Origin of the sequence: Flagellimonas profundi (assembly GCF_017313275.1) — a bacterium.
In the GTDB taxonomy this organism is placed as follows: Bacteria; Bacteroidota; Bacteroidia; order Flavobacteriales; family Flavobacteriaceae; genus Flagellimonas; species Flagellimonas profundi.
The window spans coordinates 1-57,671 of the sequence record NZ_JAFLNM010000006.1; the positions used below are offsets into that span (position 1 = coordinate 1).

The window sequence follows — 57,671 nt, forward strand, 5'->3', positions numbered from 1 at the left end:
ACGACGATGCCTATTACAAAACCGCCTTTAAGCTTACCAATGCTTTCAGGGAAAATTTTAAAAAGTTTGAGTCGTACGCCAGCGAGGAGATCCGAAGGGGCGGACCACAACGGTATGCTTTTTAAAACCTTCTATCTACAAAACGTACGGATATACTGATCGGTAAAAATGTAGGATTTATTGTAGTCTACCAAGAACCTACCTGTACTGAATTGACAATTGAAGCTGAGTATATCTCCTTCCTTGATCTGATTAAAGTCCTTGTTAGGGGCCAAGGTAGGGTTACAGGTAATGGGTTTGGAGAAGTCTTCCAGTAAGTTTTTAGCTATGGAATTTGTTTCGCTCTTTAATTCGCTGAGCAGTTCTGTGGATAAGGCCTCCTTTTCCAAAACTTCTTGGGGAACAAATTCAATATCGCGTCCTATTGCCTTTCCAGAACGTTGGATCTGTTCTCCATCTATGTTGAATTCCGTTTTGAAAAATGTGTGTACATAAGCGATTTTGACATAGTTAGGGTCGTTCTCAAAATTTGAGTTCATATAGGAAACGCTCAATTTTGGATTTTCATCCTTTGTCAAAAACGAATCTATGGGAACTTCCCTTTTATCGTACCAAATTTCATGTTTTTGGTACTCGTAACCTTCAAAGGATTCCCCCTGGTCATCCCGTTCATCCATACACCTAGCATACATGACCACTTCCTTGGCAACGTAGTGGAATCCGTTACGTTCTCTAAAAAAAGGAATTTTATATTCGTTCCGGAGCCGCCATTTACCTTGATATTTATAACAGGGATAGTAACAGTCTCGGGGTAGTTCCCTCAGCCGGACGTAAGGTTTTACGTAGTTGTTCTCAAATCCCCATCGTAACATTTCATAACGGGTCTGTTCGGATGTTTGATTCCCATTGTTTTCCAGGGGTTCCGTTTTGGAGAGGAAGTATGTGGTGGATACTATCAGTCCCAAAAAAAGGGCTCCAATAACAAAAAGATATTTTTTATTTCCTTGGGACGGGTGCTTTGATCCATCATCCAACTTGTTCACTTTGCCACGAAGCTCGTTTACATCCAATAGGCGCTGCACATTTCGTAAGGCCCTGGTCAGTTCTCCCGCAGATGCGGTATTATTTATCAATCTGGAAAATTGTGAATCACTATAGAATAAGTCCCGTGCAATTTTTGAATTGCTGGTGGACTCGAATTTATTTGAACTCGGGTCGTATTTGCCGTAATGACGTTCAAGTTTTGAGATAAATTCCTCATGAATTTTATTTATCTCTTCTTCTTTATGCATGCATATAGGTTAAAAATCGATAAAAATCGATAAAAATTATTAAAGTGACAATTTAAACTATGAATATTTATATAATTGTCAATCACATGAGCACAATAATATCAAAACAACAACTTTTGTCTTTTTGGTAGTTTTTACTCTAAACTAATCAAACTTAAAACATTTAAAATGAAATTCAGACTAAAGCATGCATTTTTGCTACTTGCGGTCCTTTCCTTTCAAATCGTAGTTTCCCAAAAAAATATCACTGGAACCATAACGGATGAGAATGGTCGACCCCTTGTCGGTGTATCCATTATTGAAAAGGAAACCACAAACGGAACCACGTCGGATTTTGACGGAAATTATTCCATTACAGTAAGGGATGAAACTTCGCAACTATTGTTCAGCTATATTGGTTTTACCCAGGTAACAAGAACGGTTGAAAATAATACGACCTTTAATATAACCATGGAGGAAAGTGCGGAAGCATTGGATGAGGTCGTTGTCACTTCCCTAGGTTTCAAAGAACAGAAGGATGATTTGGGATATGCCAGTTCAACGGTATCCGGCGACAAAGTGGCCGAGTCCGGTGAGACCAGTGTGCTCAATAGTTTATCGGGTAAATCATCAGGAGTGAGAATATCCAGGAACTCAAGTGATCCCGGAGCGGGCTCGTATATACAGATTCGAGGGGTTTCCTCGATAACCCGGAATAGTCAACCTCTTATTATCGTGGATGGTGTGCCCATCAGTAACGATGTAAGGGGAAACAGCGATAGTGGGGGTGTAAACCAACAATCCAGATTAAACGATATCAACCCGAACGATATCGAGAGCATTACGGTTCTCAAGGGTGCATCTGCGGCGGCACTGTGGGGCACACAGGCCCTTGGTGGTGTTATCAATATCACTACAAAGAGCGGTAAATTCAATAGTAGATTATCCGTGAGTTTAAAGAGTACCTACTCGTACGACGAAATCAATAGACGATACCCACTGCAACGGAAATTTGGACAAGGCGACAATGGTGTCTACAATCAAAGGGCCAGGGATTCTTGGGGTGATAAGTTGTCCGAGAGATCGGGGGGATTGGATGAACTGGATACCTCTGGAGAATTTTTTATAGACCAAAATGGCAATGTATATTATCCCATATTGACAAAGAACTCCAGAGAAACTTTTCACGATTCAAATTTTGATAAGATTTTTAACAATGGACATTTCTTGGAAAACAATCTAAGCGTTAGTGGGGGTAATGAGAAGAGTTCGATGTTCTTTAGCCTCGGTAACTTGGATCAACAGGGCATTATTCGCAATAATTCCGATTATCGAAGAACTACCTTACGCTTCAATGCGCGCCAAAATTTCACGGACGCAATCAGTCTAAGAATAAGTTCCTCATACTCCAGAACTAAATCCAATAGGATTGAAAAGGGAGCGAACAGTTCAGGGCTTTATCTGGGTCTATTACGAAATCCAGTGGGCTTTGATATCTCGGGATATCGGGGCGATTATTATGCGAACAGCGATGCTACCCCTGTATCCAACAGACACCGATCTTATCGGGAACCTTTAGGGGCAGATGGTACACCGACCTATAACAATCCACTCTGGACGATCAATGAACAGGAGAACTTGGCCAAGGTGGACCGTTTTATTACAAACGTAGAACTTACGGCCACTCCAAGCACTTGGCTTACATTGATTGCAAGAGTAGGGCTCGATCACTATAGTGAAAAACGAAACGAGTTCTTTACACCTGGTTCGGCCTCGGGTGCTTTCCGTTCAGGTTATATTAGTCAGGAACTGGCCACCAATACCATCTTCAATATGGACTATATAGCCAAGACCAACTTTGACCTCACGGACAATGTAAGTGGCGATTTTTTGTTGGGTTTCAACTATAATGATAAATCCAGGGCTGTAAACGGTTATGTAGGTACAAATTTTGTCCAGTTCTTGGATGTGGACAGTGGTATTCGCGATGTGGACAATATTTTACCCGAAAACATAGTGACCACTAGTTCCCAAGGGCAAGAGCGAACGGCGGGAGTATATTCCTCCGCCTCATTTGAAATAGATGAAATGTTATTTATTAATGCTACAGTCAGAGCTGAATCCGCATCCACATTTGGAGATCAGGACAACAAAGCCTTTGTATTTCCGTCAACTTCGGTAGCCTGGCAGTTTTCCGAATTGGACCTTTTTGGGGAAAACGATTTCTTCTCTTTCGGTAAGCTAAGGGCTTCATATGGGGAAGTCGGTGTACAGCCAGCAAGATTCAATACTTCCAATGTTTATGTGTCTCCGACTTTTGGAGATTCCTACGGAGGCGGACTTAATCTAGGATTGTTTGGCAACGGAGCGTTTGTACCCAGTTCCAGCAGGGGGAACAACAACTTAAAACCTGAACGAAAAAAAGAGATAGAATTGGGTACCGACCTTCGGTTTTTCAGCGACAGACTATCACTGAGCGGCACATATTTTTCTAATGTCACGGAGGATGTCCTTTTGGAATTTCCCCAGGCCAATTCAACGGGATATACCTCTGTATACACCAATGGAGCAGAAATTGAGAATAAGGGATATGAATTAGATCTAGGATACCGTATCATCGATTCGAATAACTTTTCCTGGTCTATTGACGCGACCTTTACCCAGGTTCGCAACAAGGTCACCGACCTCGCTGGCATCGAATCCTTAAACCTGGGAGGACTTTCGGCAGTAAGTTCAAGGGCTGTGGAAGGTGAACCTTTGGGTGTCCTATGGGGGTCTAGAACACTGCGCAATGAAGATGGCTCCATTGTTTATGACGAATATGGTTTTCCCGAACAAGATCAGGTCGAAGGTGTGATAGGTGATCCTAATCCGGATTGGCAGGGATCTTTGGCAACCACAATTTCGTACAAAAATTTTAGATTGACCGCGCTCTTGGAAACATACCAGGGAGCTGATATTTTTGCCGGTACAAAATCTGTAATGCGGGATTTGGGGACATGGTACGATACCGCCAACGAAGTGACCGCTTCAAGAAATTATTTTACCGCAGACGGAAATATCATCAATATCGGGGATACATTCAGGGGAAATGTCCAGGATTTTGGGGCCGGTCCAGTGGCGCTTACCGAAGCATGGTACAATGGAGATGGGGGATTTTTCAGTAACGGTAACGATGAACTCTATATTGAGGATGGTTCATGGACACGGCTGAGGGAGTTGAGCCTATCCTACAGATTGAACAATGATTGGATGAATGATTCCATTGGTATCCGGTCCGCTGAATTCTCTGTAACGGGAAGAAACCTTTTTCTATGGGCACCTTTCGAAGGTAACGATCCGGATACTAATCTTTCTGGGGTAAGTGCTGCTAGGGGAATTGATTATTTCAATAATCCAAGTACAAAATCCTATTTGTTCAGCCTAACCCTTAACTTCTAAACAAAAAAACTGTAAAAATGAAACGCTATATATCAATCGTAATAATTTGTATGCTGCTGTTTTCCTGCAGTAATTTGGTCGATGACCTTAACAATGACCCGAACAATCTTACCAAGAGTGGGTATGGTACTGTTTTAACCGGGGCCGAAGTAGGGAATTTATTATTTCAAAGTGGTGAATCTGCCCGAAGAGCTGCTATTTTTGCCGGACAGTATAAAGGTATTGATAGGCAGCATGAAGGATTTTATCAATATTCGGTGACCACAAGTGATTTTGATGCACTTTGGAACGATGCCTTTGTAAATGCCTTCCGAAATGCACTTATTGCGGAAGAAACAGCCCTGAACGATGAAATTGGCCCTATAGCCCAAGGTATTGCCTTGGTACTTCAAGCCCATTCCATGGGCTCCATAACAGCCTTGTATGGAGATATACCATTTGATGAAGCTGGCAATGTGGCGATTGCCGATCCCGCTTTTGAGGGCCAGCTGTCCGTATATGGTAAAATTCAGAATACGCTGGATACGGCCATTTCTTTATTGAACCAGGGCACGGGAAGGCCCAGTGCGGGTTCCGATATTTATTTTGACGGTGATGCCAATGCATGGGTAGAGACCGCCTATACATTGAAAGCACGATTTTACATGCACACCAAAAATTACCAAGACGCCTGGAACGCTGCTTTAAATGGCATAAGTTCCTTGGAGAACAGTATGTACGGCCCACATGGAACTGCCATGGAAAACTCCAACCTGAATTATCAGTTTTTTGCCGTGGAGGTCCGTCAAGCCGATGTGGTGGTCTCTGATTTTATGGCGAGCCTGGTAAATCCGGAGACGTCGAACCCTATCCCTTCAAACTATAGGGGAAACGCAAAGACTGATGAAACCGGTAGGTACAATTTCCTTTTTACAACAAACAGTACTGGGATTCAGCCCAATACCACAACTGGATTTGCCGCTCAAGATGCACCGGCGCCTCTGGTGACATATGAGGAAAACCTGCTCATCTTGGCTGAGGCCGGACTTCGTAGCAATGGATTTGACGAAGGACTGTCCAGATTGAACGATTATAGATCTTTCATGGACAATGGTGGGTACCTTAGAAATGTCGACCCGTCACAAGTAACCTATGAACCCTATGTTGCCGCAGATTTTGAGAGTGGTGGAATGGAAAACACCAATGGAATCAGTACTGAAAATGCTTTGTTGCGAGAGATTTTGGAAGAACGTTATGTGACCTTTTTCGGTCTGTTGGAGTCCTTTAACGATACTAGAAGAACGGAAAGGGAAACGACGGTGCGCGTGCCCATTGTTCCGAATGCGGGCAATGATCTGCCACAGCGGTTTTTGTATCCGCAGTCAGAAATAGACAGGAATTCCAATGTACCTAGTCCCATCCCCAATTTTTTTGAAGAAACACCAGTAAACCAATAAGAATTCCATTTCCTATGTTAAATAAACAATATATCCGGTCTATCGGTATTTGGGTAGTTGCCATTGTTTTGTGCCTACCAATATCGTTGAATGCACAAAAAAATGAAGACCCTGTCAAGATATTATTTGTTGGAAATAGCTTTACCTATTTTTGGAACATGCCCCAATTGGTGGAAGCCATGTCCGAAACCCAGGGCGTAACCATTGACGCTAGACAATCTACCGTAGGTGGCAGTAACCTGGAACAGCATTGGAAAAGTGAAAAGGGTACGATTACCAGGAAACTTTTGGAGGATAACCAATGGGACTATGTGGTTTTTGGAGATCATAGCCTAAGTACCATAGAGGCACCGGAACGTTTTATGGAATACGGCACCAAATTTGCCGATTTTGTACGTTCCAAGGGAGCTGAACCCATTTTTTACATGACGTGGGCCTACCACTCCAATCCACTCATGCAGGAAACCATTACCAAAGGTTATATGGACCTTGCCACTAAGTTAAATGCAAAGGTCCTTCCTGTAGGTCCAGTGTATATGAAAGCGAGGACATTGAGACCCGATCTTGATCTTTATTTTGATGATAAACATCCTTCGTCCGACGGAACCTATTTGATAGCCTTGACCATCACTAAATTACTTTCGGGTAAATCCATTATGGATGTACCCGATCGTTTAATTACGGAAGATAGAAAAGGTGAAAAACTATATCTGTCCTTTGTATTGCCCACCACGGGAAAATTTTTGAGGCAACTGGTCGACGAAATGAATTTTGAACCCTACAAGACCCAAAAATGGAAATAATCAAGAGAAATGTCTTTTTGGTGTTGGGTCCTTTGGTTTTTCTGACCTTACAGGCTTTTGATCCGCCGGCCGACATGCCGGATGGTGCCTTCGATATGTTGGGCATAACATTATGGATGGCCATTTGGTGGGTTACCGAGGCCATTCCTATTGGCGTAACGGCTTTGCTGCCCATTGTTTTGTTCCCGCTCACTGGCGCGGTAGATCTGTCGAGTACTACGGCATCTTATGGGCATCGGTATATTTTCCTTTACATGGGGGGATTTATGTTGGCCATAGCTATCGAAAAATGGAACCTTCACAAGCGTATAGCATTACATGTCATTCGGATGATAGGCGCCAACGTATCCAAAATCATATTGGGCTTTATGGTGGCAACTGCCTTTCTGTCCATGTGGATATCCAATACTGCAACCTCTGTTATGATGTTGCCCATCGCCATGTCCATAGTGGCCCAATTAAAGGACAATCCAGCAACCCGAGAAGATGAAAATTTAATATTTGGTAAAGCCTTGATGCTCGGCATAGCCTACAGTGCATCTATCGGGGGTGTGGCCACATTGATAGGGACCCCGCCCAACTTGGTTTTCGCAGGATACGTGGAAGAGGTATATGGGATTGAAATCACCTTTTGGCAATGGGCCAAGTGGGGACTGCCCATCGCCGTTCCACTTTTGATCATCGCTTGGATATACCTTACAAAATTTGCTTTCACCTTTAAACAAAAAGAGTTTCCGGGAGGAAGACAGGAAATCAATCAGTTGATCCAAAAATTGGGACCGATAAAGCGAGAGGAGAAAATAATCCTAGGGATTTTTGTGTTAACAGCCTTTGCTTGGATTACCCGTTCATTCCTTCTACAACCCATAATGCCCGCCATTGATGATACCATCATAGCAATGTGTGCCGGTATTTTATTGTTTGCGATCAAAAGTGATGACAAAAAAGGACCATTGATCCATTGGGAGGATGCAGTCAAATTGCCATGGGGGATCATATTGCTTTTTGGAGGGGGTATGGCCTTGGCTTCAGGTTTTGAAACTACAGGTCTGGCCGAATGGTTGGGCAGCCAGATGAACCTTTTACAAGGATTGGCCTTGATTGCATTGATTTTCGTAATCGTCGCCTCGGTAAACTTTATAACCGAAGTGACCTCGAATCTGGCCACAACGGCTATGTTGCTCCCAATTTTGGCACCTATCGCAGTGGGATTGGAGATAAACCCCTACATACTTATGGTGGCTACGACGGTGGCTGCTTCCTGTGCCTTTATGCTTCCCGTTGCGACACCTCCAAACGCGGTAGTTTTTGGGTCGGGCTATTTGAAAATATCCGATATGGCCAAGAGTGGCATATGGATGAATATTGTATCCATTGTTTTTCTATCGCTCATGGTCTATTACTTGCTGCCCCTGGTATGGGATTTCCATCCAAGGGAGTTCAGCTCTTTTATTACAGATAAGATTAGCAAATGACAAACTAAAAATTACTAAACATGAAAACGTATAAAAACCCCATATTGCAAATCGGCTTTATTCTGGTGCTTTTGTTCATTGGTTGCAACGATGATGACGAAGGTGTTATTTTGGATGACACTATCTTGCGTGTGCTCACTACCAATATCACCGAAACCGATTTTGATACTCCAGTGGAGGGTGTTCCTGTGAACACTTCCGTAGAGATAATATTTTCACACAGTCTGGATATGGATGCCGTGTCTTCGGCCCTTGATCTTTCCTCTGGATCAGGAAGTGTGAATTATGAAATTGAATTTTCAAATACCAATTCCACGGTAAGCCTAATGCCTGTTGCATTGGACTATGAAACAAATTATACATTGACCCTGCCCGCAGGAACTTATGGGACTAAAGGGGAAGAACTGGACAACCCCTTGTCCATTAATTTTACTACCGCAGCTTTCGTGCCTCCAACTCTGACGCTTGCCAGTAATGTTTCCGAATTGGACGAAAATGGACAAGCCGCAACGGTTACGGCTTCACTGAACAAAGTGGCCAATAGTGATGTAACCGCTACACTGATTTTCGGTGGATCGGCAACCAAAGATTCGGATTATAGCATTTCAACTGTGGAAAATATTGTTATTCCCCAAGGTGAATTGTCTGTATCATTTGATATAACCACCAACTTGGACGGGGAAAATGAAGGAAATGAAATTATTGAAATCTCCCTGGATGAAGTTACGAATGCCACAAATGGTTCCGAAAGTATTGAAATTGCCATTTTGGAACAATTACCAGCGTTATCCCTAAAAGGTGTTATGGCACTTACCTGGGACGGTTCTGGAACAAATGATGGTAAGGCCGTTCATCTTGTCGCCAACCAGGACATAGCGGATTTGAGCCTGTATGGGCTTGGAACGGCAAATAATGGGGGAGGAACCGATGGTAAGGAGTTTACATTACCAGCAATTTCCGTTTCCGCCGGAGACGATATCCTAGTAGCTAGGGAAACAGCATTGCTTACAACCTACTTCGGTGGATGCACCACTGAATTCGAACACGTATTGGATGCGGATTCCGCCATCAATCAAAATGGGGACGATGCCATTGAACTGTATCAAGGTGATGTGGTTATCGAAACGTATGGAGACGTAAATGTTGATGGTACCGGTGAACCTTGGGAATATTCAGGTTCTTGGGCCTATAAGTTTGATGGTTTTTGGACCACTGGTGGCGTTGACTGTTCTATAGGTTCCGCAACGGTCGCAGATTCAAGCTGTCCCTATCCTATATGCTCCGAAGCATTGGCCCTCAAGGGCGTGTTGGCCCTATTATGGGAAGGTAGTGGGACCAATGGAGGAAAGGCCGTACACTTAAAAGCCAACAAGGATATTCCAGATCTCAGCATTTATAGTGTTGGTGTGGCAAACAATGGTGGAGGTACCGATGGAATCGAATTCACCCTACCGGCGATTGCAGTAGAGGAAGGTGACGATATCTTACTTGCCCGAGAACAAGCGACCATTGCCACATATTTTGGTAGTTGTACCGATTCGTTTGAGTTTATTATAGAGACCGGGTCTATGAACCAGAACGGGGATGACGCCATTGAACTGTACAATGGGGATGTTGTTGTGGAGACTTATGGGGATGTCGATGTGGATGGAACTGGTGCTCCATGGGAATACTCCGGTTCTTGGGCCTATAAAGTAGGTGGTACATGGACCGTGGGCGGCGTGGATTGTGCCGCTGGTTCCACAACCACTCAGGAATCTTCCTGTACTTATCCTGCCTGTAATTAAGAAAAGATTGTGATCAACATTAAAGACATTGAGATGAAAATAAAATTCAAAATAAAAAATAAGCGGACCTTGCTTTTAGGGCTAATGATCCTGACCTTAATGGGCTGTAGCGAAGACGATGGAGTATCCATGGATACATTACGCGTAATTTCGGTCAAATTGAACGATTCCCCTTTAATGGAAAATCAACAAGATGTTGCATTGGAAAGTTCATTTGAAATAGTCTTTTCCGCTGCAGTGGCACCCAATGCACTTGAGAAGTCGATGCATGTCATCGCAGGTACCGAGGATGTTCCGTTTACGCTGCAATACCTGAACCAGTCCACTAAAATTATCGCCACCTTTGATGGGCTATCCGAAAATACGATGTACACGGTTAATGTGGATAGTGGAAAAATTGGATCGGAAGGAAAAATGCTCGCTGAGACTGTGTCCTATACATTTACTACTGTTGCTAACGACTTGAATGCTAAGTCCCCATGTTCATCGGCAACTGCGGATTGTATGCAACAACTGGATTTAAAGGACAACACCGATGCGACCCTTACTTTTGATATGTATTCCAATTATGATTTTATTGATGATTCCGATTTTGTTTGGGACTTTATCGATAAAGTGGTGGTAGTGGTGCATGGGGCCAATAGGGATGCGGACAATTATTTTGAATATATGACCAGCTCGTTGCAGAGTATGGATTTAGAAGAGACAACATTGGTCATCGCACCTTACTTTCAAGATAATAGTTCTGCGCCAGCCAACGGTTTGGTATGGAACGATTCCAGATGGCGGGAAGGTACCAATGCGGATAACAATAATATCGAGCTTAGTTCCTTTGCCGTTTTGGACAGCCTAGTGAACCGCTTTACCGATCAGCAAAGATTCCCCAACCTTAAAAACGTTTTTATCGCAGGGCATTCTTCGGGTGCGGCATTTACCCAGCATTACGCATTGGCCAATAAGGTCCAAGAATCTGCAGCAGGTGTTGATTTCCAATATATCGTGGCTAACAACCAATATTTTTATTACCCCGATGGCCAACGTTATAACGAGGAAACCGGAACCTTTTATGAACCAATGGACTGCGAAGGATATGACTACTGGCCCTATGGTTATGAATTTGCGCCCCCCTATCTTGATGGTATAGATGCAGCAACTTTGACACAGCAACAAGTAGCTAGGAACACGATCTACCTTTTGGGAGGTAACGATACGCTGACCACGGGAACACTGAACACGAGTGATTGTCAGGCCACACTTATAGGTTCCAACCGCTTAAAAAGAGGGAAGAATATGTACCTCTATATGGAAACATTTTACCCTACTGAAAATAATCATAGGGAGATTATAGTTCCAAATGTGGGCCATGATGGCAATGGAATGTTCAACTCTTCGGAATTCAAACAATTTATCCTAGAGTTTGAATAGGTTATCGACAAGAAAACCATTTTTAGTTAATTTTAGATTTTTTTGTTAAAAGGTGGTCCCCTGAGGGGCCACCTTTTTTTTAAAACTCATTGGATGGGAACATTATAAGAGCGGAAAATTTGTATCGTTTTTTGAATTTTTATTTTTCCAGTACTTGCTTCCACATTTTTGATTCGGCAAACTCCTTTATAGTTTGATTGCGTTTTTCAAGCAATGTCTTCATGTATTTTTTTAAAAACAAACTATCAGCAAGATTTCCTAAAATGCCAAGAGGAGATTTATATTCAAAATAGTCAATCATCAATGTACCGTATTCAAGGTCTTTAAAGTCATACTGGTGCCTAAAGCTTTTAAATGCTCCTTTCACCATTTCATCTACAAAGTAATCTGGTCTTTCAAATTCAATGATTTTAGATGTTAGTGTTTGGTAAATTCCAAAATGTTGGGCTCTCCAAGTCACCCTTTCGCCATCACCAATAAGTCCAGAAACTTTCCCTGCAATTGCCTTTTCCTTAGTATGTTCGGTTGATATTTTATGCAAATCGATACTTCTTGATAAATCAAAAACTATTTCCTTATCAGCTTTAATTGCAGTTTTCAATTTAATCTTCCGCATCATTTATTTGAACTTTAGTTTTTTCTAACTCCAATGATTTCGGCCATAACAGTACCACCATCAACTTTTGACCTACTTGTTTAAAACAATTCAATTTACCGCCCACAAAGGTTTCATACTCAAATCTTTTTCTCTTGTTTTCTAATGCAACAACAGCATCACCTGGTTTAACAACCTGCCCTTTCTCGAACAACCATTCCACAATTCTCCATTCTCCATCTTCTATTAGCTCATGAGGAAAGACTATATTTTCTGATTCCACATATTCTGGAAATCTTCCATTTATTTCAGCATTAGATTTTAGGGGAGTACTTTCAAGCCCCAATTTTTCAATTTGTTCTAGAAACCACTTCCTCATCGTTTTACGAGACTAACAGATTATTATTTTACAATTTTATTGATTAATAAATTCTATTGCTTTTTCAAGAATCTCATCTTTTATTTATTATTCCTTGAAGCGTAGGAGTTACATTAATGTCAATTTTAACACCTTTTCTTTGGGTTTCGGTACCATCTGGATAGAATATTCCTACTCCTGATATTTGTGTTTCATAGCCTCCAACTATATTGAATCTAACAACATTTCCATCTGCTCCTGAAGTCTGAGAACCGATGGTAGTAGAATTGTTGCCTGACTGTAGGCACATTCGTATACACTAGAACCTATATTTGGAAACCCTTGTAAACAAAGGGTTTTAGCTTTTCAAAATTTTATGCTCACCGAATAGGTCACTTTTCATTAAAATGGTTTTAATAAACTAAAAAAAGTTATTCAAGATTTATGTTGATTTATTACATCATGTTAAGTTTAGTTGTTGCTAAGATCAGCATAGTTTGAATCGTTCAAATAATCAGTTCAATAAGGAAAAAAATAAAGAGGTTAGTCGAGATTATCTTAAAGGCCCAAGCATTCGAATTGTCCATTAAGATTCGATGTTGATTGTTCAGGTACTTTTTTAACAATTGAAAATAAGGTTATATCGGTATTCGATATCCTTAATTTCACTTTCATTGAGTTGGACAAATTCTTTGTTTTTGGCTCTTTTGGAAAAGGAGCCATCGTTTTGTTCCAAAAAACGGACCAATAATGATACCATATCATCCGGCATTTCGTAGGTATTGTCAATGTAATATTTGAACTCTTCATATTTGCCTATATAGTTAATTTTATTGGGAATGGTGTTCTCCATTTGGATATACCTAATGTAAAGGCTATCTTCCTCACTGATGGACGCTGACAAAACCAAAAAACGAAGTGTTTAATGAAAACAGAATATCTACATAGCGTCAAAAAGCAATTTGAATACTACAAATCTGTTGGAGAAAAAACATTTAGCCAATTAAATGAAGATGATCTTTTTTGGAGAGTTAATGAAGAATCCAACTCAATAGCAATAATTGTGAATCATCTATGGGGAAATATGAAATCGCGTTGGACCGATTTTATGACTTCCGATGGTGAAAAGGTTTGGCGGAAAAGAGATAAGGAGTTTGAGTCGATTATAACAACTAAAATCGAGTTGTTGGAAAAATGGAATGATGGATGGAAATGCCTTTTTAATGCGTTGGATGCACTAAGTGTGGATGACTTGGAAACAAAAATTTATATCAGAAACCAAGAACATTCCGTTGTAGAAGCCATTAACCGGCAATTGGCCCACTATCCCTATCATATTGGACAAATCGTTTGCTTAGGTAAGATGAGAAAAGGTGCCGAATGGAGAAGTTTGACTATTTCGAAGGGGAATTCAACTGAATTTAACGAGCTTAAATTCTCGAAAGGAAAGCACAAGGGACATTTTTCCGATGATTTGAAATGATACACGTAATGGTTTCTAATTGGATATTTGATTTTTGGCGACTGGATTGACCTTCTAGATGTATTGGTTTACCTTTGGTTTTCCCATTTAGATACTACCATACAAATGCAACATAATTATTATGCCAAAACACAAAAACAACAACAGCAAATACAAATTTTTATTGGTGCTGCTGCTTTTTTGGTAGTTCTGATTTTTTCGTTGATTGCCTGGGCGACTAAATTCTATCTTCTTGTAATTGTGGTAATTCCCATAGTGTTATCCATCATCGCTCCATTTTTTGATGTGCCTGCGCTAAAGAAAAGTGGAAAGCTCAAGTACCATTCCTTACTCTTCATTTCTGAAGCCCCCCGAAATGGCTTGCTAAAAGTACATGGAGGAACACTATTGGACTATGTCTTTGTTATCGATGGCCAAAAAAATAACAAACAACGCACACGTTTTATCCTACGGCAGTATGTACAAGGACTTTTAGATTTGATAATATCTTATGAAACTAACAACACTGAACCGCTGGTGGTCCGTGGCACCAGTTATATTATCAACGAAAGGACGGCAAAGCGGATTGGCTTTAGGAAAGTCAAGGGCGATGGTATCCAACGATTGATCTTGATTCTTAATTATTTCAATGTCATGATTCAGTACTCCATTGCGAAGGGAAAACTGTCCTTTCCCAGGTTGACCGATACGAACACTTTCGAAGCAACCCTGAACGAATTAATTGCAAAAAAAGGAGAAATCGAACGTTTGAACGGAATGTTGAAGAAATCTATCACAAGCGAAAAAAATACCATATAAAACCCAATTAAACATATATTGCTACCTGTACTAAAGTCTCCCCCCCCCCTCCCTTTATATTAGAAGGGGTCTGCAGGAACTTTTCACCGCATAACACCTGCGGAATAGGCACTGTAGTCTTGGAAGCACGATTTATATATGCTCCATTTAATTGATAGCCTTAAAATTAAAGAATTATGGGATTGGAACAATAATGAAAGCTCCATTTCATGCCTACAAAAGTTGATTCTTGAGTGTATATCAATGCGCTTGCCCCTTTCTGAAGTCCAGCTATGCCTTTACTCCCTAAAGTTTTAGGCTTCAGTTCAAATTTGATGTATTGCCAAATTCATCCAAAGCGGAAAGGACGGGGCCCAAAGCCTTCCCTTTTCTTGAAAGTGCGTATCGCACCTCCGATGGGAAACCATTCACTTCACGCCTGATGACGAGGTCATTGCCCACCATTTCCTGTAGGTGCTCCATAAGAACTTTCTTGGATATCCTCGGTATGGATCGCCAAAGATCGTTGAACCTGAATTCACCCTGATAAAATAAAAAGTACAGAATCATTGGTTTCCATTTTCCGGATAGCATATCCAATGCTTTTTTCAATCCACAGTTTTCAAAATCCTTATAGTCCATCATCTATTTTTTAAAAACCAAGTTACTCAAAAGTAACTTGCTTGGCCGCAATCATTCAAGGTGTTAAGTTTACTGTCCATTAGCGGAGCGTTACCAAACATATTGCCGAAACTTTTGGGTTATGGCACCTTTTAACAGTAAGGTACAAATCTTAACAAAGACCCCAAGACATACAGAATTGGATACATAAGTTTCATAGGCAATTGGACAACAAGAGTGCTGGTGCCGAACAGGGATATGACTTGCTGGTTTTTGCCCATGTTCAGGTATATACTTGCCATTCCAAATGTGGGCAATGTTATTGGGTTAGCATTTACATTAGAGAATGATGAATCACTTCAAATACTAAATATCCATTATGATTAGAATGCAACTATGGCGGAATGCCACATTACAACTTAGGTTAGGAAAAACGAAGTTTCTCATTGATCCAATGTTGGGCGAAAAATCCTCCATTGGCCCTTTTCCCTATACCGAGGATAAGCGTCAAAACCCTCTGGTACCACTGCCTTTTAGCGAGACCTTATTGCAGCGTAAACTCGATGACATCGATGCCGTTTTTGTTTCCCACCTACATCCAGATCATTGGGATGAAGCTGCCGTACAACGAATCAGCAAAGCAACTACCATCATCTGTCCATCAACTCTTGTGGACACCATTGAAGCCTATGGATTTCAAGATGTTCATGGACTTCAACAACCCATGACGTTTAACTCGATTGAGATGTATTTAACAGATGGTCAGCATGGCACTGGAGCCATAGAGGAAAAAATGGGCGCTGTCAATGGTATTGTTTTCCGACATCAAAATCAACGTATCTATATCGCAGGGGATACAATATGGTGTCCAGCAGTAGAAGAAGCGCTCGATAGACATCAGCCACAGCACGTCATTGTTGCTGGTGGCGCGGCCACTTTTTCCATTGGAGAACCCGTAACGATGACAGGAGAGCATATCAAAGCTTTGGCCGCACACGCCCCAAATACGAAAATATGGATAACCCATATGGAAGCAGTCAGTCCCTGCAAAGAGGGCAGGGCTACACTCAGTCAATTTCTCAAATTAGAATCTCTGCTGCACCAATGCCATATTTTAGGTGATGGTGAGGAGGTACATCTTCAATGACATCTATATTTTCTCACGATAATAATGGACTCCTTTATAATCATTGTTTTTCTGGGATTGCTAGGTCAGCTACTTTAACGTATTTCTCCAGTGAGCCAAATGGTCAACTCGCTTTGAATTTTGATTTTATGTATTCGATTCGTCAAATCTATCCCCATGGGAAGGAGGTACTGAAATCACGATAAATTCCAAGTTTTCAGTTTGGTCATTCCTTATTCGGTGTGGTACTTTTGGTTGGATGTGAATTCCGTTCCCGCTTTCTACAGTTATAATTTCGTTTCCAATTTCAAAAGTTGCCTTTCCCTTTAAAATCCTAAAAAACTGTTGGGCATTGTTGTGCCAATGTTGTTTTTCTTGTGTATTTGGCGGCATTAATTCTTCAATTACACTCAAACTTGCTGATTTGACCAAATGCCATCCAGTGCAATTGTTCCCCCAGATATAGTGTTCACTGTTTTCTTTAGATTTTTTCATTTGGATTGGTTTTTCAGATCACTCAAACCTTTTGTAAAGCAATAGTGCCAAATTCATTCACTTGCTCCTCGATTGTAACCCCGTTGGCTATTAGCTGACTTTAAGAGGGTTTTTGAAACCACTATTATTTGAACAAAACGGTATGCCCGTTTACATTTTTAAGTCAATGGTACCTTCCAAATATTTAACTGCCTTTCCCTGAATGGTAACATTGTTCTTATTCAACTAACATAGTAATTTCCCTCCACGTGCGGAAATTTGTAAAGCTCTTAGGTTTGTTTTGTTCAATCTCTCAGACCAAAAAGGGATTAAGATACAATTATCAGGACAGTCAACACTATTTCAAACTCGTTTCTTGTGGTTTTATGGATTGGAGACAAAAATTATGGTTACCACTCAATAGTTATCAAACCCTACTATAGAATTGTGTAATGATAATCGTTGTTAAGGACTTGACATACCAAAAGGAGCAAAAACTAATTTGTCACTAATGCATTTGTTTTAGCCCCAATCGATAGCAAAAGAGCTAATCTGGATTTTAATTTAAATCAAGGATGGGATATAAAATGGATATTATGTTTTCAGGGGTCATGTATCAATAAGGCAAGGAATGTAATGAATTTGAATTTCAGATAGTATGGGCTTGTCGGGAAGCAATAACGGTTCAAGCTTTTAGCTGAACCGTTATCCTATGTGTCCCATGGTAGTTTCGAATACTGGAATTCAAATCTATTTTGAGAAAATTTAGTCCATCACGCTTTCCAGATGCCAAATTTTTGAAACGATTTGCCAACCATGCTCTCCATTAACAAAGGCTAAGTGGTCCACAAATATATTTTTGTGTGCCCTGATTCGTATTTTTACAGTAGCACAATGAGCTGATAACCAGTCAATCATTAGAATTTCTGCCTCGGGCTCTTGTTTAACACTTGCCGGAGATACCCTTCCTCCAACATCTCTGCTAAAACTATCAATGGGTTCAACAAAAACCTTTCCTTGGTCAACGTCAAATAGGCTAGAGTCTTTGTGAAACACTTTGTTGAGTAGCTCAGTGTTGCAATAATAAAGAGCATCAAAATAGGTTTCCACTGCTTTAATTAAATCGGTAGGGGTATGCTGCTTTTCCATTATTTCTAAATTTTAAATTCGCTGTAAAATTATTTAGCCCATTAGAAAGCTAGAAATCCTAACGATGAATGATTCAAAACTATAACTGAAATATTTTCAGATTATATGGTAGTGATATTTAGTAACTTTGAGGTCTGTGGAAATCAAATATTTTAGACTTATAAAAACAATAGAGGAGGAGGGCAGTATTGCCAATTCTGCTGAAAAATTGTTTTTGACACAATCGGCATTAAGTCACCAATTGAGGGATTTGGAAGAGCGTTTGGGTTTTAAGGTTTTCCATAGAAAACGCAACAAATGGCATTTGACCGAGGAAGGTACAGAACTGTATAAACTAGGGAATTCCATACTTAATAGTATTGAAAGGGGATTCCGGAATATTGAACAGTTGCGAACAAATTCTGTTGGTAAGGTTAAGTTCAGTACAGAGTGTTATAGTTTTTATCGAGGCCTATCATCATTTATCCAAAAAATGGGTCTTTTGTATCCAGAAATAGATGTGGAATTGGTTCTTGACGCGACACACCAACCTATTCCAAAAATTTTAACGAATGAAATCGATATTGCCATAGTTACCCAGAAGCCCATACAGGGCAGCCTGTCAAATTTAGAAGTGTACGAAGACGAAATCGTTGGTGTTATGCATAAAGAAAATCCATTGAGTCAGGGTGCATTTTTAGAGGCAACCGATTTTTTGGAAAGCCATTTAATAATTCACTCCTTTCCTTTGGAGACTGTGGCAGTATACAACCATTTTTTAAAACCAAATAAAATTGTTCCATTGCATATTTCTGCGATTCCATTGACCGAGGTCGCTTTAGAAATGATAGCTGCGAATATGGGAATTATGTGTATGCCAAAATGGGCTTTGAAACCTTTTAAGTTGCCAGAAGAGCTTACATTTAAGCGAATAGGTAAGAATGGTTTAAAAAGAACACACTATCTGGTCTTTCGGACTTTGGATAAGGACAAAAAATACATGAATGATTTTATCATAAATTTCCAGGAGACTTTTTCAAAATAACATTTGATAAAAACCGAAACTAAAGCATAAGATATGATTCGAAGCCTTTTTAGACTAAAGAGGTTTTTTTAAATATTTAATAATAGGAGCTTTCTATTGAGTGTTTTGCGCCCTATTGTTGAAACTACCGGTTAACTGTGGTTTTTAATTTCGTGCTTCGTTGTTCAACGGTCAAATCCGTTTGGACAGGTCCTTTACCATGGTAATGGCTGATTCTGGACATATATCCTTGAATTCTGCCGTATTCTTTATGGAGTCTGGACAATCTGTTCTTTGGACCAACTTAAAACCTAACTTTTTAAATAATTGCTCAGCGGTTGTGGTCAGAAGGTACAACGTTTGAATTTTTTGTTTGGAAGAGTGTTTTATGACATGTTCAATCAGTTTTGAGCCAAACCCTTGGTTTTTAAAATCCTTCTTTACAGCTAATGACCTTAATAGTCCAAATTTGTTAAATGTTTCCAATCCAATTACTCCAACCAGTTCCTGTTGATTTTTTAAAACCCAAAAGGTTATTGTTCCGTATCGGATATCTTTCACCGGGAGATTTTCTGAGATTAAAAGATTTCGTATTTCCCTTGTATCTTTCTCTGTACTTTCAGTAATAATCATTTTAAAGAAGTTTTATATGATATGCTTTACTCTAAGTTTAGAGTGTTTCAAAATAGTTATGGTATACTATCCCTATATTCCGTGGGGCTCATATTTTTCACGACCTTAAAAGACCTGTTAAAATTTGAGAAATTGTTAAATCCACATTGCAGATATATCTGTGATATGGTCAAGCTTCTATCATGTAGCAATTTGCAGGCATGGCCTATACGAAATTCATTGAGAAATGTGGTAAAGGTCTTATGGGAGTAGGACTTGAAATACTTACAAAATGCCGTTGGAGTCATATGGGCCACATTGGCGACTTCATCCAATTTAATCGGACGCGTAAAATTGTTCATGACATACTGATAGATTTTTTCAATCCGTTCCACTTTTTTATGATCATATGACGTCCTGAAGTTGACACTGGCCAAACAATCATAACTTTTGACATCCTTCAGTTCATCCAATATTTTGAGTAAGTAGATCAATCGTTGGAGATAGTTGCCCTTGGCCAACTTTTTCACATATATGGCGATGCGCTGTTTTGGTTTTCCGTTAATCGAGACTCCTCTTTGAACCTGAGCCAAAATTTTACGTAGGTCGTAGGATTCGGGAGTGGCCAATGATTTTCCTTCCAACCATTCGATATCGAAATGAACGATGATAGCCTTGAATCCCTCCGGTTCGTTGCGGTCCATACATTCTTTGTCTGAACACCAAAAATGTGGAAGTCTAGGACCCATAAATACCAAGTCCCCATTGGTGAATCGGTCTACATGATCGCCCACCACTCGTTTACCCTCTCCTTTTTCAATCAAAACGATTTCATAAACATTATGAAAATGTAAAGGTGAATTAAGATAGGGAAGGTATAATTTCTTCGCGGTGACAGGCCCTTGAAAAATACTGTTCGAGTCAATTAATATAGGCTTCATATAAGGATGAAAATATAGAATTTTATCCAAAAAAAAGGTTTTAAGAGATGTTTAGGGCAAAATATGTGCACTATTGGATAAATATTATCAATTCAGGAATACATTGAGTAGGTAATTTTGGTCTGTTGTTTTTTCCCGGATATAAACGTTTTTATATGTAATGACCAATGACCTGATTTCCATATATCAGGTTTTAAAGTGGTACCTGGCATTGGTAAACGGGGAAGGATAAAAACGATTGGTAAAATGTGAAGAATAAAAAAAGAATATCTATGAAAATTTTACAAAGACCTTTAATTATACTGATTTTGATAATGTCTATAGCTGCATGTAAGAAAAGCAAGGAAGGGGTTAAGGAGGAAAGTGTAGAAAACACTGTTATCATCGAAAAAGAAAAGCAGGCAATTTTGGAGAGCCTCAGAACCGAAACGGAGGATGCGTTCAATAGGGACTACCAAGCGTGGAGGACAAATTGGGTCCATCAACCATCTGTGGTCAAGACATATATGAACTTTGCAGATAGTTCATTTTCTGAGATGCTTGGTTGGAGAGAAGTGGATGATTTTGTGAAGACTTATATTAAAGAACACCCTGAGCCTGTGCCAACTCCGGTACAACCTGACAATGTAACCATACAAGTGTTCGGAACGGGTGCATGGGTGAGCTATCGGACGTTTGATGAGACCTTTGGGAACAAAAGGGAAACCCGTCTCATGGTAAAGGAAGCCGGGCAATGGAAAATAGCGGGGATGCATACAACCATATATGGATTTGAACCAGTAAGATGATAATATACCGTAAACCTGTGTCATACATAGCCCTGTCCATAAAGGATTAGGACTTTCCAGAAAATATGACCACGCTTTAGTCTTGGGATAAAGAGTTAAGGCCAGAACAAGGGAAGGGACAAAAAATGAAATCACCCTTTTGGGCGGTTAGGAACTTTATTATATGCTACGGGACAAATTTCTTAGAATTATATCCATGGTGTCGCAATACGATGTGGTATCCTATCTCGGTATTTCACTTACCCCATTGGGCCTAATCCGTGCGAAAATTAGAAAAGCATGCTATTTTTTACATGTGCAATACTACTTGGAAGGACTGCTTTGCTTTGTGGGACAACTGCCATTAAGGGTAGTAAACCAAATACATACCAATGAACCGAACACTAAAGTACTTTTCCATGGTGACCGTATCCGTTTTTTTAGGTGGTCAGATTACCGAAGGATTATTCCTTGTGCCGCATTGGAAAGGATTGGCCCCGGAACAATTTTATCTGTATTACGCCAAATTTGGGCCATCTATTGGATATTTTTATACGGGTCTTACCCTAGCGGCCACCCTAGTGCCATTGTTGTATAGTGTTAAAGCCTTTTATCACAAAGATCTGCATTTGCCCTATTTCGTTCTTTCCACCTTTTTCATGCTTACGGTAATTGTGTTGTTCTTTATATTTTTCAAGAGTACCAACCAGCACTTTTATGCTGCAGACCTTAACGCCGCGACCTTAAAATTAACATTGGAAACCTGGGAAATTTGGCATTGGATACGAATACTCCTTGAAATGATTTCATTGATTTTATTGCTATATGGTTTGAATACCTTTGAACCCTGCGGTTTAAAATCAAACCTTATTTCTAAAGAAAGCCAAAAGGAATAGTATGAAACGATTCCGTATAGTTATCTTCATCCTTTGTTATGCAATTGCCCATGGTCAAAGTAGTATTGTAGAATAGGAAACGTATGATGATAAGACCAAGGAAAAAAAAGGCAATTATTGAAGTCTATAAGATTAGGGACCAATATTTCGTAAAAAATGTGAAAAATTATGGTGGTGCAGAGAATGGGCTATGTAGTTCATGCCAAGGAGACAAAAGGAGCAAACCCATCATTGGTATGGGTAAAATTGAAAATATTAAAAAGGTGGGCGATGTCTTTCAGAACGGTACCATTATGGACTCTAAAAATGGTAAAACCTATAATTGTTACATCAAGCTGCTCGACAAAAATAAGTTAAAGGTAAGAGGCTATTTGGGCATCGCTCTTTTGGGCGGGACCCAATATTGGATGACAAGAAAATGACCCCTTTTTAATTATTGATTAACCAGTACACCGAACAAAGATTTAAAATAACAAATACATGCGTCAATATTATTGTACCTTTTTTATGCTACTTTTTGCATCTTTCCTGAGTGGTCAACAAGCAAAAACATATATCAAAGCTGGACTTTTTTATGACAGCGAGCAAAATGAATTTCTTGAAAACAAGTTGATTGTTGTGGAGAATGGTCTAATCGTTGAGGTCTCCGATGCAAACAAGGCCAATACAGATGGCCATCGATGGATAGACCTTTCTGCTTACGTCGTTTTACCGGGATTGATAGATGCGCATACCCATGTGCTTTTCTCCCAATCTCCGAAAGATGATTTTGCGGAACATTCGGTAATCACCCTTACTATGGAAAGTGAGGCCTTACGGGTGCTTAGAGGTTCCAAAAGGGCAAGGTCCTATCTTGACGTGGGTATAACAAGTATTAAGGATTTGGGAAATTCGGGGCTCTATTTGGACGTGGCTCTTAGGGATGCCATTGAGGAAGGTACGGTTATCGGGCCACGAATCTTTGCTTCTGGGCCCATACTGTCCGCCCCTGGGGGACAAATTTACGGTGTCGAACCAAAACATCAAGATTTGATTTCGGGAGAGTATCGAATCATCCGAGGTGTGGAAGATGCAAAAATTGCCGTTCAGGAACATGTAAATCAAGGCGTTGACCTTATCAAGATTTGTGCTGACAACTTACCGAACGAAACCGTACTTTCTTTGGAGGAGATGCAGGCCATTGTACGGACCGCACATGGGTATGGTCTCAAAGTAACTGCCCACGCGGTAACGGACGAATCTGCTCAGAAAGCAATTGAAGCTGGTGTTGATGGGATTGAACATGGTTTCAATATTTCCGATTCCACATTGAACATGATGGCAAAGAAGGATGTGTATCTGGTTCCTACAGAAAACAGTAGGGAGTACATGGAGTTGTTCAGTGAGTTAGCCGGATATGATTTTGGGAGTGACCAATGGATTGACAGGTATAGAGAAGCAATGACGGAACGATTACAAAAAGCAATTAAAATTGGAGTAACTATTGTGGCGGGTTCGGACAATTATAATGAATTGAATGTATCTAGGGGCAGTTCATCGATCGATATGTTCAAGGCTTATTTTGACTCTGGCATGACCCCACTGGACATACTGCAATCGGCCACAATCCTTTCAGCCACGCACCTTGGAAAACAAAACGAAATAGGTGTGCTTAAAAAAGGTGCAAAGGCGGATATAATTGCCTTAAAAGGAAACGTTTTGACTGAATTTTATCCTACCATCAAAAGAGTGGTTTTTGTAATGAAAGATGGTAAAATAGTTAAATCAGCGGATTAAAAAGAGTTTGCTAAAGGCACTGACTTGACCTTGACAGTAGAATCAAAACTAGGTAATGCAAAATAGGCGGTCCAAAGAATTAGCCAACAAATACAGGGAAGATTATTTTAGGGTACTTGCTGGTGAAATTTTTGTTCGTGGTCCAAAAGCCATTTTTTTCTTTGGACTCCACCACCATAGCCCACTAGATTTCCATTTTTACCTAGGACTCTATGGCATGGAACTATAATGGATACACGATTATGTCCATTGGCTGATGCCAGGGCTCTTACTGCATTGTGACTGTTTAGTATTTGAGCTTGTTCAGTGTAGGTTGATGTGGTTCCAAATGGAATTTTTTGAAGGTTTTTCCATACCCTGATCTGAAAGTCTGTTCCAGGGGTTTCAAGAGGAATTTCGAACTTTTGTCTAGTTCCATCAAAATATTCGGTAATTTCCTTTTGGGTCTGTTTGATATGATTATTCTCGCCTGCAATTATATGGGCGTTTAGGAGATTTTGTAAACTCCTAAAGGCTGTTTCAAGCATTTTTCGATCGGCAAACTCCAGTAAGCAAACACCCTTTTTAGTGGCGCATACGAACATAGGACCCAGAGGGGTAGTTAGTCTGCTAATTAAAATTACGTTTTCCGCTGTACTGTTTCTTGGGGAATTTCCAACGAGTTTTTTGAAAGTGTACCCAAAACCACTTAAGGATTCGTAGCCGGAATCAAAGGCAGTTTCCGTAGTGTTTTTGCCCTGTTTCAACTCTTGAAAGGCCACATTGATCCTATACATTCTTTGATAGGATTGGAAAGTCATTCCGTAATTTTTATTGAACCATCGCCTGACAACCTCAGGGCTGACATTTAATTGTCTGAGTTGATTATCTGAAATTTTTGATTTGGGATTTTCTTTGACCAATCGAATAGCGATTTGGACTGGTTCCGGTGCTTCGTTAGCGTTTTCAGTAGGTTTACAAACTTTGCAAGGTCTGTAACCATTATCTAAAGCGTCCTTAAAGGACGTAAAAAATTCAACATTTTTCTTTTTTGGCTTTCTTGCCCTACAGGTCGCGATACAGAAAACCGAAGTCGTTTTAACACCTACAAAAAAAATACCTACGAAATCTTCTCTTCTGGCCAACAAGGCCTCGTAATAAGTATCTATGGTCTTAGTTTCGGTAATACGCATTAAAAAAGTGATTTAAAGGATTGCTGATTTAAAATTTCAGCGGTCCTTAACTTGAATTGTTGGTACATGTCCTCAAATATAAAGTTTCCCATACTTATTCGCTTTACACCTAAACCAGATAGCACATCGAAATCAGGAAGATTGGGCATGCACATCACATTGATGGGTAATTTGGAACAGTCAACAACTTCTTTAATATCAGATAGTTCTTCTATACCGGGAACAAAGATTCCATTTGCTCCGGCCTGTTCATAAAGCTGAATTCTTCTTTTGGTCTCCTCCAATTTGTTGGGTATGTTAAGCAAAAAGGTATCGGTCCTTATATTTAGGAAAATTTCAATATTTTCCTTCCTTAGGATTTTGGTGACTTCGGAAATGAGATTTGAAAATCTTTCCGCTTCTACAAGAGACCGTTTTTTAGCTACAATACTGTCCTCTAAATTAACCCCAACAACCCCTAAATCCTTTAAGGCCTTCAAATGATTGGCAATGTCCTTACTATCCCGACTGTAACCGGATTCCAGATCGACAGATAGGGGTAGATTTGAACAACAGGCAATTCTTTTTACCATATAATGTAACTCTAGAAAAGACATCTCTTCTCCATCTTGGTATCCAAGAAGCGAAGCAATTGCAGAACTGGATGTTCCCAGTGCTTGAAAATTTAATTCTTCGGCAATTTTTGCACTAGCCACGTCCCAGACATTGGCAATCAATAAAGGCTTGTGGTCTTGATGTAAGTTGGTGAAATCCATTGTTAATTAAGGTTTAATGAAATATTTAGAATGGTTCTTGTATTTAGGCTAATCGTTTTATTGCTATAACCAAATCCAATGCATAAGGGAATGCCTATGGAGCCCCAATCAAAAGAATGGTTTAGGAAAAGGGAAATTCCCGTAGTATGGACAAAGGAATCTGAATCTTGGTGTTGCTTTGGGATATAGGTGACTTCTCCAAACCAATTGACGTTTAGATATAGGTTTCTTTGTATTTCATTGGTTTTTAAAGTAGTTCCGAAAAAAGTATAAAATCCATATTGATTAGTGGCATCTACAAAGGCAGCCAACTCTATGAACTCTGATTTATAAGAAAGTCCCGCACCTATGGATAGAATCGGAGTATAACTGACTTCATTGGTGTTGATGTTGTAATTTGCAATTTGTGGTGTTCGCACGAACAGTGAAGGCTTCAGTTCCTGCGCCAAACTGAGTTTCGGCATCGTAAGTGCCAATAGTACTAAAATCAATCCTTTGTGTATTTCCATTAGACAAAAATGCCCCTAGGAATTTTGTCGGGCAACCGAAAATTGGACGAGTATTTTTTTCGTCACCAAAAAAGTGGTTTTTTCAATTAAAAATCACACGGCGCAGTGGTAGACTTAAATGTTATTCACAATCATTTTAATGGCTCTCTGGTCAAAATAGCCCGAAGGATTTACCATTTGGATGGATACCTTATACTTTTTGGATAAGAGAAAAATAAACTTGAAAGGAGAAGGGTTGTAAATGAAGTAGGCAGATCAAACTTATACTTAAAGATGTATATCCGGTAGTATTTGAGGTTTTTTGCTTTGACTGTAGTGACTGCTTGATTCCAACTACACTTCAAATAGTTACAACTAAACCATATCATGGGGTTTTATCGGAGGTGCTTTTTTAGTAAAACGACTTGTCCAAGGTGATAACTGGTATGTTCGATCATAGCATCCAGATTCCTCATATAGGTGCCATATTTTTCTTCTATAAAGTCAGCCAATAATTCCTGGTCTGACATCTTTTCAACAAGTTCAATAAATTCTTTTGAGTCAGCGCAAAATTTGTTTACCATTTGCTTCCAATCTTCTTCGGATTTTATGGGTGGATATTCAAAACTATGTTTATCTCGGATATCCAATGTCCCGCCCTTAAGAACTTGAGCTACTCCGGAAATATAGTAATTGATATGAAAGGTTAAATCTACAATAGTATTGGAGTTCCCTAGTCTCTGGGACGCTTTTAGCCAATCCAGGTCGGTTATTTCGTCTTTGAAGTTGGTGCCTAACACCCATTTTCCCTCCAACAATATTTCCCTTAACCTATTGGCTAGATATGTGCTTAGTTTCATTTGAATCAACCTTTAAATTTTAAAATCTGTATTTTCATATTAGTTAAAAAGCGTGTATTTGAACATTGGTTGGCTATGGACAGACCCCTTGTACTAGTAAGTTATGGATGCTACAATGGTTGCCCGTTTATTTTTGGGCATTACAGCTATACTATGAAATGGCACCTTATTTTTCACATTGTTGTTTAATTCGCTCGTTCATCCTTTCAAATCCTTTTTTCGTGTTTTCTAAATTAAAGAATCGTACAAGAATCCCTTCAAAAATTTCACTCTGTTTAAAAGTGGTCTTTCCGTTGTTGTTATCGATAAGTTCGAAGGTATGAGTCCCGTCAAAAAGTCCACTGATCAAGAACTTTCCTTTCCATGTTAAAACTTGGTTCTCTTCAAGTTCCAAAACTATTGGTTTAAATGTCATCTTTGACGAATTGTTCATTTGGATAATTACCTGCAACCTTTCACCAATGGATAGTTTTCCTTCCATTTTTCGGATGAATGGATTCCAATTGGGATAATTTTCTTGATGTGTTAAAACAGTCCATATTTTCTCTGGACTGGCGTTTATTTCAATCTTTGTCCTTATTTCCTTTGTCATGTATTCTAGGTTTCGGGCAAAGTTGATTTAAAATTGATGGAATGCTCTTGACTAAAATCAAGAATTTCCAATACGTTTTTTTCTGATCCGACTTAAGGTTTCAGGAGTCATTCCCAAAATTGATGCAATGTATTGTAAAGGAACTAGGTTCAAAAGCTCCCGGTTTTGGTGGAAAAAAAGATCAAACCTTTCTTCTGTACTCATGGATAAATGCGAAAACACCCTATCTTCAAGAATAGCAAAACACTTGGCCATAAATTGTGTTTCCACTTCTTTCCAAATAGGAAGCTTTTCGTTTAATTGCTCATAGTTTTTCCGGTTGATTGTAAGTAATTCCACATCTGTTAAAGCTTGGATGGACAATCTACTAGGTTCATTGAAGAAGAAACTCGAAATCTCCGTAACAAATTGATTGGGGGATGAAATCCATTGTGTTACCTCCTTTCCATCTGAATGCCTATAAATCCGCAACAGTCCTGATTTTACTAAGCTTAGCTTTCTGCAGTATTTTCCGGTTTGAATAAAAAAATCATTTTTTTCCATTCTATCATGATAAAAGAAAGAACGAAGGATGTCAATTTCTTCCCTTTTTAACTCTCCGAAATTAGCTTTCACAATTCTTTCAAATTCGGTCATTTAATTCTCTTGTTATAGGATTATCAAGTTTTAGACTGTTGATTTAATGTACGTGTCTAAAGAAGATGTAATGTAGTGTTTCCGTCTCAGTATCGAAAACAGCTACTTAAGAATGAATCGTTTGGTTCAACGTTGGTCGAACTCGATTCTGTGCCCACGAAAAGTTATAGCCTGACCCCTTTTGTAGCCTAACCTCTTTTAGGACATCGCTAAATTCATAAAATTATCATTAATGTCGTTGGTTTCAGGGAGGAATTCTTCCCGAAACGGTTCATGTATCCCCCCGGCGGCATATCCCTGATGGATGCATGGGATATCTTATATTGTAATCCTCTATCCATTTTTGGGTAGGTACCAATACTTGGAGAAGATTGTTGAACCAGTAGGCATCGAGCATATTCTCCCTATACAACCTGTTCAGCTTTCCATATGTTCGTTCTCCATGGGCCTGCCGGGATGGATGAACTCCAGCGCTATCTGCTTGCCCTTGCGCTATTGGTATATACCTTTGATATGAACTCCGGACCATTGTAAGTCATTTTAAAGAGTCGCTCTAACTTCAATTAATTGGAATTGGAATCAAATCAGATTGTATAAATAATCCAATTCTCTTTCATATACGCTACATATTCTGTAGCTTTGCTATATAATGTGTAGCAAAAAATTAAATTATGTCACTGCCAAAACCAGGAAGGCCCGTAAGGGGTTCAAAATCAGGTAACCATTTAATGGCTTTATTTGACCTATTAGGTAGAAGTTGGTCAATGGGAATTATTTGGAGATTACAAGAGGGTTCTTGCACTTTTCGTGTACTTCAAGATAGATGCGAATCTATATCACCTACAACATTAAATAAAAGGTTAAAAGAACTAACCCAATCTTTTTTAATTGAAAGAACAGTTGATGGATATACACTTACTGATAAAGGAAGAGAAATTTTCCAATTGCTAAAACCTTTAGAGTCTTGGGCAAAAGATTGGGCAAAAAAATTTGAAGCCGATGAATGATATACAATTTTACAGTAATAAAGATTTCAATAGAGCAGTTGAATCACGAGAAATAAAAACTAAGCCGTTAGAAATTTCTTTCATCCCAATTTATAAGGACCATTTTTTCAGCATTAATTATTTAAATAGTGATAAAGTGGTAATGAATGTTCCATCAGAATTGACTTCGCTATCTGAAAAAAAATATTATTTGGGAATAACAGACAATAAAGAAGTCTGGTGCATAGACTTATCTGAAATAAAATACGCTACGATATCTAATTTCTTAACTGATTCAAATTTATGCTGTTTACGCGATTGTTTTCATGTAATTACTGAAAAAGAAGCTTCTCTACTTGCATATGCTAAAGGTATAGCACATTGGAATAAGACACATCAATTTTGCAATAATTGTGGTTCAAAAACAATTACCGAAGAAAAAGGCCACAGAAGAAAGTGTTCAAATAGTCTATGTAACTCACTTCATTTTCCAAGGATTAATCCTGCTGTGATTGTATTGATTGAATACAAACAAGAAAACTCACCTTCTTTATGTTTACTAAATATGCATCAAAAGGAATATGGTTATATGTGCTCTCTTTTCTCAGGTTTTTCAGAAATTGGAGAAAGTCTTGAAGATACTGTTATAAGAGAAATGAAAGAAGAATTAAGCGTTGCCGTGACCAACATTAAATATATTGCTTCCCAACCCTGGACATTTCCTTCCTCTATGATGTTAGGATTTTCAGCTGAAACAAAAAATAAAAACTTTAAAATAGATAATAAAGAAATAAAGGAAGCACATTGGTTTTCTGCAAACCAGATTATAGAAATGGTACAGGACAATAAACTTGTGATTTCTAAAAAGGATTCTATCTCTAATTATTTGATAGAAAAATGGGTAAGAGAAAATAGTTAAATAATAAAAAACAAAATCATGGACAAAGTAAATTTAACAATCGTAGCAACATTGAATCCGAACGGAAAGGAAGAACTTTCGCATTATCTTGAAAAAGTAGGTCTTCTTTATAAAAAAGCACGTGCAAAACCAGTTAATAAATTTAAAATTACGAAACCTTTAATTGGGGACTACAAACCAAGTTTAGTTTCAATTATGGAATTCCCAAATATAAATTCATTGAATGAAGTATTTGAAAGTAACGATTATAAACAATTAATTCCGTTCCGGGAAAAGGCTTTTTCAAAATTAGAAGCATATATCAGTGAATAAAAGTGCCTTATAACATGATATATAAGCAAAAGCGGTTTGAGTGCAAACTTGAACCGCTTTTTTATCTAATAAAATTATATTTTAATCTGAAAAGTAGTTGCAACAAATCCGCTATCATTTTTATATGGGACCGTTACCAAAGTTCAAGTAAACGATACCAAGAAAAGATGATTTGATGCCTCAATAATTTTCAATTTTGGGTGCATATGGATGTATTTTATGATTACATAAAAAGTTGTGTGTCCTACCATATGAGAACGAAAAATTGAATTGAATACAAAAATCTAAATGTTCATTATAAACCTGACTTATAAAACTGAATTGGAAAAAGTTGACCAATTTCTCAATGACCATATTGAATTCCTAAATGAGCAATATAAATTAGGACATTTTCTCTTATCAGGAAGAAAAATACCTAGAACAGGAGGAATAATTTTATCGAATGTTAAATCGAAACCTGAATTGGAAAAAATTATTGCAAATGATCCTTTCAAGAAAAAGGAATTGGCAAATTACGAATTGACTGAATTCATACCGACTAAAACTTGTGACGAATTGAGTTTTTTGATAGAATGAAAAAGTTCGAACACACAACACTGCATATAGCCTTTGGCAGTAAAAGGCTAGCTGCAAGGTTTTTCCTCAGTAGCCCGCTTTGGTTTGGTTGGACAGATAATGCTCCCAAAACAACCATAAGCCATATGCCCGCCTTTTCCAAAGTTCAATTAAACGGTGCCTTAAAATCCCCTGGTTCATAATGATATTCGAAACAAAGGCGAACGCAACGAAGTGGAGTGCTGCAAGCCCCAAATCTTACAAAAACTAATACTACTGAGCGAGGTAAAATTTGATCTGTTAAACTTCTTGAAACCCATTTTTCCATTAAAAATTTATTGGTTTTACTGGGCTGAACAGCTTTTTCCATTAAAAAGGGATTGTTCCAAGAATCATTACAATCATAAATTAAGAAGAAAAGATACCTTCATTGAAAGCACCAAAGCTCAGTTTTTAAGCTAAAAATTCGTTGGTTTCATTGGGCTGAGAGCATTTTTAGGCTAAAAATGAACTAAATGGAATAAACTGAAATTCTACAAAACCCCATAAAACATGGGCTTTTCCGAAGGAAAATGAATGAATAGCGTTGCGTCAGCACGCTATCCTCTTGCTCTTCATATTTTCTTTGCAAGGCAAAGAAAACCTGAATAGCATTGTTTTTTGTGAAGGAATTGAACTCTTTCAATATTGTAAATAGGTTCATTGCACCCTATTTCAATTTTACTTCACGCTTATCTTTCCGAACACTATAAAATTAAAACAGGATCCATGTGCAAAAGTTGGGGTAAGATTGGGACAGAAATTCAGGCATTATTTGTTTTAACCTTCTCCTGAATGCCCAACTTCTTTTTTAAAACCTGCATATCATCACTCACCTTTCTATCTATGATTTTAGCATAATGTTGGGTGGTTCGAAGATTTTTATGTCCGAGCATTTGTCCTACAGTCTCAATAGGGACACCATTGGAAAGTGTTACAGTTGTTGCAAAAGTATGCCTGGCCAAATGAGTGGTTAGGTTCTTTTTGATTCCACAGAGGTCAGCGATTTCTTTCAAGTAAGCATTGGACTTCTGATTGCTTAATACAGGAAGAACGCAATCTCCGTTGATTACCTTAGGATGGTCTTGATATTTTTCAATTAAACCAATAGCAGTTGGTAATAGGGGAATACCTAATCTTGATTTTGTTTTAGTACGTTTGGACTTAATCCAAAGACTTCCATCAATATGCGTGACAATGTTATCAGGATTTAGTTTTTGAACATCTATATAGGAAAGGCCGGTATAACAACAGAACACAAACATATCTCGAACAACGTTCAAACGTTCTCCATTGATTTCCTTGTCCACTAAAGTCTGTAATTCCTCTTTGGATAGGAATTCACGCTCTACCGTTTTGAACTGCACCTTATAGTTATAAAAAGGATCTTTACTGATCCATTCATGTGCCACGGCCATTCGGATTATCTTCTTGAAATTGTTTACGTATTTCAATGCTGAGTTATGGTTGCATTCTTTGGCTGTTTTTAAGAAGTACTCAAATCCTTTGATAAATTTTAAATCCACATCTCGAACCGGGATGTCTGATTTTCGGAATTCAAACTTTATAAATTCAGCCACATGGTTTCTTGTGGTATGATATCGTTTGTATGTGCCCAGGGCAAATTCAATACCAATCAATTTTTCCATTTGTTGGTTATGCTCATCAAAGAGCTCCAAAAGCATTTTTACCCTTTTGTCATTGCCTAAGAATTTGTCCTTTACATCATACACGGTAAAAAAGTTTCCTTCTTCCACCAATTCATGATGTATTTTGTTAACCTTGTGGCGGACTGTTGCCATAAATCGATTCAATTCTTCTGCCTCTATTCCCTTTCCTTTCAATTTGTTCATTCTGGAGTCCCATTTTTCAGGATCGATTTTTCTATGAAGGCTTATTACTGATCGTTGACCATTTACTGTTAATCTTAGGTATAGTCCGGCTTTCCCGTTCTTGTCGAGACGTTTGTCTTTAAGGTAAAATAAGACTGCAAAGGAATTTGACATATTTTGGGTATCGATTTATGTCAATAAAGGTATGAAAAATAACTTATTGGAGTTTTGTAAAATATTATAAAAGAGAATATTACAAGAATATCGATACCTTTTTTTAATTTTTAAAATGGGTATCGATTTGGTGCCTTTCAAACTGATTTTAATTGAGATTAAACGAAACCAAATAAAATAAAAAAACCTGTAAATCAGTAATTTACAGGTTTAATGTGTTGTTTTGATGGTGTTTTAGTGGAGCCGGAGGGATTCGAACCCTCGTCCAAACAAGCAATAACCATGCTTTCTACATGCTTAGTATCTGTTTGATTTTCGATGCATGCCTGACCAGATACGGCCTAACATACACTTATCTTCTTTAGGTTTTAGAGGTGTCGCCAAAGCGAACGAACACCCTTGTGTTGACTTTTTTGGTGCTCCTAAACGAATCGCCGTCAACAAGGGCTATTCAGGAACATCTCGCTTCCCTACCTTGTAGGGACGAGGCATATCTTACTATAATTCAGATTATGCGGCAAGAGCGTAATTATTTTCGCCAATTAAAAGTGTGAAACATGAGATTAACGAGCTGTATCCCAGCGCTCGGCATGCTTACATCGCCATTGGTCTTGCTGTCAAAACCGGTCGGCCCCGTAATGTTATTCCTGCGAAGGCAGGAATCTCTCACTTTTTTATCAAAGAACTTGGCCTGCATTGAGCGCAGTCAAAGTGTGGGCGTTTCCCAAAACTTGCTCGGCAAGTTCTCGGTCGGGCTATCGGCCGTACATGGTACCTGCCTCTATCCCTAACGCGGTCGGCAAAGGTAACTCATATCCATCAAACAATAAAAAGTTTGCTTACCCTGCCTATTACCCTTAATTTGGTCAACAATTATACCAAAATACCATATGAAGTTCGGAATTATCAGGGAACGGAAAAATCCGCCCGATCGCAGGGTGGTACTGTCACCAAAGGAATGTCAAAATGTCCTCTCCAAATTTCCAAAAGCTGAAATTTTAGTGGAATCGTCCCCCATTCGGGTTTTCGCCGATAAAGAGTATGCCGATAGGGGAATCCAGGTAGTCGATGATATGGGTTCCTGCGAAGTACTTCTTGGTGTCAAAGAAGTTCCCATCGATGCGTTGATTCCCAACAAAAAATATTTTTTCTTTTCACACACCATTAAAAAACAACCATATAACCGAGAGTTGCTCCGAGCAATACTGGATAAAAACATCGAATTGTACGATCACGAAGTCATCACCAACGCAAAAGGGGCCAGATTGGTGGCCTTTGGTCGTTATGCTGGTATAGTAGGGGCCTATAACGGATTCAGGGCGTATGGATTAAAATACAATCTGTACAAATTGCCCAAGGCCGAATCTCTTTTAGATCAACAAGCCTTGATTGCCGAGCTTAAAAAAATACAACTGCCCAACATTAAAATATTGCTAACGGGAAAAGGCAGAGTGGGTAATGGAGCCAAGGAAATGCTCGATGCCATGGGATTGGAACAAGTTGGTGTTGCAGAGTACTTAAAGGAAGATTTCAATTATCCGGTATATTGCCAGATAGATGCTTCCGAATATAACAAACGAAAAGATGGGGTGCGCGGTAACAAAGCCGATTTTTTTCAGAACCCCGAGGCATATAAGTCCAACTTTTTCAGGTTTGCCAAAGTCACCGACTTCTACATTGCAGGACATTTTTATGGCGACGGCGCCCCCTATCTCTATACACGGGAGGATGCAAAACAGCCCGAGTTCAATATAAAAGTGGTGGCCGATATCAGTTGCGATATCGATGGTCCAGTGGCATCCACCATTCGTCCATCCACTATTGCTGATCCCATCTATGGTTACGAGCCCAAATCCGAAACAGAAACTGATTATCGGGATAAAAATGCCATCGCCGTTATGGCAGTGGACAATTTGCCATGTGAGTTGCCGCGCGATGCCAGTGTAGGGTTTGGTGAGGCATTTTCCAAATATGTAATTCCGTCATTCTTTAACAACGATAAAGATGGTCTTCTCCTTCGGGCACGTATGACCCAAAATGGTAAATTGACCTCTCGCTACGCCTATTTGCAGGACTACGTAGATGGCAAAGAATAACCTTGTATCCAAAATTCAAGTGCAAAAGTTGGTAATGGGTTGTTTTTTAGTATATTGTATATCCTAATTATCAAAAGCCAGTGACATTCAATTGGGTATTTTCTGGAGATGACAATCCAGCAATGCAACGGACCTGTATCGATTTGGAATACAGTCTCAGACCAAGGATTATGAGATTCTTGTTATCCCGATTGGATGTGGATACGGACTTTTCCATGTTTTACTTTGATGTTGACGTAGATAAAAAATGGGTGTCCATCTCAGAGAAAACTCCTCAAGAATATATGCTCAAAATATCGTCCGATTTTGATCAAACGATCAATGGGTCTTCTTTTACTTCGGTGGCTTAAGCTATTCTTGATCTTTTAATGCAATGTTCCAGGTAATTACGGGATGCTCTTTGGGGGCAATATAGGCACCCAGCGCCTTAAGTTTTATTTGAAGGTCGTCCTTTTTTTCGAGCGTCTTTATTTGAAGGGTTTTGGTGCCCTCGGCAGGTATTGTGAATACTGGGGAACTGGAATAGAAGGTGTACGACATTTGATTTTCAAAAATGAGGTCACTACTGGTAACGTTCTTTAAAGTAACTTCCAAAATAGATGTGTTGTTGATGTATTTGGCCTTCTCAAATTGAACAGAGGCATTCAGCAAAGGAACCAGGTTTTCCTCTTTCCCCACCAGTAGAGAATTGAAGACTGCCACTGTTCTGCCGGCAAATAAAGCTTCTTTAAGTGATTCTTTGGATCTTTCTTTGGCAAAGACCAAGGTTATGGGACGTGTATGTCCCTTTTCCACATAATCCCAATCAATTAGTCCATGAATATCGCTAGTGCCCATGATCGTCAAATTATTCTCAAGGGCAAGAGCCAATGATTCTTCGGAATAATCACCGGTATTTATCACTTCGATACCATGCAACTCTCCACTACTAATGCGTTCTTTTTGAAAATCACTCAAAACAGGGTTTCCTTTTGGCGATTGCGCATACCAGGCAGGGTGGTTCCAAAACACAAATGCACCTTGCTTTTTTGCTTCAGCAAAAGAATCCTCGGCATCATTTACCAGCAGTTGGTTGGCATCTTTGATAAATATGGCATTGTTATGCCCGATAGGCGCTTGGCGCGTGATTTCCGATCCATGGACAAGCAAAAGATCATGGTCCTTGGCTTCTTGCAGGGCAATTTCATAGGAACGGTTCCTGTCTGGATGGGGAATGTCTTCCTTGTGGGGTTGGTATTCGATATGCTCGGTAAGTGAAATTACATCCAAGTTGTCCCGGAGCGCTTCCATAACTCGAATATTGGGCCACACATTGCCATCAGAAAAAACGGTATGTTGGTGTAAATCTGTTTTCAAGGTTACATAACCAGGAATATCCGGAAACTCAAGAGCTCGGGAGCTTTGATGTGTATGTTCTTGGGCAAACAGTAATGAAGCGGTAAAAAGAGCGATAAAAAATGGTTGGAATTTCATGTTGATGGTTTTATCAAAACTATGAAACCTTCGCATGTGTTTCAATGGCGAAGCGTACATTTTACAAACTGTTAACCTGGACATAAACTTGTTAGGCTCTTTTGGGGGAAAATCAAGCTGATTCAAAATCACAATTAATAAATATTTAAGGGCTTAAAAGGGCGTTATATTCAAATTCCTTGTTAGGTTTGCCAGCTTAAAACCTAAGCACTTTGCACATCGATTTAATTATAGCGGCACTTTGGAGCCTATCACCATTTGGCGAAGCAAAAGTTGGTATTCCTTATGGAATGTACCAAGGTGTAAATGAGTACCTGGTTTTTATTGTTTGTTTTGGGGCCAATGTATTGGTGTTTCCGATGATGATGTTCTTTTTGGAGTACGTTAACCGTCATCTGATCAAATGGCGTTTCTATAAAAAGTCCGCGGTTTTTGTCGGCCAAAGGGCCAAAAAAGGGTCAGGTAAAAAAATACAACGCTTCGGTTTTTTGGGTATTGTGCTCTTTGTTATGATACCACTGCCAGGTACGGGAGTTTATGCTGGAAGTATTGCAGCCTATCTCTTCAAAATGAAAAAACGTGAGGCCTTTGCCGCCAATACAATCGGCATCTTCTTTTCCTCGGTAATTATCTGGGCCGCTACTTTAATGTCAATGGAGGGCATATAGCCGAATAGTTTTCTCGATTTTCAGTCATCTTAAGGAGGGATTTGTTTATTTTGCCTCCAACTTGATCATTAACCTAAAAAAGTAGTATGGCATCTGGTTTTTTTGCTGTTTTGGACGATATTTCCGCATTGATGGACGATGTAGCGACCATGAGTAAAGTCGCAACCAAAAAAACAGCAGGTATTTTGGGTGATGATTTAGCGGTGAATGCCGAGAAAGCAACCGGTTTTTTGTCAAGTCGTGAAATCCCTGTACTATGGGCCATTACCAAAGGTTCTTTTTTGAACAAACTGATTATTCTCCCCATTGCTTTTTTGTTGAGCGCCTATTTGCCGGTTGCCATAACAGTTATTTTGATTTTGGGAGGGGTCTATTTGGCCTATGAGGGAGCAGAAAAGGTATACGAATATATTTTTCACAGGAATGAAGAAGGTCATGCAACAGACCCTATTGATATTCCCGAAGAGGAATTGCCCGGATTGGAGAAGAAGAAGATAAAGCAGGCCATAATCACGGATTTTATTCTGTCCGTTGAGATTGTCATTATCGCATTGAGTACGGTGGTCAACCAACCTTTGACCATACAAATAGCAACGGTTTCCGTTGTGGCATTATTGGCGACCGTTGGAGTCTATGGCATTGTGGCATTGATCGTTCGTATGGATGATTACGGTTACAGACTCATTAATCTGAATGAGGAGCATAATACTTTTTCCGATCAGGTAGGAAGAGTTTTGGTGAATGCACTTCCCAAGATCATCAAAGGGTTGTCAATCGTGGGGACATTGGCGTTGCTGTTGGTGTCTGGGGGTATTTTTAACCATAACATTGAGTTTTTCCATCAATTGTTCCCAAGCCTGCCGACTTTGCTCAAGGATTTTATTTTTGGATTGGTTATAGGTTTTGTTGCACTTTTTTTACTGAAGTTGGTTAAAAAGCTGTTCAAGCGTAAATAACAAGTAAGCTTTTTATGAACCCAGCGGAAGATTATATTATCAATCAGGAAGAGCTGTTCAAAAGTATATTGCTACAACTACAGGTTTTAGTGGAGACTTCCGTTGCCAATCTGGATTTGAAATATAAATACCGGCTGCCCTTTTACTACTTGAACGGAAAACCATTTTGCTATTTCAACGTATCCCGAAAAAAGGGGTATGTGGATGTAGGCTTTTGGAGTTCGGCCCACCTGAGCGTTCATCTGGATAAAATGATCACCGAGGGCAGAAAAGTGATGAAGTCACTCCGTTACCATACCTTGGATGATATTGATGCCGAAGTTTTTGTGGCGGTCATCAAAGATGCGGAATCCGTCAACCATAAAGGTTTTTGGAAATAATCAGCCTTTGGTAGGGGCCAGTTCGGACCTCTTTGTCTTCAGTTTAAAAAAGGCTATCCAGAGTGATACAATCCCTAAAATCAACCAAAGCAAATCCACTAATAGGATGTGTTGATATCCTTTTTCATAAGCAATCCACATCCAATTGCCTGTTGCAATTCCGTTTGCAATCGGAACCAATAATCCCAAAATACCACCGCAGATCAACGTCCATCTATTGGTAAAGGCAATATCCTTTTTAAGGATAAAGAACACCGTGGCCACCAACCAGATTGGGAAATAAGTTTGGTACAGGAAACCCATATCCACTGTTGGTGCAAACTTTACGATAATAAATTCCAAAGCGGTAACAGGTAGCAAGGTAAGACAGATGGCCATATACCAATTCGCCACTTGTCGGTTGAACTTTCTGCGTTTTTCCGGTATGTTCTTTTTATCACGAGCCACAAGCCAGATCATAATTCCCGATAAAATCACAAAGCACGAAACCAATCCCAGGATAAAGGAAATCACCCGAAGCCCATAACCGGCATAGTCCCCAAAATGGAGACGGAACATCATGTTTTTTACACCATCCAAATAGGAAGTTGGGGCAATTGGCACTTTTTCTTTTGCAATGGAACCATCGGCAATTTTGTAAATACGGTATCCCAAACCGTTCAGTTTGGTATCGTAACCGAGATGTCCACTAATGGCAGCGTGCATATTTTGGTCACCATAGTTGAAAATATGGGTCTCGGTAACCCGAAAATCACCCCATTCTTTTTTTATCTCCTCAACATATTGGTCCAAATGGATGGCCATGTCCAATTTTTCGTTCTGAAATTCATAAACAGGATGGTTGTACTCCAAATCTTCGTACAATTGTTTTTGGTCACCATCATACAGTCCCATTACCATAGGAAGCACCAAAATACCTTTCAGTAAAAAGAAAGCTCCGGTTACGGCATATACAAACTGAAATGGAAACCCTATCACCCCCAGAGCGGTATGGGCATCTGTCCACATGGTCTTTAGTTTGGCCCACGGCCTGAAGGTATAAAAGTTGGAAACGATCTTTTTCCAGTGTACCAAAACCCCTGTAATAATGGCGAAAAGGAAAAAGAAAGCCACAAACCCCGCCAAGGTCCTTCCGTAGGGGTATGGAATTTGGTCCAAAAAATGAAGCCGGTACAAGAATTCACCCAAATGATAGTTACTTGTATAACTATCGGTTTTGGTCTTGTCCTCAGGGTCCAAGTAGAAAAAGACCGGTGCTTTGTCCTCTTCCGTTGCCAATGAATCTTTTGAAGCCCCTAAGTTGACGGAAATGCTCCGTTCGTTGTAATAATGTCTCAATTCCACATCCCGGCCGTATAAATTGTACTCTTTGGCGAGGTCGTTAAGGTGCCCATCCAGGCTGCCGGGCAATACATCTTCTTGACTTACGGAATGTCCACGTTGCCAATTGGCAATTTCATCCCTAAAAAACGAGAAAGACCCTGTAAAAAAAATGACATAAAGCGCTACGCTGATAACGATACCGCTTACGGTATGTGTATGAAATAATATATTATAGATACGGTTTCCCATAGTTTAAACGAGTGGGTGGGTTTGATTTCCAAAATAGGATATGACAAAGAGTGCCAAACTGGTCAAAAGGTAAATACCCCAGACTTTCCAGCCGTTTTTGCCCAGAAAGGCAACGACCATCAAAACAGCCCAAAGAATAAAGGCAGAAAATGTACTGGTAATGATTACCGCTACGTGGTTGAACCAACTGGCCAAGGCCAAATGGAACATCACGGCCACAATGAGACCACCTAAAATAGCTGCGGTAATTTTGGCAAAACGTTGCGGGGGCGATGGGTTCAAATATTTTTTATTGGCTGGCATAGGTTAAAACAAAAAGGTTTCAAAAAAGACTGCGCACAAAAGAAGAATGCCCAAAAAACGGTAGTTCAATAATCTTAATGGAGCAAGAAGAATCACTAAACTGGCTACCGTCATCAAAAGGATTAAGAAAGAGAACGTTCCTGAACCGAGCCCCCAGTAAAAGCAGCTGAGCCCCAATGATAGAATCATTAGGGCCAAACTGGCTAATTGAGCCGATTTTTTGTGTTCACCCGTCCATTTCTCCAAGCCAAAAACACCTACTGAAGCCATTTTTTTGGATGTACCGTACAGCAAGTAAAAAGCTATAAAAGTGAGTAATGAAATTAGGGTCACCATGGCTTATTTCTTTATGCAATAGGTAGCACAATGCCAAATAAATTCATAAGCCTCGCCATTGTAGGTGCCAGGAATTTCTTCCTTGGCAGTTGTTTCCACAATGTACTTGGTGTTCCAAGGCAGGGCAAAGGAAACCTCTCCATTGTCATCCGTGTACAGGGTTTTGGACCACAGGTCGGCTACATAGATTTTAAGCTCGTTTTTTGCAATGGGCTCGCCCTTGTACCATACTTGAAGCCTAATTTTGTCTTCGTCATTTTCCAACTGCTTTACCACAATTCCATCGGGATTTATGGTTTTGGTATCGCCATCGGTTCCCACCTGAACTTTTGCGGTGGAATGATAATGCGTTTTGAAAATCCCAAAGTCATATTGCGTATAATCGATTACATTAATTTCATTGTTGTTCAAGGCAATGGTGTATACGCCATTCTGGGATGGGGTAAAACTCGCCAAATAATGGTCTTCCTTGGCTTTTGTGCTCAACTGCGTTTTTGTGCCATCGGGAGCAATTACCCAAAGGGTAAACTTGGAAACCAAAGGAAAAGCTTCGCCTTCAACTTTTTCAATCACACCGTAGGTGTATTCTCCATAATGCACACGGACTTCCTGTGCTTGGCCCATGGCCCCTGTACCGTTGGTCTCTATCCACAAATAATGTGCAGAGGCCGACAGTATGGGCAGGGTAATGAGCAATAAGGTCGCTATTAGTTTTTTCATCTGTATTCTTAGAATTTATAGGTGAAATTTGCGGAAAGACTTCTTAAGTTTTGGGGGCTGATGGTAGACCAACCTTTGTAATAGTCTTTGTTCGCGATGTTATCCAATTTCAAAGTGATTCTGAAATCCCTTGCATCATAAAAGGCAGAGGCGTTGAGAATTGTGTACTCGTCAATAGTGAACGTACCGTTTGATCTATTGAAGATTTTGTTTTCGCTGGCGTAGTTACCTCCGAATCCAAGTCCAAAGTTTTCCATGGTACCTTGTGTAAATCGGTAGCTGGCCCACACATTGGCCAAGTTCATCGGGCCTGCACTCTCGGGTCTAAAACCGGTAAAGCTGGCGTCTCCTTCAACCAATTTACTGTCGTTGTAGCTATAGCCTGCCACAATGTTCAATCCTTCAATGGGAGAAGCGATAATACTCGCTTCAAAACCTTTGCTGGTCTGTTCCCCATCTTGGGTGTAGAAGTAGTTGTCGGCATCGGTATCGATTCGTTGTGCCATATCGCTCACGGTAATGTCGTAGTAGCTCAAAGTGGCAGATAGTTTATCGTTGAACAGGTTCAATTTGGTACCGAACTCGAACTGGTTGGCGTGCTCAGGGTTCAATGCCCTTACCGAAGTGTTTCCGTCGGAAAGTTCTGTTACGGGTGCCACATTGCTGAATCCGTTCATGTAGTTGGCAAACACCGATACTTTATTCAAGATAGGTTGATATACCAAACCAAATTTTGGCGAGAATGCAGTTTGATTGTATCCGTCGTTGGAAAAACGGTCCACACGCAAACTGGCCATTGCGGACAATTCCGGTAACAGATTGATTACGTTGGAGGCGTAGGCACTGAAAATTTCTTGCTGTGCCTCGCTGAACTGTGCTCCTGGATTGGCCAAGGTGGCTATTCCAGCATCGGCACCGGCCTGTGTCAAAACACCGGAGTCGTACAAGCCGGTTCCCATTGGAGTCCCAAAGTAATCGTGTAGGGCAGGGGCAACGGCTTGGAACTCATCTGGGTTTCTTCCAACATAAATAAAACCTTGGTTTCCATAGCCTGTACTGTTGTTGATGGTCCTTGTTTTAAGGTAATCCAATCCAATTACCAAACGGTTGCGCATGTTTCCGATATTGAAATCACCTATAAAGTTTTGTTGGATATCGGTTCCCAAAGTCTCCGAGTTTTGGTTACTGGTGTAGCGGCCCAAAATAATGCCGTCTTCGAGTGGAGTACCAGAAAGAGCTTCTACAGTTGAAGATATCTCGTACAAGTAGGAGTAGTAACCATCAGACTTTGCGTTTGATCTGGAAATTACGGTCTGAGAGGTCCATGAATCGCTCAAAATATAGTTCATCTGACCTTGCAGGCTGTATGTTGGTGTATCTATATACAAATCGTTGCTGGTGTACGATCGTTTGTAATCGTAACCCAATTCATCCAAATTGGTCACACGGAGTGGCGAACCACGATCTACAAACAACATGGTCTGGTTGGTGCTTCTACCATTGTAAAACTCGGTATTGATGTTAAAAGAAAGTCTATCAGTTGCCTGAAATGCCAAAGATGGCGCAAAGAAGAACGACTTTCTAAATCCAGCATCCTGGTAGCTGTTTTGTGTATGGTACGAAGTGTTTACACGAAGTGCGACATTGTTTTGGTTGCCCAAGGTGGTGTTTACATCGGCGCTTACCCTGTTCAATCCATAACTGCCAGAAGTGTAGGAGATATTTCCTCCAAAACCGTAGAATGGTTTTTTAGTGTTGATGTTGATCAAACCACCGTAGGAAATCAAGCTGCTACCATACAAAGTTCCTGAAGGTCCTTTGATGACCTCAATGGATTCAATGTTGGCTGGATCGGGACTTCCGTTGGTCAGGCCAGGCAATCCGTTGATCATTGTTGGTTGCACGGGAAAACCACGTAATGAGAAATATCCAGCTCCATCATTTCCTCTACCTGTAGACTCCCAAAGTTTATCGATGCCGGGTGCGTTTTTAAGGGCATCTTCAAAATTGGTCACTACTTGGTCCTGTAACAACTCGGTTGAAATAGAATTGAACACTTGAGGATTTTCAATGTCTTTTAAGGGCATTTTGGATACGTATACGCTTGCTTTGCGCCCAAATTTGTTTACTTGGTTCCCTTCGACCACAACTTCGTTCAGTTGTTCTTGTCGCTCCAGCATAGTAATGGTTTGTACGGTTGTAGTTTGGTTGGAATAAACCGTTACGGTTTTATTCTGTGTACCAAAACCTACCATTGAAAATGTCAAAGTGTAGGAGCCAGGGGCAAGGTCGGATATTTCATAGTTCCCTGAATAATTTGTATTTGTTCCTAAATTAGTATTGGAAACTGCAATATTAACATTGGCCAAAGGATGGTTTCTTTGATCTGTTACTTTTCCGGAGATGTTCCCTGATTGCGCTTGTGCTAAAGAATAAAAAGCCAAGCTTAGCATGAGTAGTATACGTTTCATTGTATTATTTAAAATTAGTCTAAATAAATGTTTTGGCAAATGTAAATGCCAATGATTGCTTATCCAAAATATATTTAGACTAATTATAAATAAGGTTTTTAACTAAAACTTATTTAACTGTTAAACAGAGGGTTGCTCAGTAAATTTTAACAGTTTTAAGCTGCTTAAAGGGAATTGATGGTTTTTCGGATAGCGGTTAAATCGGTAAGCAGTTTTTCCAATAAACTTAAATCCAGCATATTGGCTCCATCACTTTTGGCGTTGGCGGGGTCAAAATGGGTTTCCATAAAAAGACCGTCAACACCTGCGGCAATTCCTGCCCGGGCCATAGTGCCGATCAAGGCTGGTCTACCGCCAGTTACGCCGGAAGATTGGTTGGGTTGTTGAAGCGAGTGGGTAACATCCAAAACCACGGGGGCATATTGTTTCATGGTGGGTACGCCACGAAAATCCACGATCATATCCTGGTATCCGAACATTGTACCGCGATCGGTAATCCAAACTTGCTCATTACCCGAATCGGTTACCTTTTTTACAGCATGCTGCATACTTTCAGGGCTCATAAACTGACCCTTTTTTAAGTTGACCACTTTTCCTGTTTCGGCAGCTGCAACTACCAAGTCGGTCTGTCTCACCAAAAAGGCGGGTATCTGCAATACGTCAACATATTCCGCAGCCATAGCGGCATCGGATATTTCATGAATATCCGTTATGGTGGGCACTTTAAAGGTTTCCGAGACCTTTTTTAAAATTTTCAGGGCTTTTTCATCACCTATCCCTGTAAAGGAATCAATACGGCTCCGGTTCGCTTTTTTAAAACTTCCTTTAAAAACATATGGAATCTTAAGCTTGTCCGTAATGGCCACGACCTTTTCTGCAATGCGCATGGCCATATCCTCACCCTCGATGGCACAAGGTCCTGCCAACAAAAAAAAGTTATCGCTGTCCGTGTGTTTTATCTGTGGAATTTTGGTGATGTCCATTTCTTAAAGTTTGCACAAATATAGCATTAAACAATGGTATCCTTTTTAGATTTATCAAACTAAACCATCAACTATGAAGTACGGGATTATTTTGTTCGTCCTTGGGCTATTGCCCCTAATTTCCCATGCACAATGGCAGGAACGGGGAGGTGCCTTTGATTTGGTGCATTTGGAGCGTCATCAGTTTAAATTGAACTTGTTGAGTCCCGGATTCACCTATGAGCTGGGTCTTTTTAAAAATCAAAGTGTTTCTATTGATTTAGGTTTGGCCACTGCCACCTACGAAGAGGGTTATGTGTTTGGATTGGCAACCAATAACCGATACCGATATTACCATAATTTTAATAGAAGGGATAGGTTGGGCAAAAACACTTCTGGGAATTCGGGGAACTACATCGCGGCGGCCCAGGCCATTTTCTTTTCACAGCTGCGGATTTCCACAAATGTTGAAGGCCCTAATGATTTTAATTTGGGATTTTACGGAATGGTCTATGGCATTCAACGAACCTATGAAAAAGGCTTCAATTTTAATTTGGAACTTGGAGCAGGATATTACCGCGGAGATGGTGTTCCCAATGGGTATGGACCATTGCTGAACATTACGTTTGGATGGGTGGCTACCAAAAGAAAGAAAAAGGACCCATATCTTGATTAAATAAAGCCACCAAAACATACTATTTTGGTGAAATTTGGGTTATACTATTACCAAATTAACCTACAATGCGCCGCTCACTACTTTTGGCATTTCTGTCAACAAGCTTTTTCATGCACGCCCAATACGGGACAAATTGCGAGGTTCGCCAGTTTAAGCTAAATGCCTTTAATCCTGGCATAGAATATGAAATGGCTCTGGGCGTAAACAGTACGTTGGATATTCGAGTGGCATACCAAGCAGCTTTGGAACCGGCCAGTTCCCAACCGCTGGAAGATTTCGATTTCTTCCCTGCCATTACCGTTCAAAACCGTTATTATCATAACCTAAATAGTCGGGAAAGGCGCAGAAGGTCCATTTATGGGAATTCAGGTAACTACTTTGCCCCTTCGGCGGCAGTTTTTTCTCCAGGTAGCCGCGTTGTCGAGGGTAGGTTGGTTGATGGAATTCATGGCTATGGCGGACTGGTTTACGGGATTCAGCGTAGTTATGATTCTGGTTTTAGCTTCTCGATTGATGCAGGGGCTGGTTACTATGTAGGGCCGTTCAAAGGCACCATTCAACCCGTGGTAAACTTAAGTGTTGGCTGGATTATCAGCGAGAAGCGATGGTGTGTTGGTTTGTAAATTTGGAACTCCCACTAAATCAATAAGATAAAAATAACATTTAGGTGTGCTAACAAGTAAAAAATAGCAGTATCTTTGCGGGCTTAAAAATTTAGGTTATGTCCAAAATCAAAAACATTGCAATCATTGCACACGTAGACCACGGTAAAACTACTTTGGTTGATAAAATCATGTACCATTGCCAGTTGTTCCGAGAAAACGAGAACAAGGGCGACCTGATATTGGATAACAACGACCTGGAAAGGGAACGCGGGATCACCATTGTTTCCAAAAACGTTTCCGTTGTTTACAAAGACACAAAAATAAATATTATAGATACCCCTGGTCACGCCGATTTCGGGGGTGAAGTAGAACGTGTTTTGAACATGGCCGATGGGGTTTTGTTGTTGGTGGATGCCTTTGAAGGGCCAATGCCACAGACCCGTTTTGTACTTCAAAAAGCCATTGATCTTGGTTTGAAGCCATGTGTTGTCATCAACAAAGTTGATAAGGAAAACTGTACCCCGGAAGAAGTGCACGAAAAAGTGTTCGATCTAATGTTTGAATTGGGTGCAGAAGAATGGCAGCTCGATTTCCCAACCGTTTATGGTTCTGCAAAGAACAACTGGATGGGCGAGGATTGGAAAACCCCGACCGAGAATATTGAGCCATTATTGGACATGGTGATTGAACATGTACCAGAATTTAAACTTGAGGAAGGCTCAACTCAAATGTTGATTACTTCCTTGGATTTCTCTTCTTTTACGGGTCGAATCGCCATTGGTAGATTACAAAGAGGAACGCTCCGTGAAGGGCAACAAGTTTCTTTGGTAAAAAGAGACGGTTCCGTTGTAAAAACTAGAATTAAGGAACTTTACACTTTTGAAGGACTTGGACGCTTAAAAGTGGAAGAGGTTGTTGCAGGAGATATTTGTGCCATTGTTGGTATGGAAGGTTTTGAAATCGGTGATACTGTTGCCGATCTTGAAAACCCTGAGAAATTGAAGACTATCGCCATTGATGAGCCAACCATGAGTATGCTTTTCACCATTAACGATAGTCCATTTTTTGGTAAGGATGGAAAGTTTGTTACTTCCAGACACATTAAAGAGCGTTTGGAAAAAGAATTGGAAAAAAACTTGGCACTTCGTGTTCAAGAAACCGACAGTGCCGATAAATTTTTAGTGTATGGCCGAGGTGTTTTGCACCTTTCTGTATTGATTGAAACCATGCGTCGCGAAGGTTACGAGCTTCAAATTGGTCAGCCACAAGTGATCATTAAAGAGATTGATGGTGTAAAATGTGAGCCTGTGGAACATTTGACCATCGATTTACCAGAGGAAGTATCCGGAAAAGCTGTGGAAATGGTATCCATCCGAAAAGGGGAGATGACCAGTATGGAGGCCAGAGGTTCCAGAATGGTTTGTGAATTCATCATTCCATCGAGGGGAATCATCGGTCTTAGGAACCAACTGTTGACCGCTACGGCGGGAGAGGCCATAATGGCACACAGGTTTTTTGAATATCAGCCATTGAAAGGGGATATCGCACAACGATTGAACGGGTCTTTGGTTTCTATGGAAAACGGAACTGCGATTCCTTATTCCATTGATAAGCTTCAGGAAAGAGGTAAATTCTTTATCGATCCGGGAGAGGATATCTACGAAGGACAGGTAATTGGTGAAAACTCCCGCCAGGATGATATGACGGTGAACGTAACCAAAACCAAAAAACTTTCCAACGTACGTTCCGCAGGTGCCGATGATAAGGCCAAGATTGTGCCTGCCATCAAATTCTCGTTGGAAGAAGCCTTGGAATACATCCAAAAGGATGAATACGTTGAGGTAACGCCAAACCACTTGAGGATTCGAAAAATCTATCTGAAAGAAGTGGACAGAAAGAGAAACAAAGTAGTGTAAGCAAGCTTACTTTAAACATAATGGGAAAGCGAGTGAGGAAACAGTCTTCATTCGCTTTTCTTTTTAAAGTCTGCTGGGAATCTTGGTTCTACCTACTCTGGAAACTAGTGTAAATGCCCGTGGTGCTGTTCTCGTAAACATGCGACGGCCGCTCCAATAATACCGGCATGGTTCATAAGTTCAGCTTTTACCACTTCCGTATCAATTTTGATGTATTGGTTGAACTCTTCCCATTTTTTTGAGGTTCCACCCCCTACGATGATAAGGTCCGGACATACAATAAGCTCTACTAATTTCAAGAATTTATTAAAGCGCTTGCCCCATTTTTTAAAACTAAGGTCCTCTCTTTCTTTGGCAGAAGCGGCAGCCCATTTTTCAATCTTCTTGTATTTTTTGTAAGGAATCTGTCCTAACTCAAAATTCGGGATGAGCACGCCATTATAAAAGGCCCCGCTACCAAGACCTGTTCCAATGGTAATCATGATTACCAAGCCATTTTTGCCTTTTCCTACCCCGTAGTTCATGGAAGCATAGCCGGCAGCATCTGCATCGTTCAACACCGTAAATTCGTGACCTGTATACTCGGTGAACAATTCATCCACGTTAACACCCACCCAACTTGGGTCTAGGTTTCCAGGAGACTTGCATACCCCATTTTTAACGATAGAGGGAAATCCACAGCCGACAGGACCTTCATAATTAAAATGGTCAACAATTTCGGCCACCACTTTGGCCATGTCCTTCGGCTTTTTTGATTTTGGGGTTGGAATTCGGAAACGTTCCGTCAACATTTCTCCGGTTTCGGCGTTTACAAGGGCACCTTTTATGCCCGATCCGCCTATATCAATACCAAGAATTTCCATATATAGGAAGCAAAATTAGTTTTAACAAAGTAACAAAAACTTTTATTGATCAAGCAATTCCAGTGTAAATCAATGTACTGCGCGGATATTTCGGTGATTAAATCGCTTTTTGAATCACTTCAAAAACTTTGCTGCCATCGCATTTTAGAGTTTTGTGCGGATATTTTAGGATTAGGGCATAATCGTGTGTGGCCATTATAATAGTTCTACCATTCTTATTAATATCCTGTAAAACCTTCATTACCTCCACACTGGTCTGAGGGTCCAAATTCCCAGTGGGTTCATCTGCAAGTATAAGCTCAGGGTCGTTCAACAGGGCGCGGGCAATGGCAATACGTTGTTGCTCACCGCCTGAAAGCTCGTGGGGAAACTTAAAGCCTTTGGTTTTCATACCCACTTTGTCGAGGACCTCCTCGATTTTGTCGTCCATTTTTTTTGAGTCCGTCCATCCCGTTGCTTTAAGGACAAATTTCAGGTTGTTGTTGACATTTCTATCGGGAAGCAATTTAAAATCCTGAAAAACAATGCCCAATTTCCTCCGCAAATAGGGAATGTCCTTTTCTTTCATTGTTTTCAGGTCAAAATCCACGACCTGGCCAACCCCTTGTTTAAGTGGTAGATCCGCATAAAGAGTTTTCATGAAACTACTCTTACCGCTTCCCGTTTTACCAATAATGTATACAAACTCCCCTTTTTTTACCTCAAGGTCGATATGGTTCAAAATAAGGTTCTCGTTTTGGAACACGGCAGCGTCCTGTAATTTTAAGATGGTCTCGGGCATAATTAGTTCAATAAGCTTTACAAAAGTATTTGAAAATACACGAACAGAATCAAAAATTAAAGATCAAAGCATATTTTTCCAAAAAATATGATGGCATCATTATCGCCAAACCTGAGTGTTCAGGTTTAGGTCCTCCACAATGCCAATGGCTGTTGTAATGTCATTATAAAATAGTTCAAGCACATTGGAATCGACCAGATTTTTGTTCTCTTGTAGACTAAAAAAGCCATACGGATGATGAACCGCCATATAGAGCTTACCGCCTTTAAACGATAGTATGATGGGTTTGTTGATTTTTTGTTTTAACAATGTGATTCTACGCATTAAGGAAGTGGATAAAACATATCTCGCTTCAACCTGGTCAGTGCTGTACACCACAAATTCTTTTTCAAATTCCGAATCTTCAAGATTTACCAATTGGTCGCGACCAAAATTTAAGGACTGTATGGTTTTTGCCAAATATCCGATTCTCTTTTCGAATTGATCGGGCAGTACAATGGTGGTTCCACTGCATTTTTTGTTAAAGTCAACTATGGCGAACATGCCCGATAAACTACTCCCTATTTGTTCAATGCTTTTCTCTTTTTTGAATATAGGACGTATATAGGTATATGCAATGTATATGTGTGCAAAGAAGGGAATGTACATGAGATAAGAACCATAGCGTTGGTCAACAATGTTAACATTGCCGATGGTAATGGAAGTATCCTTGACCTTTCCAGAAAGAAGCCCTTGGCCTCGATTGTATATCGGTCCATGCGTTTTTTTGTCAAAAGGTCGTCGGTACATGGTCACCAATCCACTATTTATTAATTCTTCGGTTTTGATCTGTTCGTGTTCATAGAACTCAAATGTGGGAACCATTTTGTCCAAGAGCACTCGCATCAGCCTCTTTTCAATAGTAACGTATTTGTTTTTGTATGTTTGGAATATTATTAAACTGATGAAAAACAAGAACCAAAAAAACAGTACCAACATTTGGGGAGTAAAGGTCCATGGTGCGTTGGGGGACAAACTTGCGATCCATTCGGTAAATTTGGAGTTGAACAAGTATACGAACAAAACAAGGGCAATGCCACATATAAGGAAAAGTTGTATAAGGAAAGTGTATATCACCTTATAGAAACGGTAGGTTTTCCTGAGCTTTTCTGCTTCTTGCAGCAATGGCAACAGCTCTTTCTTTAGGTTTTGGAAGTCCATCATATCTGTCTATGATTAAAATGAAACTTTAGGGAGGTCCGCTTCGGATGGTTTTATTGTGAACATGGTCTTTGGGGAATATCCCATGAACTTGGCAACAATATTGGAAGGGAACATCTCCAAGGTATTGTTGAATGCGTACACGGCCGCATTATATGCCCTTCTTGAGGCAGAAAGCTGTTCTTCCACTTCGTTTAAACTTGATTGGAGAAGCAAGAAATTTTCGCTGGCCTTTAAATCGGGGTACGCTTCCACCGTTATTTGAAGTTTTCCCAATAGCTGATCCATCTGGCTTTCGAGTTTAAGCCTTAATTCGGATGGTGGGTCTCTATCCACAATGTTGTTTCTCAGTTTGGTGAGGGAGATCAGTGTCTCACTTTCATGTTTGGTGTACCCTTTAATGGTGTTTACCAGTTGTGGAATTAAATCAGTTCTTTTTTTCAGCATTACATCTATGCTCCTATATGCTTCCTCAACCTTATTCTTTTTACTGATTAAGTTGTTGTACAAAAGCACACAAATCAATAAAAAGGATAAGGGGATAATGAATAAGTATGTCATCTCAACAAAAATTAAATTGAACAATGTGGCAATGCACGGACATTGCCAGATTTAAAATTGAAAAAAGGGTTTTATGCCTTTTATGTTGAGGTTTGAAATTGAAATCCTAAATTATCTGGAACAGAAATTTCATACGATTTCAAGTAATTAGGATTGTTGTTGCCAATGAGGTTTTTTGGCATGAGTGCTAAAATTACTATTTCGAGGTAATAAATCAAGTCTAGAGTCGTAAATTTCGGTAAATGACCAATTAAATATACTTTGGCCTTAATTTTGACGTTATGAGTAAAGTCAATCGAGAAGAGCGTAGAACACTATGAATCGAAAAAACCTCCTTTTAATTCCCATTTTAATGGGAACTTTTTTTGTGCTTTCCGCACAGGAAACCAAAATATACACCCACGAAAACAAAGCCTATCAAGATGCCTTGGCGCTCTACAACAACGAGCAGTACCAGGCAGCTCAGCATATTTTTGAGTCCATAAAGGCCACTACCAAGGATGGGGAAACAGAAGCCAACAGTGCTTACTATGCTGCCAACGCAGCCATTCGTTTGAACCAGCGTGGAGCGGATAAAATGATGGAAGATTTTGTGGAACGTTACCCTACATCCACCAAAAGGAATTCTGCTTTTTTGGATGTGGCCGACTACTATTTTGAAACAGGAAAATACCCCTACGCTCTAAAATGGTATAAAAAAGTTGATGAAAATTCGATGCCTTATTCAGAACGCGACCGTTTTAATTTTAACAACGGATACGCCTTGTACGCATCTAAACGTCCACAAGAGGCAGAGCGTTATTTGAACAAGGTGACCACCTCCCAAAAATATGGCTCGCAGGCCAAATATTATTTGGGGTACATTGCCTACGAACAAGACGATTACAGCTCAGCTAGCGCCCGTTTCGACCAAATCCAAGACCCGGAATTGCTTGATGAAAAGCTCACGTACTATCAAGCCGACCTGAATTTTAAATTGGGAAAGTTTGAGGAAGCCATCACAATGGCCAAAAAACAACTGCCCAAATCCAATCGTCAGGAAGTTTCGGAATTGAACAAGATCATTGGTGAAAGCTATTTCAATTTGGAACAATATGCCGAGGCCATCCCCTACCTGGAAGAATACAGGGGCAAGCGGGGCAAATGGAACAACACCGATTATTATTTATTGGGGTACAGCCATTACAAATTGGGCGATTATCAAAAAGCGATTCAGCAGTTCAACAAAATTATCGGCGGCACCAATGCCGTTTCCCAAAATGCATATTATCACTTGGCAGAGTGCTACTTGAAACTGGATAAAAAGTCCGAAGCCTTGAATGCGTTCAGAAATGCTTCGCAAATGGAGTTTAGTCCAGAAATCCAAAAAGATGCTTGGTTGAACTATGCCCGTTTGAGCTACGAAATCGGTAATGCGTACGAGCCCGTTCCACAGGTGTTGACCACTTATTTGGAAAAATATCCAAAGGATGAGCATCAAATGGAAATCCAGGAACTTTTGGTGGATTCTTATATCACATCCCGCAATTTCGAAGGTGCCATGCAACTTTTGGAGGAGAACCAAAACTACGCTAGCAAGGAAACTTATCAGAAAGTGGCCTACTACCGTGGGGTGGAACTGTTTATTGATGGTGATTTCGAAGGTGCTCGGGAGCGATTCGATAAATCCTTGAAAAGTGCCGAAAATTCAAATTTTGAAGCTCGAGCTCTTTATTGGAAAGCTGAGTCGGCCTACAGATTGAACCAATTTGAGGAGGCCTTAGTGGATTTCGTTCGATTCCAGAACTTTCCGGCTGCCAGATCACTTCCCGAATATGAGCAGCTGGATTACAATTTGGGCTACTCTTACTTCAAGCTAAAAGACTACAATAATGCCATATCCTATTTTCAGAATGTGGTGAGCTCCAATGCCATTGATGACCAAAGAAAGAACGATGGTTATTTACGGTTGGGCGACAGTTACTTTGTGAACAGTAAATATCAATTGGCAATGAAAGCCTACGATGCATCATCAAAGATGAACGGTCCCGAACGTGATTATGCGGCCTTCCAGAAAACTCTATGTGATGGATTTTTGGGTAACAATTCAGCAAAAATTGATGGCCTTAACGAATTCTTGAGGATGTTCCCTACCTCCTCATTACGGGATGATGCACTTTTTGAACTGGGCAATTCCTATATCAATAATGACCAAGAAAGTTTAGGGCTGCAGACCTACGACCGTATTGTGGCGGAGTATTCGGGGAGTAAATTTGCCCCACGTGGATTGTTGCGTTCAGGATTGGTGTACTACAATTCCAGTCGTAATGATCAAGCATTGGACAAACTTAAAGAAGTGGTTCAAAAATATCCGAACACCCAAGAAGCGAAACAAGCGGTGGCCACTGCCAAATTGGTGTATGTGGACGAAGGTCGGGTGAGCGAATATGCCGCCTGGGCCAGAAATCTGGACTTTGTGGAGGTGACCGATACCGAACTGGACAATGCTAGTTTTGAATCCGCGGAAAGAAAACAAATTGAGGGCAAAACTACAGCCGCCATTCGTGGGTACGAAGATTATTTAAAAGAGTTCCCTAATGGATTGCATGCGCAGAATGCCAATTTCGCCTTAGCGCAACTGTATTTTGCCAACGGAGAAAAAGAAAAGGCCCTACCAAAATACAAAGCAGTGGCCGATAGTGGGAACGGAGCTTATACGGAACAAGCATTGACCCGTGTTTGTGAAATCTATGTGGATAAGCAGGACTACAATAGCGCCATTCCCTATTTGAAAAGATTGGAAAACACGGCAGATATCTCAGAGAACAAGACTTTCGCCCAGTCCAATTTAATGAAAGGTTTTTACGGTCAAAAGGATTATTCCCAAACCATCGCTTATGCCGAAAAGGTGTTGAACGCTCCTAAAATTGACGATCGTATCAGAAGTGACGCACAGATAATGATTGCACGTTCCGCCATTGCTACGGATAACGAGAGTTTGGCCAAAACCGCCTACCAGGATGTAAAACAAATTGCATCTGGCGAGCTTGCCGCTGAGGCTTGGTATTACGATGCTTATTTCAAAAATAAGGAAGAGGATTTTGAAGCATCCAACAAGTCCGTTCAAAAGTTGGCCAAGGATTATGCAGCCTACAAGGAATGGGCAGGAAAAGGCTTGGTGGTTATGGCCAAGAACTTTTACAATTTGGGAGATGCCTTCCAGGCCACTTACATTTTGGAAAGTGTCATTTCCAATTTTTCCGAATTTGAGGATATCGTTTCGGACGCAGAAGGTGAACTGGCCACGATCAAGGCCAAGGAAGCAGAGAGCAATTCATCCGTAGACCCCAACGAAAACTAAACGAGACACAAGATGCAAAAGAGAACCTATTATATATTTTCATTACTTTTTTTGAGCCTTTGCGGAATGGTTATCGCCCAAGAAGAGGATAACATTGGTACAGAAACGGTAACGGTGGTAAAACCGTATTCCCCGACCGTTTCGGATGCCTTTAAGATCAAATCCTCTCCAAGTTTGAACGATTCCATTGTGCTCCAGAAGAAGAAAATCAATTATAGTATATTCTCTGTGCCCGTTGCGTCCACCTTTACCCCAGCAAAGGGTAAGGCTTCGGGGGTGGAAAAAACACCACCGCCCACTTTGTACAATTCCTATGCTTCGGTGGGCTTGGGTAACTACAATAATGCCTTGGTTGATTTTTACACGAGTCGGGAATTCAACAGGGGAGAAGATTTGTTGGACTTTGGGCTAACCCACAATTCATCCCGCGGAGATTTGGACTCCACGCCCTTGGAAACGGATTTCTACGACACCGAGTTGAATGCTTCCTATGCTAAAAAGGACCGTTATATGGATTGGGGTGCCGCCATAGGATTACAGCACCAGCTGTATAATTGGTACGGAATACAGAGTGAATTGTTCAGTGAGGATGAAATCAATGCGATGGATGAAACGCAAAACTATTTCAATGCAGAAGCGAAGGCCCATTTCAATATGGAGGACTCTTATTTTAAGAGTGGGAATATCTTGTTGAGACGCTTTTGGGATGCTACGGAATCTGCTGAGAACCGGGCAGTGATCAATCCCACTTTTGAATTGCCCATTACTGAGGAATTGATCACGATTTCTGCCAAGGTCGATTATGTGGGAGGTAATTTTAAGAATGGCACCATAACAGAATCTGTGAACGATGGAGAGAAGAATTATAGCCATCTACAGGCGGGAGTGAACCCAAGTTTGTTGATCCTGCGTGATGACCTTACGTTAAATTTGGGTGCCAACATCGTCTACGGACTGGATATGGAAAATAGCGAGAACAATTTTTATATCTATCCATCTGTAACAGCATCCTATCGTGTGATGGACGAAAATGTGATCGCTTACGGAGGAATAGAAGGGGAGTTAAAGCAAAATTCCTATCATGACTTTGTGGATGACAACCCTTATGTGTCCCCGACCTTGGATATTGTCCCGACGGACCAACAATATGAAGGATATTTGGGCCTGAAAGGACAGTTGACCTCCAATGTGGGGTATAACATCAAAGGTTCGTACATGGCGGAAAACAGGAAGCCGTTGTTCTATCAAAATACGGTAAACACGACCAGAACCGATGAAAAGAGTTATTACTATGGCAATTCCTTTCAAGTTTTTTATGATGACGTAAAAACCTTGGGTGTATTTGGGGAAATCAATGTGGATGTGAACCGTAATTTTTCTTTGGGTGTTAACGCAGAATTTTATGATTACGATACCGAAACCGATAACCCTGCTTGGAACTTGCCATCGATCAAAGGATCTCTCTTTATGGATTATCAGATTACCGACCAATGGTATATGGGTGCCAATTTGTTTTATGTAGGGGAAAGGGATGCTTTGACCTCGGTTGTCTTAACCAATAATGTGCCTCCGTCCATTTCTTATACTCAGCTTACGTTGGACAGCTTTTTTGACGCCAATGCCCATATAGGGTACAGGTTCAACGAGCAGCTCTCCATTTTTGTGAAAGCATCCAATATTGCGAACAATAATTACCAGCGTTGGGCCAATTTTAGGGTCCAGGGATTCCAAGCTTTGGCAGGGGTATCCTATAAGTTTGATTTTTAGTTTGTAGGAGAATACGCAATAAATAGCTGAAAATACCGTTCATTATTTTCGGTTAACTCATTGATGTTCCAATAGTTGGCCGTTCCCATACAATTGGAAATAATGCAACCAAGACCAATACATACGCTGGTTCTTTACTTGTTTTTGATGATTTCCTTCGTTGGATTTAGTCAAAATATGGTACAAAATGGCGGTTTTGAAGACTTTGTATCTTGTCCGGTTAAAATGAGCAATCTCAACAAGGATGCGGAGCATTGGAGTGCCCCGACCCTGGGAACGACTGATTATTTTAACGAATGTAGCCGAACCAAGTTGGGAGTTCCGATGAACTTTAAGGGGAAGCAGGATCCGTACGAAGGTGCTGCTTATGCTGGACTGTATCTCTTCGCTCCACGAGATTATCGCGAATACATTCAAGTGCCGCTCACGGAAACACTGGAAAAAGGAAGTCGATACCGATTGACCTTGTTCATCAGTCTTTCCGAAAAG

Annotated in this window: 56 protein-coding genes and 1 other RNA gene (1 of these 57 running past the window's edge); 29 read left to right on the plus strand and 28 right to left on the minus strand. The window is 40.2% G+C overall.

What is annotated here, in order from left to right:
- Window positions 1-131: 131 nt before the first annotated feature.
- Window positions 132-1,292, minus strand: a complete 1,161-nt coding sequence (locus tag J0654_RS17585) for a hypothetical protein (protein ID WP_207030427.1) — start codon at window positions 1,290-1,292, stop codon at window positions 132-134.
- 168 nt (window positions 1,293-1,460) lie between these two features.
- Here J0654_RS17585 and J0654_RS17590 point away from each other — a divergent pair, with 168 nt between their 5' ends.
- Genes J0654_RS17590 through J0654_RS17615 form a run of 6 tightly spaced genes read left to right on the plus strand, consistent with a single transcriptional unit; the run spans window position 1,461 to window position 11,638 of the window.
- Window positions 1,461-4,712, plus strand: a complete 3,252-nt coding sequence (locus tag J0654_RS17590; protein ID WP_207030428.1) for a SusC/RagA family TonB-linked outer membrane protein — start codon at window positions 1,461-1,463, stop codon at window positions 4,710-4,712.
- 17 nt (window positions 4,713-4,729) lie between these two features.
- Window positions 4,730-6,148 carry a SusD/RagB family nutrient-binding outer membrane lipoprotein gene (locus J0654_RS17595; RefSeq protein ID WP_207030429.1) on the plus strand — a complete coding sequence of 473 codons (1,419 nt, stop codon included), beginning with the start codon at window positions 4,730-4,732 and terminating at the stop codon, window positions 6,146-6,148.
- 14 nt (window positions 6,149-6,162) lie between these two features.
- A complete protein-coding gene (locus J0654_RS17600; RefSeq protein WP_207030430.1) occupies window positions 6,163-6,951 on the plus strand; it encodes an SGNH/GDSL hydrolase family protein in 789 nt (262 codons plus the stop codon).
- Window positions 6,942-8,426, plus strand: a complete 1,485-nt coding sequence (locus tag J0654_RS17605) for an SLC13 family permease (RefSeq protein ID WP_207030431.1) — start codon at window positions 6,942-6,944, stop codon at window positions 8,424-8,426. Before J0654_RS17600 ends, J0654_RS17605 begins: the two co-directional genes overlap by 10 nt.
- Before the next feature lie 20 nt (window positions 8,427-8,446).
- Window positions 8,447-10,213, plus strand: a complete 1,767-nt coding sequence (locus J0654_RS17610; protein WP_207030432.1) for an Ig-like domain-containing domain — start codon at window positions 8,447-8,449, stop codon at window positions 10,211-10,213.
- A 33-nt stretch (window positions 10,214-10,246) separates the two neighbouring features.
- Window positions 10,247-11,638: an Ig-like domain-containing domain gene (locus J0654_RS17615; protein WP_207030433.1), complete on the plus strand. Its 1,392-nt coding sequence runs from the start codon at window positions 10,247-10,249 to the stop codon at window positions 11,636-11,638.
- 139 nt (window positions 11,639-11,777) lie between these two features.
- On the opposite strand, the gene J0654_RS17620 is transcribed toward J0654_RS17615, so the two are convergent.
- From J0654_RS17620 to J0654_RS17630, 3 genes are all read right to left on the minus strand, one after another.
- Entirely contained in the window at window positions 11,778-12,254 is a 477-nt protein-coding gene (locus tag J0654_RS17620; RefSeq protein ID WP_207030539.1) for an SRPBCC family protein, read from the minus strand.
- Entirely contained in the window at window positions 12,241-12,612 is a 372-nt protein-coding gene (locus tag J0654_RS17625) for a hypothetical protein (RefSeq protein WP_207030434.1), read from the minus strand. The genes J0654_RS17620 and J0654_RS17625 overlap by 14 nt, the downstream gene beginning before the upstream one ends.
- A 598-nt stretch (window positions 12,613-13,210) precedes the next feature.
- Window positions 13,211-13,501 carry a hypothetical protein gene (locus J0654_RS17630; protein ID WP_207030435.1) on the minus strand — a complete coding sequence of 97 codons (291 nt, stop codon included), beginning with the start codon at window positions 13,499-13,501 and terminating at the stop codon, window positions 13,211-13,213.
- Between the two features lie 15 nt (window positions 13,502-13,516).
- Between J0654_RS17630 and J0654_RS17635 the strand changes: the two genes are divergently transcribed.
- Both J0654_RS17635 and J0654_RS17640 read left to right on the plus strand, forming a co-directional pair.
- A complete protein-coding gene (locus tag J0654_RS17635; RefSeq protein WP_207030436.1) occupies window positions 13,517-14,074 on the plus strand; it encodes a DUF1572 family protein in 558 nt (185 codons plus the stop codon).
- Window positions 14,075-14,179: 105 nt separating this feature from the next.
- A complete protein-coding gene (locus J0654_RS17640) occupies window positions 14,180-14,872 on the plus strand; it encodes a hypothetical protein (protein WP_207030437.1) in 693 nt (230 codons plus the stop codon).
- Between the two features lie 300 nt (window positions 14,873-15,172).
- On the opposite strand, the gene J0654_RS17645 is transcribed toward J0654_RS17640, so the two are convergent.
- The gene (locus J0654_RS17645) at window positions 15,173-15,496 is read right to left on the minus strand and encodes a winged helix-turn-helix transcriptional regulator (protein WP_237686053.1); all 324 of its coding nucleotides are present in this window, start codon (window positions 15,494-15,496) and stop codon (window positions 15,173-15,175) included.
- 355 nt (window positions 15,497-15,851) lie between these two features.
- On the opposite strand from J0654_RS17645, the gene J0654_RS17650 reads away from it, so the two are divergent.
- Window positions 15,852-16,619, plus strand: a complete 768-nt coding sequence (locus J0654_RS17650; RefSeq protein WP_207030438.1) for an MBL fold metallo-hydrolase — start codon at window positions 15,852-15,854, stop codon at window positions 16,617-16,619.
- Between the two features lie 126 nt (window positions 16,620-16,745).
- Here the strand turns inward: J0654_RS17650 and J0654_RS17655 are convergent, their stop codons facing one another.
- Together J0654_RS17655 and J0654_RS17660 are read right to left on the minus strand one after the other, a co-directional pair.
- On the minus strand, window positions 16,746-17,093 hold the full coding sequence (locus tag J0654_RS17655) for a cupin domain-containing protein (protein WP_207030439.1): 348 nt from the start codon (window positions 17,091-17,093) through the stop codon (window positions 16,746-16,748).
- Window positions 17,094-17,837: 744 nt separating this feature from the next.
- Window positions 17,838-18,221: a nuclear transport factor 2 family protein gene (locus tag J0654_RS17660; RefSeq protein ID WP_207030440.1), complete on the minus strand. Its 384-nt coding sequence runs from the start codon at window positions 18,219-18,221 to the stop codon at window positions 17,838-17,840.
- A gap of 136 nt (window positions 18,222-18,357) precedes the next feature.
- Here J0654_RS17660 and J0654_RS17665 point away from each other — a divergent pair, with 136 nt between their 5' ends.
- Window positions 18,358-19,245 carry a LysR family transcriptional regulator gene (locus tag J0654_RS17665; protein ID WP_207030441.1) on the plus strand — a complete coding sequence of 296 codons (888 nt, stop codon included), beginning with the start codon at window positions 18,358-18,360 and terminating at the stop codon, window positions 19,243-19,245.
- 171 nt (window positions 19,246-19,416) lie between these two features.
- Here J0654_RS17665 and arsN2 read toward each other — a convergent pair whose 3' ends face one another.
- Both arsN2 and J0654_RS17675 read right to left on the minus strand, forming a co-directional pair.
- Window positions 19,417-19,857 carry an arsenic resistance N-acetyltransferase ArsN2 gene (gene arsN2, locus J0654_RS17670; protein ID WP_207030442.1) on the minus strand — a complete coding sequence of 147 codons (441 nt, stop codon included), beginning with the start codon at window positions 19,855-19,857 and terminating at the stop codon, window positions 19,417-19,419.
- A 56-nt stretch (window positions 19,858-19,913) separates the two neighbouring features.
- Window positions 19,914-20,777, minus strand: a complete 864-nt coding sequence (locus J0654_RS17675; RefSeq protein WP_207030443.1) for an AraC family transcriptional regulator — start codon at window positions 20,775-20,777, stop codon at window positions 19,914-19,916.
- 272 nt (window positions 20,778-21,049) lie between these two features.
- Between J0654_RS17675 and J0654_RS17680 the strand changes: the two genes are divergently transcribed.
- The 4 genes from J0654_RS17680 to J0654_RS17695 all read left to right on the plus strand — a co-directional run bounded on the left by J0654_RS17680 (window position 21,050) and on the right by J0654_RS17695 (window position 24,216).
- The gene (locus J0654_RS17680) at window positions 21,050-21,565 is read left to right on the plus strand and encodes a nuclear transport factor 2 family protein (RefSeq protein ID WP_207030444.1); all 516 of its coding nucleotides are present in this window, start codon (window positions 21,050-21,052) and stop codon (window positions 21,563-21,565) included.
- Between the two features lie 371 nt (window positions 21,566-21,936).
- Window positions 21,937-22,440 carry a DUF1772 domain-containing protein gene (locus J0654_RS17685; protein WP_207030445.1) on the plus strand — a complete coding sequence of 168 codons (504 nt, stop codon included), beginning with the start codon at window positions 21,937-21,939 and terminating at the stop codon, window positions 22,438-22,440.
- 83 nt (window positions 22,441-22,523) lie between these two features.
- Entirely contained in the window at window positions 22,524-22,862 is a 339-nt protein-coding gene (locus J0654_RS17690) for a DUF2147 domain-containing protein (protein WP_207030446.1), read from the plus strand.
- Between the two features lie 58 nt (window positions 22,863-22,920).
- The gene (locus J0654_RS17695; RefSeq protein WP_207030447.1) at window positions 22,921-24,216 is read left to right on the plus strand and encodes an amidohydrolase family protein; all 1,296 of its coding nucleotides are present in this window, start codon (window positions 22,921-22,923) and stop codon (window positions 24,214-24,216) included.
- Between the two features lie 107 nt (window positions 24,217-24,323).
- Here the strand turns inward: J0654_RS17695 and J0654_RS17700 are convergent, their stop codons facing one another.
- The 6 genes from J0654_RS17700 to J0654_RS17725 form a co-directional block, all read right to left on the minus strand.
- A complete protein-coding gene (locus J0654_RS17700; protein ID WP_207030448.1) occupies window positions 24,324-25,388 on the minus strand; it encodes a bifunctional transcriptional activator/DNA repair enzyme AdaA in 1,065 nt (354 codons plus the stop codon).
- Window positions 25,388-26,143: an isocitrate lyase/PEP mutase family protein gene (locus J0654_RS17705; protein WP_207030449.1), complete on the minus strand. Its 756-nt coding sequence runs from the start codon at window positions 26,141-26,143 to the stop codon at window positions 25,388-25,390. The genes J0654_RS17700 and J0654_RS17705 overlap by 1 nt, the downstream gene beginning before the upstream one ends.
- A gap of 2 nt (window positions 26,144-26,145) precedes the next feature.
- A complete protein-coding gene (locus J0654_RS17710; RefSeq protein ID WP_207030450.1) occupies window positions 26,146-26,652 on the minus strand; it encodes a hypothetical protein in 507 nt (168 codons plus the stop codon).
- A 374-nt stretch (window positions 26,653-27,026) separates the two neighbouring features.
- A complete protein-coding gene (locus J0654_RS17715; RefSeq protein WP_207030451.1) occupies window positions 27,027-27,491 on the minus strand; it encodes a DinB family protein in 465 nt (154 codons plus the stop codon).
- 166 nt (window positions 27,492-27,657) lie between these two features.
- A complete protein-coding gene (locus tag J0654_RS17720) occupies window positions 27,658-28,083 on the minus strand; it encodes an SRPBCC domain-containing protein (protein WP_207030452.1) in 426 nt (141 codons plus the stop codon).
- Between the two features lie 57 nt (window positions 28,084-28,140).
- Window positions 28,141-28,719: a Crp/Fnr family transcriptional regulator gene (locus J0654_RS17725; protein WP_207030453.1), complete on the minus strand. Its 579-nt coding sequence runs from the start codon at window positions 28,717-28,719 to the stop codon at window positions 28,141-28,143.
- Window positions 28,720-29,390: 671 nt separating this feature from the next.
- Here J0654_RS17725 and J0654_RS17730 point away from each other — a divergent pair.
- The 4 genes from J0654_RS17730 (at window position 29,391) to J0654_RS17745 (ending at window position 31,512) form a co-directional block, all read left to right on the plus strand.
- Complete coding sequence (locus J0654_RS17730; RefSeq protein ID WP_207030454.1) at window positions 29,391-29,726, plus strand: winged helix-turn-helix transcriptional regulator; 336 nt, start codon at window positions 29,391-29,393, stop codon at window positions 29,724-29,726.
- Window positions 29,719-30,624 (plus strand): NAD(+) diphosphatase, encoded by a 906-nt coding sequence (nudC, locus tag J0654_RS17735; RefSeq protein ID WP_207030455.1) that lies wholly within the window; start codon window positions 29,719-29,721, stop codon window positions 30,622-30,624. Before J0654_RS17730 ends, nudC begins: the two co-directional genes overlap by 8 nt.
- Before the next feature lie 18 nt (window positions 30,625-30,642).
- Window positions 30,643-30,936 (plus strand): DUF1330 domain-containing protein, encoded by a 294-nt coding sequence (locus tag J0654_RS17740; RefSeq protein WP_207030456.1) that lies wholly within the window; start codon window positions 30,643-30,645, stop codon window positions 30,934-30,936.
- Window positions 30,937-31,224: 288 nt separating this feature from the next.
- Window positions 31,225-31,512 carry a YciI family protein gene (locus J0654_RS17745; protein ID WP_207030457.1) on the plus strand — a complete coding sequence of 96 codons (288 nt, stop codon included), beginning with the start codon at window positions 31,225-31,227 and terminating at the stop codon, window positions 31,510-31,512.
- Window positions 31,513-32,294: 782 nt separating this feature from the next.
- Here J0654_RS17745 and J0654_RS17750 read toward each other — a convergent pair.
- Together J0654_RS17750 and ssrA are read right to left on the minus strand one after the other, a co-directional pair.
- Window positions 32,295-33,536: a site-specific integrase gene (locus tag J0654_RS17750; protein ID WP_207030458.1), complete on the minus strand. Its 1,242-nt coding sequence runs from the start codon at window positions 33,534-33,536 to the stop codon at window positions 32,295-32,297.
- A 235-nt stretch (window positions 33,537-33,771) separates the two neighbouring features.
- Window positions 33,772-34,171: a transfer-messenger RNA gene (gene ssrA / locus J0654_RS17755) on the minus strand.
- Between the two features lie 255 nt (window positions 34,172-34,426).
- On the opposite strand from ssrA, the gene J0654_RS17760 reads away from it, so the two are divergent.
- Together J0654_RS17760 and J0654_RS17765 are read left to right on the plus strand one after the other, a co-directional pair.
- Entirely contained in the window at window positions 34,427-35,632 is a 1,206-nt protein-coding gene (locus J0654_RS17760) for an NAD(P)-dependent oxidoreductase (protein WP_207030459.1), read from the plus strand.
- Between the two features lie 170 nt (window positions 35,633-35,802).
- Window positions 35,803-35,982, plus strand: a complete 180-nt coding sequence (locus tag J0654_RS17765) for a hypothetical protein (RefSeq protein WP_207030460.1) — start codon at window positions 35,803-35,805, stop codon at window positions 35,980-35,982.
- A 1-nt stretch (window position 35,983) separates the two neighbouring features.
- Here J0654_RS17765 and J0654_RS17770 read toward each other — a convergent pair whose 3' ends face one another.
- The gene (locus tag J0654_RS17770; protein WP_207030461.1) at window positions 35,984-37,105 is read right to left on the minus strand and encodes an Sb-PDE family phosphodiesterase; all 1,122 of its coding nucleotides are present in this window, start codon (window positions 37,103-37,105) and stop codon (window positions 35,984-35,986) included.
- A 212-nt stretch (window positions 37,106-37,317) separates the two neighbouring features.
- Here J0654_RS17770 and J0654_RS17775 point away from each other — a divergent pair, with 212 nt between their 5' ends.
- The 3 genes from J0654_RS17775 (at window position 37,318) to J0654_RS17785 (ending at window position 39,109) form a co-directional block, all read left to right on the plus strand.
- Window positions 37,318-37,773, plus strand: a complete 456-nt coding sequence (locus J0654_RS17775) for a COG2426 family protein (protein WP_207030462.1) — start codon at window positions 37,318-37,320, stop codon at window positions 37,771-37,773.
- Between the two features lie 86 nt (window positions 37,774-37,859).
- Window positions 37,860-38,729, plus strand: coding sequence for a DUF808 domain-containing protein (locus J0654_RS17780; RefSeq protein ID WP_207030463.1), 870 nt, complete (start codon window positions 37,860-37,862; stop codon window positions 38,727-38,729).
- Between the two features lie 14 nt (window positions 38,730-38,743).
- Window positions 38,744-39,109: a DUF1801 domain-containing protein gene (locus J0654_RS17785; RefSeq protein WP_207030464.1), complete on the plus strand. Its 366-nt coding sequence runs from the start codon at window positions 38,744-38,746 to the stop codon at window positions 39,107-39,109.
- On the opposite strand, the gene J0654_RS17790 is transcribed toward J0654_RS17785, so the two are convergent.
- The 6 genes from J0654_RS17790 to kdsA all read right to left on the minus strand — a co-directional run bounded on the left by J0654_RS17790 (window position 39,110) and on the right by kdsA (window position 45,494).
- Window positions 39,110-40,681 carry a PepSY-associated TM helix domain-containing protein gene (locus J0654_RS17790; RefSeq protein WP_207030465.1) on the minus strand — a complete coding sequence of 524 codons (1,572 nt, stop codon included), beginning with the start codon at window positions 40,679-40,681 and terminating at the stop codon, window positions 39,110-39,112.
- A gap of 3 nt (window positions 40,682-40,684) precedes the next feature.
- Window positions 40,685-40,984 carry a hypothetical protein gene (locus J0654_RS17795; protein ID WP_207030466.1) on the minus strand — a complete coding sequence of 100 codons (300 nt, stop codon included), beginning with the start codon at window positions 40,982-40,984 and terminating at the stop codon, window positions 40,685-40,687.
- Window positions 40,985-40,987: 3 nt separating this feature from the next.
- Window positions 40,988-41,320 carry a hypothetical protein gene (locus J0654_RS17800; RefSeq protein ID WP_207030467.1) on the minus strand — a complete coding sequence of 111 codons (333 nt, stop codon included), beginning with the start codon at window positions 41,318-41,320 and terminating at the stop codon, window positions 40,988-40,990.
- 3 nt (window positions 41,321-41,323) lie between these two features.
- A complete protein-coding gene (locus J0654_RS17805) occupies window positions 41,324-42,040 on the minus strand; it encodes a DUF4198 domain-containing protein (RefSeq protein ID WP_207030468.1) in 717 nt (238 codons plus the stop codon).
- Window positions 42,041-42,048: 8 nt separating this feature from the next.
- A complete protein-coding gene (locus J0654_RS17810; protein ID WP_207030469.1) occupies window positions 42,049-44,511 on the minus strand; it encodes a TonB-dependent receptor in 2,463 nt (820 codons plus the stop codon).
- A 164-nt stretch (window positions 44,512-44,675) separates the two neighbouring features.
- The gene (kdsA, locus tag J0654_RS17815) at window positions 44,676-45,494 is read right to left on the minus strand and encodes a 3-deoxy-8-phosphooctulonate synthase (protein WP_207030470.1); all 819 of its coding nucleotides are present in this window, start codon (window positions 45,492-45,494) and stop codon (window positions 44,676-44,678) included.
- Between the two features lie 73 nt (window positions 45,495-45,567).
- On the opposite strand from kdsA, the gene J0654_RS17820 reads away from it, so the two are divergent.
- From J0654_RS17820 to typA, 3 genes are all read left to right on the plus strand, one after another.
- Complete coding sequence (locus J0654_RS17820) at window positions 45,568-46,149, plus strand: hypothetical protein (RefSeq protein ID WP_207030471.1); 582 nt, start codon at window positions 45,568-45,570, stop codon at window positions 46,147-46,149.
- Window positions 46,150-46,214: 65 nt separating this feature from the next.
- Complete coding sequence (locus J0654_RS17825; RefSeq protein WP_207030472.1) at window positions 46,215-46,772, plus strand: hypothetical protein; 558 nt, start codon at window positions 46,215-46,217, stop codon at window positions 46,770-46,772.
- A 98-nt stretch (window positions 46,773-46,870) separates the two neighbouring features.
- Window positions 46,871-48,670, plus strand: coding sequence for a translational GTPase TypA (typA, locus tag J0654_RS17830; protein ID WP_207030473.1), 1,800 nt, complete (start codon window positions 46,871-46,873; stop codon window positions 48,668-48,670).
- A 104-nt stretch (window positions 48,671-48,774) separates the two neighbouring features.
- Here the strand turns inward: typA and ppgK are convergent, their stop codons facing one another.
- The 4 genes from ppgK to J0654_RS17850 form a co-directional block, all read right to left on the minus strand.
- Entirely contained in the window at window positions 48,775-49,533 is a 759-nt protein-coding gene (gene ppgK, locus J0654_RS17835; RefSeq protein ID WP_207030474.1) for a polyphosphate--glucose phosphotransferase, read from the minus strand.
- Window positions 49,534-49,630: 97 nt separating this feature from the next.
- A complete protein-coding gene (locus J0654_RS17840; RefSeq protein ID WP_207030475.1) occupies window positions 49,631-50,314 on the minus strand; it encodes a cell division ATP-binding protein FtsE in 684 nt (227 codons plus the stop codon).
- A 99-nt stretch (window positions 50,315-50,413) separates the two neighbouring features.
- Window positions 50,414-51,517: a DUF3137 domain-containing protein gene (locus J0654_RS17845; RefSeq protein WP_207030476.1), complete on the minus strand. Its 1,104-nt coding sequence runs from the start codon at window positions 51,515-51,517 to the stop codon at window positions 50,414-50,416.
- 12 nt (window positions 51,518-51,529) lie between these two features.
- Window positions 51,530-52,075, minus strand: coding sequence for a LemA family protein (locus J0654_RS17850; protein ID WP_207030477.1), 546 nt, complete (start codon window positions 52,073-52,075; stop codon window positions 51,530-51,532).
- A gap of 316 nt (window positions 52,076-52,391) precedes the next feature.
- Here J0654_RS17850 and J0654_RS17855 point away from each other — a divergent pair, with 316 nt between their 5' ends.
- The 3 genes from J0654_RS17855 to J0654_RS17865 all read left to right on the plus strand — a co-directional run.
- Entirely contained in the window at window positions 52,392-55,415 is a 3,024-nt protein-coding gene (locus J0654_RS17855) for a tetratricopeptide repeat protein (RefSeq protein WP_207030478.1), read from the plus strand.
- Window positions 55,416-55,427: 12 nt separating this feature from the next.
- On the plus strand, window positions 55,428-57,182 hold the full coding sequence (locus tag J0654_RS17860; RefSeq protein ID WP_207030479.1) for a TonB-dependent receptor: 1,755 nt from the start codon (window positions 55,428-55,430) through the stop codon (window positions 57,180-57,182).
- A 147-nt stretch (window positions 57,183-57,329) separates the two neighbouring features.
- Window positions 57,330-57,671: the start of an OmpA family protein gene (locus tag J0654_RS17865; protein ID WP_207030480.1), read on the plus strand. It continues 708 nt past the right edge of the window; the window shows 342 of its 1,050 coding nt (coding positions 1-342); the start codon lies at window positions 57,330-57,332; the stop codon falls past the right edge of the window.

Bases quoted from the DNA above. Each gene is read 5' to 3' on its own strand.
- J0654_RS17585 (WP_207030427.1), bottom strand. From the start codon at position 1,292: ATGCATAAAGAAGAAGAGATAAATAAAATTCATGAGGAATTTATCTCA.
- J0654_RS17590 (WP_207030428.1), top strand. From the start codon at position 1,461: ATGAAATTCAGACTAAAGCATGCATTTTTGCTACTTGCGGTCCTTTCC.
- J0654_RS17595 (WP_207030429.1), top strand. From the start codon at position 4,730: ATGAAACGCTATATATCAATCGTAATAATTTGTATGCTGCTGTTTTCC.
- J0654_RS17600 (WP_207030430.1), top strand. From the start codon at position 6,163: ATGTTAAATAAACAATATATCCGGTCTATCGGTATTTGGGTAGTTGCC.
- J0654_RS17605 (WP_207030431.1), top strand. From the start codon at position 6,942: ATGGAAATAATCAAGAGAAATGTCTTTTTGGTGTTGGGTCCTTTGGTT.
- J0654_RS17610 (WP_207030432.1), top strand. From the start codon at position 8,447: ATGAAAACGTATAAAAACCCCATATTGCAAATCGGCTTTATTCTGGTG.
- J0654_RS17615 (WP_207030433.1), top strand. From the start codon at position 10,247: ATGAAAATAAAATTCAAAATAAAAAATAAGCGGACCTTGCTTTTAGGG.
- J0654_RS17620 (WP_207030539.1), bottom strand. From the start codon at position 12,254: ATGCGGAAGATTAAATTGAAAACTGCAATTAAAGCTGATAAGGAAATA.
- J0654_RS17625 (WP_207030434.1), bottom strand. From the start codon at position 12,612: ATGAGGAAGTGGTTTCTAGAACAAATTGAAAAATTGGGGCTTGAAAGT.
- J0654_RS17635 (WP_207030436.1), top strand. From the start codon at position 13,517: ATGAAAACAGAATATCTACATAGCGTCAAAAAGCAATTTGAATACTAC.
- J0654_RS17640 (WP_207030437.1), top strand. From the start codon at position 14,180: ATGCAACATAATTATTATGCCAAAACACAAAAACAACAACAGCAAATA.
- J0654_RS17645 (WP_237686053.1), bottom strand. From the start codon at position 15,496: ATGATGGACTATAAGGATTTTGAAAACTGTGGATTGAAAAAAGCATTG.
- J0654_RS17650 (WP_207030438.1), top strand. From the start codon at position 15,852: ATGATTAGAATGCAACTATGGCGGAATGCCACATTACAACTTAGGTTA.
- J0654_RS17655 (WP_207030439.1), bottom strand. From the start codon at position 17,093: ATGAAAAAATCTAAAGAAAACAGTGAACACTATATCTGGGGGAACAAT.
- J0654_RS17660 (WP_207030440.1), bottom strand. From the start codon at position 18,221: ATGGAAAAGCAGCATACCCCTACCGATTTAATTAAAGCAGTGGAAACC.
- arsN2 (WP_207030442.1), bottom strand. From the start codon at position 19,857: ATGATTATTACTGAAAGTACAGAGAAAGATACAAGGGAAATACGAAAT.
- J0654_RS17675 (WP_207030443.1), bottom strand. From the start codon at position 20,777: ATGAAGCCTATATTAATTGACTCGAACAGTATTTTTCAAGGGCCTGTC.
- J0654_RS17680 (WP_207030444.1), top strand. From the start codon at position 21,050: ATGAAAATTTTACAAAGACCTTTAATTATACTGATTTTGATAATGTCT.
- J0654_RS17685 (WP_207030445.1), top strand. From the start codon at position 21,937: ATGAACCGAACACTAAAGTACTTTTCCATGGTGACCGTATCCGTTTTT.
- J0654_RS17690 (WP_207030446.1), top strand. From the start codon at position 22,524: ATGATGATAAGACCAAGGAAAAAAAAGGCAATTATTGAAGTCTATAAG.
- J0654_RS17695 (WP_207030447.1), top strand. From the start codon at position 22,921: ATGCGTCAATATTATTGTACCTTTTTTATGCTACTTTTTGCATCTTTC.
- J0654_RS17700 (WP_207030448.1), bottom strand. From the start codon at position 25,388: ATGCGTATTACCGAAACTAAGACCATAGATACTTATTACGAGGCCTTG.
- J0654_RS17705 (WP_207030449.1), bottom strand. From the start codon at position 26,143: ATGGATTTCACCAACTTACATCAAGACCACAAGCCTTTATTGATTGCC.
- J0654_RS17710 (WP_207030450.1), bottom strand. From the start codon at position 26,652: ATGGAAATACACAAAGGATTGATTTTAGTACTATTGGCACTTACGATG.
- J0654_RS17715 (WP_207030451.1), bottom strand. From the start codon at position 27,491: ATGAAACTAAGCACATATCTAGCCAATAGGTTAAGGGAAATATTGTTG.
- J0654_RS17720 (WP_207030452.1), bottom strand. From the start codon at position 28,083: ATGACAAAGGAAATAAGGACAAAGATTGAAATAAACGCCAGTCCAGAG.
- J0654_RS17725 (WP_207030453.1), bottom strand. From the start codon at position 28,719: ATGACCGAATTTGAAAGAATTGTGAAAGCTAATTTCGGAGAGTTAAAA.
- J0654_RS17730 (WP_207030454.1), top strand. From the start codon at position 29,391: ATGTCACTGCCAAAACCAGGAAGGCCCGTAAGGGGTTCAAAATCAGGT.
- nudC (WP_207030455.1), top strand. From the start codon at position 29,719: ATGAATGATATACAATTTTACAGTAATAAAGATTTCAATAGAGCAGTT.
- J0654_RS17740 (WP_207030456.1), top strand. From the start codon at position 30,643: ATGGACAAAGTAAATTTAACAATCGTAGCAACATTGAATCCGAACGGA.
- J0654_RS17745 (WP_207030457.1), top strand. From the start codon at position 31,225: ATGTTCATTATAAACCTGACTTATAAAACTGAATTGGAAAAAGTTGAC.
- J0654_RS17750 (WP_207030458.1), bottom strand. From the start codon at position 33,536: ATGTCAAATTCCTTTGCAGTCTTATTTTACCTTAAAGACAAACGTCTC.
- J0654_RS17760 (WP_207030459.1), top strand. From the start codon at position 34,427: ATGAAGTTCGGAATTATCAGGGAACGGAAAAATCCGCCCGATCGCAGG.
- J0654_RS17765 (WP_207030460.1), top strand. From the start codon at position 35,803: ATGAGATTCTTGTTATCCCGATTGGATGTGGATACGGACTTTTCCATG.
- J0654_RS17770 (WP_207030461.1), bottom strand. From the start codon at position 37,105: ATGAAATTCCAACCATTTTTTATCGCTCTTTTTACCGCTTCATTACTG.
- J0654_RS17780 (WP_207030463.1), top strand. From the start codon at position 37,860: ATGGCATCTGGTTTTTTTGCTGTTTTGGACGATATTTCCGCATTGATG.
- J0654_RS17785 (WP_207030464.1), top strand. From the start codon at position 38,744: ATGAACCCAGCGGAAGATTATATTATCAATCAGGAAGAGCTGTTCAAA.
- J0654_RS17790 (WP_207030465.1), bottom strand. From the start codon at position 40,681: ATGGGAAACCGTATCTATAATATATTATTTCATACACATACCGTAAGC.
- J0654_RS17795 (WP_207030466.1), bottom strand. From the start codon at position 40,984: ATGCCAGCCAATAAAAAATATTTGAACCCATCGCCCCCGCAACGTTTT.
- J0654_RS17800 (WP_207030467.1), bottom strand. From the start codon at position 41,320: ATGGTGACCCTAATTTCATTACTCACTTTTATAGCTTTTTACTTGCTG.
- J0654_RS17805 (WP_207030468.1), bottom strand. From the start codon at position 42,040: ATGAAAAAACTAATAGCGACCTTATTGCTCATTACCCTGCCCATACTG.
- J0654_RS17810 (WP_207030469.1), bottom strand. From the start codon at position 44,511: ATGAAACGTATACTACTCATGCTAAGCTTGGCTTTTTATTCTTTAGCA.
- kdsA (WP_207030470.1), bottom strand. From the start codon at position 45,494: ATGGACATCACCAAAATTCCACAGATAAAACACACGGACAGCGATAAC.
- J0654_RS17820 (WP_207030471.1), top strand. From the start codon at position 45,568: ATGAAGTACGGGATTATTTTGTTCGTCCTTGGGCTATTGCCCCTAATT.
- J0654_RS17825 (WP_207030472.1), top strand. From the start codon at position 46,215: ATGCGCCGCTCACTACTTTTGGCATTTCTGTCAACAAGCTTTTTCATG.
- typA (WP_207030473.1), top strand. From the start codon at position 46,871: ATGTCCAAAATCAAAAACATTGCAATCATTGCACACGTAGACCACGGT.
- ppgK (WP_207030474.1), bottom strand. From the start codon at position 49,533: ATGGAAATTCTTGGTATTGATATAGGCGGATCGGGCATAAAAGGTGCC.
- J0654_RS17840 (WP_207030475.1), bottom strand. From the start codon at position 50,314: ATGCCCGAGACCATCTTAAAATTACAGGACGCTGCCGTGTTCCAAAAC.
- J0654_RS17845 (WP_207030476.1), bottom strand. From the start codon at position 51,517: ATGATGGACTTCCAAAACCTAAAGAAAGAGCTGTTGCCATTGCTGCAA.
- J0654_RS17850 (WP_207030477.1), bottom strand. From the start codon at position 52,075: ATGACATACTTATTCATTATCCCCTTATCCTTTTTATTGATTTGTGTG.
- J0654_RS17855 (WP_207030478.1), top strand. From the start codon at position 52,392: ATGAATCGAAAAAACCTCCTTTTAATTCCCATTTTAATGGGAACTTTT.
- J0654_RS17860 (WP_207030479.1), top strand. From the start codon at position 55,428: ATGCAAAAGAGAACCTATTATATATTTTCATTACTTTTTTTGAGCCTT.